Origin of the sequence: Lysobacter sp. Root690, from assembly GCF_001427785.1 — a bacterium.
Classification (GTDB): Bacteria; Pseudomonadota; Gammaproteobacteria; order Xanthomonadales; family Xanthomonadaceae; genus Lysobacter.
Genome location: NZ_LMHM01000001.1, coordinates 675,116 through 731,243 on the forward strand (window position 1 = coordinate 675,116; position 56,128 = coordinate 731,243).

Annotated in this window: 54 protein-coding genes (1 of these 54 only partly in view); 22 read left to right on the forward strand and 32 right to left on the reverse strand. The window is 66.7% G+C overall.

What is annotated here, in order from left to right:
* Positions 1–276: 276 nt before the first annotated feature.
* The gene (locus ASD86_RS02915) at positions 277–630 is read right to left on the reverse strand and encodes a hypothetical protein (protein ID WP_056106623.1); all 354 of its coding nucleotides are present in this window, start codon (positions 628–630) and stop codon (positions 277–279) included.
* A gap of 217 nt (positions 631–847) precedes the next feature.
* On the opposite strand from ASD86_RS02915, the gene ASD86_RS02920 reads away from it, so the two are divergent.
* On the forward strand, positions 848–1,087 hold the full coding sequence (locus ASD86_RS02920) for a hypothetical protein (RefSeq protein ID WP_157476051.1): 240 nt from the start codon (positions 848–850) through the stop codon (positions 1,085–1,087).
* Positions 1,088–1,133: 46 nt separating this feature from the next.
* A complete protein-coding gene (locus ASD86_RS02925; protein ID WP_056106627.1) occupies positions 1,134–2,636 on the forward strand; it encodes a PLP-dependent aminotransferase family protein in 1,503 nt (500 codons plus the stop codon).
* A gap of 16 nt (positions 2,637–2,652) precedes the next feature.
* On the opposite strand, the gene ASD86_RS02930 is transcribed toward ASD86_RS02925, so the two are convergent.
* The 5 genes from ASD86_RS02930 to ASD86_RS02950 all read right to left on the reverse strand — a co-directional run bounded on the left by ASD86_RS02930 (position 2,653) and on the right by ASD86_RS02950 (position 7,497).
* The gene (locus tag ASD86_RS02930) at positions 2,653–4,329 is read right to left on the reverse strand and encodes a diguanylate cyclase (RefSeq protein WP_056106629.1); all 1,677 of its coding nucleotides are present in this window, start codon (positions 4,327–4,329) and stop codon (positions 2,653–2,655) included.
* 148 nt (positions 4,330–4,477) lie between these two features.
* The gene (locus tag ASD86_RS02935) at positions 4,478–5,734 is read right to left on the reverse strand and encodes a D-amino acid dehydrogenase (protein WP_056106631.1); all 1,257 of its coding nucleotides are present in this window, start codon (positions 5,732–5,734) and stop codon (positions 4,478–4,480) included.
* Between the two features lie 22 nt (positions 5,735–5,756).
* Positions 5,757–6,179 (reverse strand): VOC family protein, encoded by a 423-nt coding sequence (locus ASD86_RS02940; RefSeq protein WP_235567642.1) that lies wholly within the window; start codon positions 6,177–6,179, stop codon positions 5,757–5,759.
* Between the two features lie 266 nt (positions 6,180–6,445).
* Positions 6,446–6,661, reverse strand: coding sequence for a hypothetical protein (locus ASD86_RS02945; RefSeq protein ID WP_036106020.1), 216 nt, complete (start codon positions 6,659–6,661; stop codon positions 6,446–6,448).
* Between the two features lie 146 nt (positions 6,662–6,807).
* Positions 6,808–7,497, reverse strand: a complete 690-nt coding sequence (locus ASD86_RS02950) for a TlpA disulfide reductase family protein (RefSeq protein ID WP_056106634.1) — start codon at positions 7,495–7,497, stop codon at positions 6,808–6,810.
* 632 nt (positions 7,498–8,129) lie between these two features.
* Between ASD86_RS02950 and ASD86_RS02955 the strand changes: the two genes are divergently transcribed.
* The 3 genes from ASD86_RS02955 to ASD86_RS02965 all read left to right on the forward strand — a co-directional run bounded on the left by ASD86_RS02955 (position 8,130) and on the right by ASD86_RS02965 (position 12,856).
* Entirely contained in the window at positions 8,130–9,407 is a 1,278-nt protein-coding gene (locus tag ASD86_RS02955; protein ID WP_056106636.1) for an acyltransferase, read from the forward strand.
* A 157-nt stretch (positions 9,408–9,564) separates the two neighbouring features.
* Positions 9,565–10,143, forward strand: coding sequence for an ECF-type sigma factor (locus tag ASD86_RS02960; RefSeq protein WP_162253598.1), 579 nt, complete (start codon positions 9,565–9,567; stop codon positions 10,141–10,143).
* A 16-nt stretch (positions 10,144–10,159) separates the two neighbouring features.
* A complete protein-coding gene (locus tag ASD86_RS02965) occupies positions 10,160–12,856 on the forward strand; it encodes a protein kinase (protein WP_056106640.1) in 2,697 nt (898 codons plus the stop codon).
* A 70-nt stretch (positions 12,857–12,926) separates the two neighbouring features.
* On the opposite strand, the gene ASD86_RS02970 is transcribed toward ASD86_RS02965, so the two are convergent.
* Positions 12,927–13,766: a hypothetical protein gene (locus ASD86_RS02970; RefSeq protein ID WP_056106642.1), complete on the reverse strand. Its 840-nt coding sequence runs from the start codon at positions 13,764–13,766 to the stop codon at positions 12,927–12,929.
* 602 nt (positions 13,767–14,368) lie between these two features.
* On the opposite strand from ASD86_RS02970, the gene ASD86_RS02975 reads away from it, so the two are divergent.
* Positions 14,369–15,493, forward strand: coding sequence for a serine hydrolase (locus ASD86_RS02975; RefSeq protein WP_056106644.1), 1,125 nt, complete (start codon positions 14,369–14,371; stop codon positions 15,491–15,493).
* Here the strand turns inward: ASD86_RS02975 and ASD86_RS02980 are convergent.
* Positions 15,477–17,111: a winged helix-turn-helix transcriptional regulator gene (locus tag ASD86_RS02980; protein WP_056106649.1), complete on the reverse strand. Its 1,635-nt coding sequence runs from the start codon at positions 17,109–17,111 to the stop codon at positions 15,477–15,479. The genes ASD86_RS02975 and ASD86_RS02980 overlap by 17 nt on opposite strands.
* 294 nt (positions 17,112–17,405) lie before the next feature.
* Between ASD86_RS02980 and ASD86_RS02985 the strand changes: the two genes are divergently transcribed.
* Positions 17,406–17,669: a hypothetical protein gene (locus tag ASD86_RS02985; RefSeq protein WP_056106650.1), complete on the forward strand. Its 264-nt coding sequence runs from the start codon at positions 17,406–17,408 to the stop codon at positions 17,667–17,669.
* Positions 17,670–17,849: 180 nt separating this feature from the next.
* Here ASD86_RS02985 and ASD86_RS02990 read toward each other — a convergent pair whose 3' ends face one another.
* Entirely contained in the window at positions 17,850–19,334 is a 1,485-nt protein-coding gene (locus ASD86_RS02990; RefSeq protein ID WP_082577996.1) for an MFS transporter, read from the reverse strand.
* Positions 19,335–19,434: 100 nt separating this feature from the next.
* Here ASD86_RS02990 and ASD86_RS02995 point away from each other — a divergent pair, with 100 nt between their 5' ends.
* A complete protein-coding gene (locus ASD86_RS02995; protein WP_056106653.1) occupies positions 19,435–20,358 on the forward strand; it encodes a LysR substrate-binding domain-containing protein in 924 nt (307 codons plus the stop codon).
* A gap of 7 nt (positions 20,359–20,365) precedes the next feature.
* On the opposite strand, the gene ASD86_RS03000 is transcribed toward ASD86_RS02995, so the two are convergent.
* On the reverse strand, positions 20,366–20,911 hold the full coding sequence (locus ASD86_RS03000; protein ID WP_056106655.1) for a DUF2058 domain-containing protein: 546 nt from the start codon (positions 20,909–20,911) through the stop codon (positions 20,366–20,368).
* A gap of 138 nt (positions 20,912–21,049) precedes the next feature.
* Here ASD86_RS03000 and ASD86_RS03005 point away from each other — a divergent pair, with 138 nt between their 5' ends.
* Together ASD86_RS03005 and ASD86_RS03010 are read left to right on the forward strand one after the other, a co-directional pair.
* Positions 21,050–21,523, forward strand: coding sequence for a hypothetical protein (locus ASD86_RS03005; protein WP_056106657.1), 474 nt, complete (start codon positions 21,050–21,052; stop codon positions 21,521–21,523).
* A gap of 129 nt (positions 21,524–21,652) precedes the next feature.
* Positions 21,653–24,118, forward strand: a complete 2,466-nt coding sequence (locus ASD86_RS03010; RefSeq protein ID WP_056106659.1) for a hypothetical protein — start codon at positions 21,653–21,655, stop codon at positions 24,116–24,118.
* A 119-nt stretch (positions 24,119–24,237) separates the two neighbouring features.
* Here the strand turns inward: ASD86_RS03010 and ASD86_RS03015 are convergent, their stop codons facing one another.
* The 9 genes from ASD86_RS03015 to ASD86_RS03050 all read right to left on the reverse strand — a co-directional run bounded on the left by ASD86_RS03015 (position 24,238) and on the right by ASD86_RS03050 (position 31,667).
* A complete protein-coding gene (locus ASD86_RS03015) occupies positions 24,238–24,810 on the reverse strand; it encodes a hypothetical protein (protein ID WP_056107097.1) in 573 nt (190 codons plus the stop codon).
* Positions 24,811–24,986: 176 nt separating this feature from the next.
* Positions 24,987–25,235: a hypothetical protein gene (locus ASD86_RS03020; protein WP_056106662.1), complete on the reverse strand. Its 249-nt coding sequence runs from the start codon at positions 25,233–25,235 to the stop codon at positions 24,987–24,989.
* A 76-nt stretch (positions 25,236–25,311) separates the two neighbouring features.
* The gene (locus tag ASD86_RS03025) at positions 25,312–26,550 is read right to left on the reverse strand and encodes an MFS transporter (RefSeq protein WP_056107099.1); all 1,239 of its coding nucleotides are present in this window, start codon (positions 26,548–26,550) and stop codon (positions 25,312–25,314) included.
* Positions 26,551–26,615: 65 nt separating this feature from the next.
* Entirely contained in the window at positions 26,616–28,124 is a 1,509-nt protein-coding gene (locus ASD86_RS03030) for an XVIPCD domain-containing protein (RefSeq protein ID WP_157476053.1), read from the reverse strand.
* Between the two features lie 27 nt (positions 28,125–28,151).
* A complete protein-coding gene (locus tag ASD86_RS03035; RefSeq protein ID WP_157476055.1) occupies positions 28,152–28,637 on the reverse strand; it encodes a hypothetical protein in 486 nt (161 codons plus the stop codon).
* A 77-nt stretch (positions 28,638–28,714) separates the two neighbouring features.
* Positions 28,715–29,200, reverse strand: coding sequence for a hypothetical protein (locus tag ASD86_RS03040; RefSeq protein WP_056106668.1), 486 nt, complete (start codon positions 29,198–29,200; stop codon positions 28,715–28,717).
* Between the two features lie 141 nt (positions 29,201–29,341).
* On the reverse strand, positions 29,342–29,767 hold the full coding sequence (locus ASD86_RS26360) for a hypothetical protein (protein WP_157476057.1): 426 nt from the start codon (positions 29,765–29,767) through the stop codon (positions 29,342–29,344).
* A gap of 161 nt (positions 29,768–29,928) precedes the next feature.
* Positions 29,929–30,414, reverse strand: a complete 486-nt coding sequence (locus tag ASD86_RS03045; RefSeq protein ID WP_056106670.1) for a hypothetical protein — start codon at positions 30,412–30,414, stop codon at positions 29,929–29,931.
* Between the two features lie 131 nt (positions 30,415–30,545).
* Positions 30,546–31,667 (reverse strand): metallophosphoesterase, encoded by a 1,122-nt coding sequence (locus ASD86_RS03050; protein WP_056107106.1) that lies wholly within the window; start codon positions 31,665–31,667, stop codon positions 30,546–30,548.
* A 269-nt stretch (positions 31,668–31,936) separates the two neighbouring features.
* On the opposite strand from ASD86_RS03050, the gene ASD86_RS03055 reads away from it, so the two are divergent.
* Together ASD86_RS03055 and ASD86_RS03060 are read left to right on the forward strand one after the other, a co-directional pair.
* Positions 31,937–32,512, forward strand: a complete 576-nt coding sequence (locus ASD86_RS03055) for a sigma-70 family RNA polymerase sigma factor (RefSeq protein ID WP_056106672.1) — start codon at positions 31,937–31,939, stop codon at positions 32,510–32,512.
* Positions 32,509–32,997, forward strand: a complete 489-nt coding sequence (locus ASD86_RS03060) for a hypothetical protein (protein WP_056106674.1) — start codon at positions 32,509–32,511, stop codon at positions 32,995–32,997. The genes ASD86_RS03055 and ASD86_RS03060 overlap by 4 nt, the downstream gene beginning before the upstream one ends.
* Positions 32,998–33,015: 18 nt before the next feature.
* Here the strand turns inward: ASD86_RS03060 and ASD86_RS03065 are convergent, their stop codons facing one another.
* Positions 33,016–33,426 (reverse strand): RidA family protein, encoded by a 411-nt coding sequence (locus tag ASD86_RS03065; protein WP_056106676.1) that lies wholly within the window; start codon positions 33,424–33,426, stop codon positions 33,016–33,018.
* A gap of 145 nt (positions 33,427–33,571) precedes the next feature.
* On the opposite strand from ASD86_RS03065, the gene ASD86_RS03070 reads away from it, so the two are divergent.
* The 4 genes from ASD86_RS03070 to ASD86_RS03085 all read left to right on the forward strand — a co-directional run bounded on the left by ASD86_RS03070 (position 33,572) and on the right by ASD86_RS03085 (position 36,757).
* Positions 33,572–34,498 (forward strand): LysR family transcriptional regulator, encoded by a 927-nt coding sequence (locus ASD86_RS03070; RefSeq protein ID WP_056106678.1) that lies wholly within the window; start codon positions 33,572–33,574, stop codon positions 34,496–34,498.
* A 166-nt stretch (positions 34,499–34,664) separates the two neighbouring features.
* Positions 34,665–35,159, forward strand: a complete 495-nt coding sequence (locus ASD86_RS03075) for a hypothetical protein (RefSeq protein ID WP_056106680.1) — start codon at positions 34,665–34,667, stop codon at positions 35,157–35,159.
* A 37-nt stretch (positions 35,160–35,196) separates the two neighbouring features.
* Positions 35,197–35,829: a superoxide dismutase gene (locus tag ASD86_RS03080; RefSeq protein WP_056106682.1), complete on the forward strand. Its 633-nt coding sequence runs from the start codon at positions 35,197–35,199 to the stop codon at positions 35,827–35,829.
* Positions 35,830–35,869: 40 nt separating this feature from the next.
* On the forward strand, positions 35,870–36,757 hold the full coding sequence (locus ASD86_RS03085; RefSeq protein ID WP_056107109.1) for a ZIP family metal transporter: 888 nt from the start codon (positions 35,870–35,872) through the stop codon (positions 36,755–36,757).
* A gap of 92 nt (positions 36,758–36,849) precedes the next feature.
* Here ASD86_RS03085 and ASD86_RS03090 read toward each other — a convergent pair whose 3' ends face one another.
* The 4 genes from ASD86_RS03090 to ASD86_RS03105 all read right to left on the reverse strand — a co-directional run bounded on the left by ASD86_RS03090 (position 36,850) and on the right by ASD86_RS03105 (position 43,162).
* Complete coding sequence (locus ASD86_RS03090; protein ID WP_056106685.1) at positions 36,850–38,985, reverse strand: WG repeat-containing protein; 2,136 nt, start codon at positions 38,983–38,985, stop codon at positions 36,850–36,852.
* Positions 38,985–40,121 (reverse strand): hypothetical protein, encoded by a 1,137-nt coding sequence (locus tag ASD86_RS27165; protein ID WP_162253599.1) that lies wholly within the window; start codon positions 40,119–40,121, stop codon positions 38,985–38,987. The genes ASD86_RS03090 and ASD86_RS27165 overlap by 1 nt, the downstream gene beginning before the upstream one ends.
* Before the next feature lie 392 nt (positions 40,122–40,513).
* Positions 40,514–41,749 carry an alginate lyase family protein gene (locus ASD86_RS03100; protein WP_056106688.1) on the reverse strand — a complete coding sequence of 412 codons (1,236 nt, stop codon included), beginning with the start codon at positions 41,747–41,749 and terminating at the stop codon, positions 40,514–40,516.
* 453 nt (positions 41,750–42,202) lie between these two features.
* A complete protein-coding gene (locus ASD86_RS03105; RefSeq protein WP_056106690.1) occupies positions 42,203–43,162 on the reverse strand; it encodes a LysR family transcriptional regulator in 960 nt (319 codons plus the stop codon).
* A gap of 92 nt (positions 43,163–43,254) precedes the next feature.
* Between ASD86_RS03105 and ASD86_RS03110 the strand changes: the two genes are divergently transcribed.
* The 5 genes from ASD86_RS03110 to ASD86_RS26365 all read left to right on the forward strand — a co-directional run bounded on the left by ASD86_RS03110 (position 43,255) and on the right by ASD86_RS26365 (position 47,862).
* The gene (locus ASD86_RS03110) at positions 43,255–44,475 is read left to right on the forward strand and encodes an MFS transporter (protein WP_200957169.1); all 1,221 of its coding nucleotides are present in this window, start codon (positions 43,255–43,257) and stop codon (positions 44,473–44,475) included.
* Entirely contained in the window at positions 44,472–45,170 is a 699-nt protein-coding gene (locus ASD86_RS03115) for an alpha/beta fold hydrolase (protein WP_056106692.1), read from the forward strand. The genes ASD86_RS03110 and ASD86_RS03115 overlap by 4 nt, the downstream gene beginning before the upstream one ends.
* 55 nt (positions 45,171–45,225) lie before the next feature.
* A complete protein-coding gene (locus ASD86_RS03120; RefSeq protein WP_082577999.1) occupies positions 45,226–45,693 on the forward strand; it encodes a gamma-glutamylcyclotransferase family protein in 468 nt (155 codons plus the stop codon).
* A gap of 177 nt (positions 45,694–45,870) precedes the next feature.
* Positions 45,871–46,836: an MBL fold metallo-hydrolase gene (locus ASD86_RS03125; protein ID WP_056106694.1), complete on the forward strand. Its 966-nt coding sequence runs from the start codon at positions 45,871–45,873 to the stop codon at positions 46,834–46,836.
* A gap of 312 nt (positions 46,837–47,148) precedes the next feature.
* A complete protein-coding gene (locus tag ASD86_RS26365) occupies positions 47,149–47,862 on the forward strand; it encodes a hypothetical protein (RefSeq protein ID WP_157476061.1) in 714 nt (237 codons plus the stop codon).
* Positions 47,863–48,117: 255 nt separating this feature from the next.
* On the opposite strand, the gene ASD86_RS03135 is transcribed toward ASD86_RS26365, so the two are convergent.
* The 5 genes from ASD86_RS03135 to ASD86_RS03155 all read right to left on the reverse strand — a co-directional run bounded on the left by ASD86_RS03135 (position 48,118) and on the right by ASD86_RS03155 (position 51,373).
* Positions 48,118–49,029 carry a lysozyme inhibitor LprI family protein gene (locus ASD86_RS03135; protein WP_157476063.1) on the reverse strand — a complete coding sequence of 304 codons (912 nt, stop codon included), beginning with the start codon at positions 49,027–49,029 and terminating at the stop codon, positions 48,118–48,120.
* Positions 49,030–49,143: 114 nt separating this feature from the next.
* Positions 49,144–49,470 carry a cupin domain-containing protein gene (locus tag ASD86_RS03140; protein WP_056107118.1) on the reverse strand — a complete coding sequence of 109 codons (327 nt, stop codon included), beginning with the start codon at positions 49,468–49,470 and terminating at the stop codon, positions 49,144–49,146.
* 154 nt (positions 49,471–49,624) lie between these two features.
* Entirely contained in the window at positions 49,625–49,909 is a 285-nt protein-coding gene (locus ASD86_RS03145) for a hypothetical protein (RefSeq protein WP_157476065.1), read from the reverse strand.
* A 39-nt stretch (positions 49,910–49,948) separates the two neighbouring features.
* Complete coding sequence (locus tag ASD86_RS03150) at positions 49,949–50,485, reverse strand: hypothetical protein (RefSeq protein WP_056106703.1); 537 nt, start codon at positions 50,483–50,485, stop codon at positions 49,949–49,951.
* Positions 50,486–50,665: 180 nt separating this feature from the next.
* Positions 50,666–51,373 carry a class I SAM-dependent methyltransferase gene (locus ASD86_RS03155; RefSeq protein ID WP_056107121.1) on the reverse strand — a complete coding sequence of 236 codons (708 nt, stop codon included), beginning with the start codon at positions 51,371–51,373 and terminating at the stop codon, positions 50,666–50,668.
* A gap of 167 nt (positions 51,374–51,540) precedes the next feature.
* Between ASD86_RS03155 and ASD86_RS03160 the strand changes: the two genes are divergently transcribed.
* Positions 51,541–51,903: a hypothetical protein gene (locus ASD86_RS03160; RefSeq protein WP_157476067.1), complete on the forward strand. Its 363-nt coding sequence runs from the start codon at positions 51,541–51,543 to the stop codon at positions 51,901–51,903.
* A 96-nt stretch (positions 51,904–51,999) separates the two neighbouring features.
* On the opposite strand, the gene ASD86_RS03165 is transcribed toward ASD86_RS03160, so the two are convergent.
* The 3 genes from ASD86_RS03165 to ASD86_RS03175 all read right to left on the reverse strand — a co-directional run.
* On the reverse strand, positions 52,000–54,870 hold the full coding sequence (locus tag ASD86_RS03165) for a type 2 lanthipeptide synthetase LanM family protein (RefSeq protein WP_056106707.1): 2,871 nt from the start codon (positions 54,868–54,870) through the stop codon (positions 52,000–52,002).
* A gap of 115 nt (positions 54,871–54,985) precedes the next feature.
* Positions 54,986–55,171 carry a DUF6229 family protein gene (locus ASD86_RS03170; RefSeq protein WP_056106709.1) on the reverse strand — a complete coding sequence of 62 codons (186 nt, stop codon included), beginning with the start codon at positions 55,169–55,171 and terminating at the stop codon, positions 54,986–54,988.
* A gap of 348 nt (positions 55,172–55,519) precedes the next feature.
* Positions 55,520–56,128: the final stretch of an MFS transporter gene (locus ASD86_RS03175; RefSeq protein ID WP_056106711.1), read on the reverse strand. It continues 777 nt past the right edge of the window; only the last 609 of its 1,386 coding nucleotides appear in the window; the start codon falls outside the window, past its right edge; the stop codon is at positions 55,520–55,522.

Genomic DNA, 56,128 nt, shown 5'->3' on the forward strand with positions numbered 1-56,128 from the left:
ACGGGGCCTCGCAGCGCTGGATGAACTGCGCGGCTTCAAGCGCAAGCTGAGCTACCTGCTCTAGCTGTAGGAGCGGCGCGAGCCGCGACCGCGGGAATGCGGCTACGACGCAGCTTGCGACGTCAGCGTAATGGCGCGGTCGCGGCTTGCGCCGCTCCTACAGGGAGCCATCGCGGTAACGACGCGAATTGGTCGCTCGATCGGAGCGAAAGATATCGGGTTCTGGTGTGCATCGAAAAAATGGATGCGGCGAGAGACGCCCATATCTCACCCAAATCAACGCAACGAATTCCGCCCATCCTGGATCGCCACCACACTCCCATCGTCACGCGCGACATCGTCGTTGAACGCATGCGCCCCGCCGCTAGCCGGTAACACCGTGGCGGCCGTGGTCACCGCCGCTGCTGCCGCCACCGAGACCGCATCGCTCGCCGGCTCGCCCTCATCGAGCACCGCTTTGCGCACCTCGGCGAGCATCGGCAGGATGTTGTAGAAAGCATTGGCGACCGATTTGCGCCCCAGCGCGCTGTAGCGATCGCCCTGGGTCAGCGCGAACCAGGTCGCCGCGTGCAGCGCGTGGATGGCGCGGCGGGTCTGCGGACCGCCCGCGGGGGTGTTGTCGAGGCTCATGGTGCGCTCCTGGATGGCCGCTGAAGTCGCGGAATACAGACTAACCGCGCGCCAGATCAGATCCTGCGACTGGCTGTGTCCGCACGCACGAAAACGCGCACCCACACCGATCCGCGATCGCCGCGGCGGCGCGTGTCATCGTCTGCGAACGGGCAGTGGGAATCTGCGGGCCCGGCGGCGCATGCCGCGCCGCGTTGCGCACAAGGATGCGAACGTCATGACCGATCTGATCGACCAGGCCCAGTTGTTCGAGGCCATCAACCTGGCCCAATCCCTGCAGGCGCGCCAGCAGGCCGCCGAAACGCTGGTGCGGCCGGCGCCGGTCGGGTATTGCCTCAGCCAGACCTGCCTGGAGCCGTTCGACGGCGAGCCCGAGCGCCTGTACTGCGGTCCGGCCTGCGCGCAATCGCATCACCAGCAGATGCAGCGCGACCGGCATCGTCCGCGGCGCGGTTGATGGCGGCGGCAAATACAGCCGCGCGCCGGGCTAGTAGCATGGCGGCATGGTCAAACATGCCGGCTCGGTGTTTTCCGTCGACGTCACCGGTCTGCAGGCGCAGGCCGGGCAGCCGGCGTACGCGCGCATCTGCGAACGCATCCGCGCCGCGATCGTCAGCGGCGCGCTGCCGCCGAACGCGCGCCTGCCGTCGGGTCGCACGCTCGCGCAGGACTTCGGCGTGGCTCGCAACACCGTCGACTGGGCGCTGGATCAACTGGTCGCCGACGGCTACATCGTGCGCCGCCGCGGCGCCGGCAGTTTCGTCGCCGCGCAGTTGCCCGAACGCGACCTGATGCCGTCCGCGCGCGCGGCGCGCGCTGAGGCCGACACCACGCCGCGCCGCCTGTCGCAACGCGCGGATGCGTTGCGCGCGTATCCAGGTCATTACGCATCGGCATCGGCGCGGGCGTTCACCCCGTCGTTGCCGCCGATCGATCTGTTTCCGCGCGAAGTCTGGAATCGACTGCTGCTGCGCGAAGCCGGCAAGGCCGGCGGCGAGTATTGGGAATACGGCGCCAGCAACGGCCTGCGGGCGCTGCGCGGCGCGATCGCCGCGCACGCGTCGGCGATGCGCGCGGTGCGTTGTTCGCCCGAGCAGGTGATCGTGGTCACCAGCACCCAGCAGGCGGTGGAACTCGCCGGCAAGGTGATCGCCGATCCGGGTGATCGCGCCTGGTGCGAAACGCCCGGCTATCAGCCGGTGCAGCACTGCCTGCGCGCGGTCGGTCTGGAGGTGGTGCCGGTGCCGGTCGACGAACACGGACTCGATGTAGAGGCCGGCGTGGCGCGTGCGCCCGATGCGCGCGTCGCCTATGTCACGCCCGCGCATCAGTACCCGCTGGGTTGCGAGATGTCGTTGTCGCGGCGCGAGGCGCTGCTGGCATGGGCGCGGCAACGCGACGCGTATGTGATCGAAGACGATTACGACGGCGACTATCGCTATCAGGGCCGCCCGATCGCGTCGCTGCAGGGCCTGGACGACACCGGCCGGGTGATCTACGTCGGCAGCTTCAACAAGATCCTGTTTCCGGGCCTGCGCATCGCCTATGCGATCGTGCCCGAGCCGCTGGTCGCCGCCTTCGTCGACGCCAAGCACAGCGCCGACGGCCACACCGCGCTGCTGGCGCAGGGCGTGCTCGCCGCGTTCATTCACGAAGGCCATCTCGCCCGCCATCTGCGCAAGACCCGGGCGATCTACGACGAACGACGCCTCGCGTTTCTCGAGCAGGCGCGCGCGCTGGACGACGTGCTGGAATTCGGACCGGCCATCGCCGGCATGCACGTCGCCGCTTGGTTCAAGGGTCCGACGCGCATCGACGATCGCGCCGTTGCCGAGGCCTGCGCGCGCGACGGCGTCGTGGTGCATCCGCTGTCGAAATACGGCCGTTGCGAACAGCCGCCGTACCAATACGGCGGACTGGTGTTCGGCTTCGCCGGCGCGACGCCGGTGCAGTCGCGCTCGGGACTGCAGGTGGTGCGGCGAGCGATTGAAGCGGCCGGCGCCTGAAGCGAAGACGCGGCGATCAGATAGCGATGTCGTGCGCCGCGGCCTGCTGCACGGTCACCCGGTCGCGGCCGCCGGCCTTGCTCGCGTACAGCGCGGCGTCGGCGCGCTCGAGCAGTTGATCGAAGCTTTCGCCTGGCCGCAGCTCGGCCACGCCCAGACTCAGGCTCAGCGGCAGAACCCGCCCGTTGATGCTCGGCGGATTGGCGCTGATGGTGCGGCGCAGGTGCTCGGCCACCACCAGCCCCTGTTCCAGGCGCGTGCCCGGCAGGCCGACCAGGATTTCGTCGCCGCCGTAGCGGCCGCACAGGTCGGTCGCGCGCAAGCGGTTGCGGGTGCGTTCGGCGACCGTGCGCAGCGCTTCGTCGCCGGCGCTGTGGCCGTGCTCGTCGTTGATGCGCTTGAAGTGGTCGATGTCGAAGAACACCACGGTCAGCGGACGCGAGGCGCGATGCGCTTCGGTAATCGCCTGACGCATGCCTTCCTCGATCGCCGCGCGGGTCATCACGCTGGTCAGGCGGTCGTAGGTGGCGCGGTGCTTGGCGCTGTCGTGATCGCGGCGCAGTTGCTGCAGCTTCGCCGCCAGGCCGAGCAACAGGCCCAGGCCGCCGAGCACCAGACCAACCGGATAGGCGTATTCGAGCCAGCCGTACGACGGCCACCAACGCTGATACGCGCCGACCAGCACGATCAACACCGCCATCAGCGGCGTCCATGCCAGCATCAGGAAATAGGCTTCGCGCTGGCGCCGGCCGATCGCGACCGCGCTGGCGTAGACGATCGCGCCGATCACCACCAGCAGCACCACGTTGCCGAACGAGGCGCTGGCCCGCCAGGTGTGGATCATCGACACCAGCAACAGGCCGCCGAGCAGCCAGCTGCAGATGTTGAGCAGCTTCGCCACCGGCGCCTGGGTCGCGCGCAGATCGAGGAAGAACATCAGGAAACGCACGCTGGCCAATACCGCGGCGGTGTTCAGCACGACGTTGGTGCGGCGGTCCGGCATGATGTCGCCGAGCCACGGAATCATCCGCGTCTCGCCGCCCTCCACCGCCAAATTCAAGGTCTGCACCACCAAGGTCAGGCACAGATAGGCGTAGCCGCGTTCCTTCAGACCGATCCAGAAACCGAACGCGAGCAGCGCGATCACCCCGAGCGCGGTCAGCACCACGCTGCGCAGGGCGATGTGGCTCATGTCCTGGCGATGCACCGCGTCCAGCGGCATCACCAGCAAGGTCGACGCGGTGACGTCGGCGGCCGCGGCGCGCAGATAGATCACCTCGCCCTTGTGCAGGCCGCCCTCCAGCGGAAACACCAGGAACCGCGAGGAGTGGCGGAAGTCCGCGGCCTTGCCGTGGATCGAGCGGCGTACCGGCGAGGTCGCGCCCGCGCGCCAGATGCCGACGAACTTGCGGTACGGCTGGGTCAGCACCAATTGCGGCGCGTTGTCGCCGGGCACGTCCTGGGTCGAGACCAGTCGCCACCAATGCCAGTTGCGGTCTAGCACCGCGATCTCGTTGCCCTGCACCGGGACGAAGCGCGCGTCGTAGTCGCCGGCCAGCACGCGCGCGGGCGGCGGATCGGTCGACGGCTCCAGGCGCGACAAGGCGAACGGCTGCGCCGATGCCACCGCCGCGGCCGTGAGACCGAGCAGGATCAGCGCGAGCTGCCAGATGGAGCGCCAGAACCGATGCATTGCCTTGCGAAGACTTCCCCCTAAACCCCGCCGAGCATAGCCCAGGCACCCTCGCCTAGACCTTGCGCCACGGCCCGGCTCGGACCCAGGACTGCGACCTGGATTGCAATCGAGGGCGCCGATCGGGCCGGTTCGCCGGCGTTGCCGCTCAGCGGAGGTAGCGCGCGGCGGTCAATCCGTCCAGGCTGATCTGCGGCGCGCGGCCGCTGATCAGGTCGGCCGTCACCCGTCCGGTGCCGGCGGCCATGGTCCAGCCCAGGGTGCCGTGGCCGGTGGCGAGGTAGAGATTCGAATACGGCGTCTCGCCGAGCACCGGCGTGCCGTCGGGCGTCATCGGCCGCAGCCCGCTCCAGAATTCGGCGCGGCGCGCATCGCCTCCGCGCGGGAACAGATCGGTCAGCACATGCAGCAGGGTGTCGCGGCGCGCGTCGTGCAGGCGGCGGTCGTAACCGGCCAGTTCGGCGGTGCCGCCGACCCGGATGCGGTCGCCCAGGCGGGTCACCGCGACCTTGTGGGTTTCGTCCATGATCGTCGATTCCGGCGCGTGCTGCGGATCGACGATCGGCACGGTGATCGAATACCCCTTGACCGGATACACCGGGATGCGGATGCCGATCGGCGCGAGCAGCAGCGGCGAATGACTGCCCAAGGCGATCAGGCAAGCATCGGCCTTCAGCACGCCGGCATCGGTGTGGACACCCGCGATCGTTCCACCCTCGGCCTGCAACGCCTGGATGTTCACGCCGAAACGGAACTCCACGCCGATCGCTTCGGCCATGCGCGCCAGGGTCTGGGTGAACTTGAAGCAGTCGCCGGTCTCATCGCCAGGCAAGCGCAACGCGCCGACGAACTTGTGCCTGACCTGCGCCAGCGCCGGTTCGTACTGGAGGTAATCGTCGCGGCCGAGCAACTGGAAGGCGACCCCGTACTCGCGCAGGATCTCGATGTCCTTGCCGCTGTCGTCGAGCTGCTTCTGGCTGCGGAACAATTGCAGCGTGCCCTGCTGGCGATCGTCGTAACCGATGCCGGTGTCGGCGCGCAGCTCGCGCAGGCAATCGCGGCTGTACTCGGCCAGTCGTACCATGCGCGCCTTGTTGATGCGGTATCGCGCCTGGGTGCAGTTGCGCAGCATCGCCATGCACCAGCCCAGCATCGCCGGGTCGAGCAGGTCGCGGATCACCAGCGGGCGGTGCCGCATCGCCAGCCATTTGATCGCCTTCAGCGGCACGCCCGGCCCGGCCCAGGGCGCGGCATAGCCCGGCGACACCTCACCGGCGTTGGCGAAACTGGTTTCCATCGCCGGCGCGGCCTGGCGATCGACGACGGTGACCTGATGGCCGGCCCTGGCCAGGTAGTACGCGGCAGTGGTTCCGATCACGCCGCTGCCCAGAACTAGAACCTTGATGGCCGTCTCCTGCTCGTGCCGGTCAGCCGAGTTCCTGCGCGAGTCCGATCAAAATCCCTTCCGGCCCGCGGATGTAACACAGCCGATACACGTCCTTATAGTCGACCACTTCGCCTACCAGCTGCGCGCCGCGCTTATACAAGCGTTCGAGCGTCTCGTTGAGATCGTCCACGGCGAACATGACGCGCAGATAGCCCAGCGCATTGACCGGCGCGGTGCGGTGATCGGCGACCACGGTCGGCCGTAGAAAGCGCGAGAGTTCGAGCCGGCTGTGGCCGTCGGGCGTGCGCATCATCGCGACTTCGACATGCTGATCGCCCAGACCGGTGACACGCCCGGCCCATTCGCCTTCGATCGAGCCGCGCCCTTCGAGTTCGAGGCCGAGTTCGCGAAAGAAATCGACCGTCGCTTCGAGGTCTTCGACGACGATTCCTACGTTGTCCATCCGCTTGAGCGCCATGGTTCCAGTCTCCAGGGTGTCGTTTGCCTGACCAGGGCTTCGCGCCCGCAACACCTGTGGATGATGCCATGTGGATCCGCGCCCGGGGCCAGGCCGGCTTCGCGAAGCGATTACGCGACCGACCTGCCGCCGGCCTGCGAGGGCCGGCGGCAGTCACGCTTGTGTCGGACAGCGACGCCCGCGAGGTTCAAGCCATGCCGAACACCCTATCGCCGCGACCCGGACGATCCGGCCGCGGCGTGCTCAGCGCTTCAAGGCGCCGCGCAGCACAGGCAGTTCTTGCCGTCCGGGGTCAGATCGCCGCCGGGGATACCGCAGCGCGAGCGGCAGGCGATCGTCTGGCAGCGCGCCTTGAGGCCGTCGCCGCTGGACAGATCGTTGGCGAACACCTGGGAAAATCCGAATCCCATGGCGGTCGAGAACAACGCGGCGATCAATACGTTACGAATACGGGTGTTGCGCTTCATCGTCTTTCTCCCTGATGTTCCGCTCCGCCCTTCCAGGACGGACGCGAACGCGATGGTTCGGGCCGGTGGCGGCCCTGCAATCCGGAGCGGCGCGACCGCCTCCGTCCGACAACGGGTCGTCCCTGACCCGTGAAGCGCCCTGCCTTTCAGGGCGACTCCTTGTTCGCGACCCGCGCGGCGCCGCCGCCGGGTCGTTTGGGTTCGTCCAGCGCCGCCAACGCCGCGCGCAGATCCGCGGCCTCGTCGATCACGCCCATGCGCGCGTAACGCACGCGCCCGTCCGCGCCGATCACCAGTAGCAGCGGCACGCTGTGCGCGCGGAACAGCATCGCGGTGCGCACCTCGCTGTTGGCGACGATCGGAAACGCCAGCGCATGCGCGCGTGCGTAGGCGCCCGCGTCGGCGGCGCTCGCGCTGGCCACGCCGATCATTTCGGCGCGCCCCTTCGACGCCGCCGGCGCTTGCGCGGCGATCGCCTTGACCATCGGCAGCGAGGCCAGGCAATGCGGGCAGGTGGTGCTGAAGAAGTACAGCAACTGGTAATCCGCGCGCGGCTCGCCGAGCACCACCGCGCCGCCGTCCAATGCGGTCAGCGCAACCTTCGGCACGTACATGCCGACATAGGGATCGTTGACTCGCTCGACCAGGCCGCGCCGCTCCTGACGCAGCTCGCGCAACTGCCAGGCGAGCGCCAGCACCAGCGCACAGGCCAGCAGCAGGCCCAGCGTCAACGCCAGCGACACGCCGCGCGCGGGTCTCGCCGCGACCGCCGAATCGGCGGCGGCGCCGCGGACGACCGCGGGAATCTGCCGAGGGCCGGACGTGGTCGAACTCATGCCTTCAGCGCCCACGCGCGAACGCCGTCGCCTTGCAGCCGGTGCACGACGCACGCGCGGATCGCGCGACGATGCGCATGTTCGAAACAATCCGATAACACCGAGCGGCCGACCGCAGCCGATGCGTGATCGGGCTTACAACACACGAACGTGATCATTCGACCTCCTTGTCGCGATGGCGCGCCCCGGCGCCGCATGCGGCCGCCGTGTCCCCCACGCCGCGCCCGAGCCAGGACTATGCCGCAGTCGCCACGGTGGCTCGTGCCGGCGGTCACATATCGCGATCGCGCATGCGGTCGCGGTCGTGGCTCGGCCGCGACCTGGGCACGTTCGTTCGCGTGCGCGCGACGCGGCGTCGCGATCGGATCGCGCGGTCCACAGCGTCGAGCAAGCGAAGACGCAATCGCGATGTCGGTTTTTCCGTCCGTGCCGCGAACTCCCCGGGGATGACCGGCGGTGGCGGCCTGCATGCCGGCGCAAACCATGCGCTGCGTCCGCTCCGGTAAGTGACCGCGCCAGCGGCCCGGAAACGCGGCGCGAGCAGCGGCGGGGAAGCGTGATCGACCCGGCAAACGCACGTCGGCGAGGCCGCTAGTCTCGGCCGATATCCCTTCGCGCTCACGGCACCGGACATGGTCGACATCCATCACGCAGGGCCGTACTTCGCGATGATGCTGGCGGCGCTCGCATTCGCTTCGCTGCCGCTGTTCCGCGGCGCCGACCCCGACGGGCCGCAGCCGGACAAGCGCACCGACACCCTCGACGGTTTGCGCGGGTTCCTGGCCCTGAGCGTGTTCGCGGCGCATACGGTCGTGCATTACGAATACCTTCGCAGCGGCGTGTGGAAACCGTCGAGCGCGCAGTTCTACAACGTCGCCGGGCTGTTGGGCGTGTGTGTGTTCTTCATGGTCACCGGCTTCCTGTTCTGGACCAAGCTGCTCAAGGCCGGCGGCCGTCCGGGCTGGCGGGCGCTGTATATCGGCCGGGTGTTCCGGCTGGGACCGGTGTATCTGGTGGTGGTGCTGACGATGATCGGCGTGGTCGCCTATCGCACCGACTTCCGCTTGCAGGTGCCGGCATCGGAAGCGATCGCGTCGACCTTGGCCTGGCTCGCGCTCGGCATCGTGCCGCCACCGCCGACGATCAACGGCTATGCCGATACCGGCACCATCCTCGCCGGGGTGACCTGGACCTTGTTCTTCGAATGGCTGTTCTATTTCTCGTTACCGCTGCTGGCGGTGTTCGTGCGTCGCGGCCGGCATCTGGCGTTCACCGGCGCATTGGTCGCGGTCTGCCTGCTGACCATCGTCGCGGCGACCTGGAACGGCGGTTTCGAAGCGGGGGTCAAACCGCGTCCGGTGTTGATGCTGGCGGTGCTGGCCGAGTTGGTCCTGCTGTTCGCCTCGGGCATGTTCGTCGCCTCGCTGCTGCATGCCGGCATCGGCGAACGTCTGCGCCTGCAGCGGCGCCGCTGGGCGGTGCTGGCCTTGCTGTGCCTGGCGCTGGTGTTCGCCGCGATGCTCGACCTGCGCAACCTCGGGATGCTGCCGTTGCTCGCGCTGTGCCCGCTGGCCGCGACCTTCCTGTGGATCGTGTGCGCGGGCAATCGCTTGTTCGGGGTATTGGCGTGGCCGGCGTCGCGGCGATTGAGCGGGCTGAGTTACGGCATCTATCTGGGCCAGGGACTGGCGCTGCTGGCGGTGTTCGCGATCCCCGGCGTCAAGACGTATGCAATGAGCGGAACGCTGGCGTTCTGGCTGGTCAACACCGTCTGCGCGCTGGTGCTGGTGACCGGCGCGCTGGCGGTCCATCTATGGATCGAAGAACCGGGCATCCGCATGGGCAGGCGCTGGGCGCAGCGGCTGCGCGCGCGCTCCGATGCGTTGGTGCCGCTGGCCTCGACCGGCTAGCCGCGCGCGCGCCGGCATCGGCGAAGACGCGATCGCCGTACAACGTTCGAACGCGACCGCGGCGGCCACCGGCGATGTGCAACTCGGCACACACGACATAAATGGCTCACCTGAAACCGAAGCGGTATGCTGCGCCCTCCCGACCGGCGCCGCCTCGATGACCGCCGCTGCTCCACCCGACATCACTCAGCTGTTGCAAAACTGGCGCGCGGGCGATTCCGACGCCGAAACGCAATTGCTCGAACAGATCTACCCGGTGCTGCGCCGTCTGGCCCAGCAGCGCCTGACCCGCAGCGGGCAGCTGACCCTGGTCGCCACCGAACTGGCGAACGATGCCTATTTCAAGTTGGTCGAGCAGCGCGAAGCGCAGTTCCAGAACCGCGTGCATTTCTATGCGATCGCCGCGCACGTGATCCGCCGGCTGCTGGTCGATCACCTGCGCGAGCGCTCCGCGCTCAAGCGCGGCGGCGATGTCCTGCGCGTCACCCTGCAGGCCGGGCAGGAGGTCGCCGCGGTCACTCCCGATCTGGCCGACGCGCTCGACCTCGATCGCCTGCTCGAACGCCTGGAACGCATCAATGCGCGCGCCGCCAAGGGCGTGGAGCTGCGTTTCTTCGGCGGCCTGACCATCGAAGAGACCGCCGAAGCCATCGGCGTCTCGCTGCCGACCGCCAAGCGCGACTGGCAGTTCGCCCGCGCCTGGCTGCACGGCCAACTGTCCCCGCCGACTTCCTGATCCCAGGCCGTTCGCCATGCAGACTTCCACTTCGATCTGGTCGCAGGCCGCCGATGTGTTCGTGCGCGCGCTGGATCTGGATCCGGAGCGGCGCGGCGCTTTCATCGACGAGCAATGCGCGGGGCAAACCGATCCGGACGCGTTGCGCGAAGCGGTGCAGCGGCTGATCGACGCGCACCACAGCCTGGACGAATCGGCCGAGGCGGGAGCGTCCGACGCCTGGCAGGACGCGGCCGCCGCGGCCGCCGCGCAATGGATCGAGCACGACGCCGAACAGCTCGAACCGGGCAGCCGCGCCGGGCCGTTCGTGATCGAACGCGAGCTCGGGGTCGGCGGCATGGGCCGGGTGTATCTGGCGCGGCGCGGAATCGACGAAGGCGAACAGCGCGTGGCGCTCAAGGTCGCCGCGTTCCATCGCCTGGCGCCGCAGGTGCGTCAGCGCCTGCGCCGCGAACGGCAATTGCTGGCGACGTTGGAGCATCCCAACATCGCGCGGCTGATCGATGCCGGCGAGCTACCGCCGGACCGGCCCTACTTCGCCATGGAGTACGTCGACGGCGAACCGATCGTGCAGCATTGCGACCGCCTCGAACTGCCGCTGCGCGCGCGCATCGAACTGGTGGTGCAGGTGCTGTCGGCGGTGGAGTACGCGCATCAACGGCTGGTGCTGCATCGCGATATCAAGGCCGGCAACGTGCTGGTCGACCGCGACGGCCGGCCCAAGCTGCTCGACTTCGGCATCGCCAAGGCGCTGACAGGAGTCGACGCGCCGGTCAGCATGGCCACCGCCGACGCGCAGGCGTTCTTCTCGCCCGCCAGCGCCGCGCCGGAGCAGGTACTCGGCGCCGCCACCGATGTCGCCACCGACGTCTACGCGCTCGGCGCGCTGATGTACGAACTGTTCGCCGGCGAATTGCCGCTGACCCTGGAAGACGCCAACCCGGCGCTGATGGCGCACGCGATCGTGCACACCGTGCCGGCCCTGCCGAGTCGCGCAGTCGCGCGGCTCGACAAGCAGTCGCCCGAACGCGCCGCGCAGATCGCGCGCCACCGTCGCAGCGCCAGCGCGCAGGCGCTGGTGCGGCAATTGCAGGGCGACCTGGATGCGATCGTTGCGCGCTGCCTGCGCAAGGAACCCGAGCAACGCTACGCCAGCGTAGAGCGTCTCGCCGCCGACCTGCGTGCGGTGCTGGAATCGCGGCCGATCGCCGCGCGCCGCACCGAGTCGCTGTATCGGCTGGGCAAATTCGCGCGCCGCCACGTCGCCGCGCTGACCCTGGCCGCGATCGCCTGCGCGCTGACCATCGGCTTCGTCACCAGCACCGTGCTGCAGTCGCGACAACTCGCGATCGCGCGCGATCGCGCCGAGGCGCGGCGCGCCCAGGCCGAAGACGTCACTCAATTCATGATCGACCTGTTCCGCGCCTCCGACCCGGCCCAGGCGCGCGGACGCGATCCGGGCGCGCGCGAGTTATTGGCGCGCGGCTCGCAGCGGCTGCAGGCGATCGACGATCCTGAAACCCATGCCGCATTGGCCGCGACCATCGCCGACATCGACCTGTCGCTGGGCGACTACGATGGCGCCGAGCGGCATTCGGCCGAAGCGCTGCGGCTGCTGCAAGGTCTGCCGCACGCGGACCCGACCGACTTGCGCGCGGTCTATCGCTTGCGCGCGCGCGTGGCCATGGCCCGCGCCGACTACCCGCGCGCGCGCGGCCATCTCGAACAAGCGCTGCGCGCGCTGCCCGACGATGCCAGCAGCGACAGCGCAGCGATCGTCGACGAGCGCCTGTTGCTGCGACGCCTGCAGGCCGAACTGGAGCAGGCGCAAGGTCGCCTGGATATCGCGCTGCGTTTGTGGGAATCGGTGGACGCCGACTATCAGCGCCGTTACGGCAACCGCGACCTGCGCAGCATCGAAACCCGCCACGGCTGGGTCAGCGCCTTGCGCGCATCGGGCCAGCAACCGCGCGCGGCGCTGCTGCTGGCGCAATTGCCGGCGCTGGACGCGAACGCGCAACCCGACACCCCGGAGGCGGGCGAATCGCTTTACAACCAGGCGCGGCAGAAACGCGAACAGGGCGATTACCCCGCGGCCGAACGCCTGGCCCAGGAATCGTTGCGGGTCGATCTCAAGCTGTACGGCGAACGCCACAGCCGCACGGCTTCCTCGCTCAACCTGCTCGGCACGATCGCCCAGGCGCGCGGCGACTACGCCGCCACCGCGGCTTATTTCGAGCGCTCGCTGCAGATCAAGCGCGAGGTCAAGGGCGAGCAGCACCCGCACGTGGCCGCGGCCGAATACAACCTCGGCCTGCTGCAGCACATGTATCTGCGCGATCCGGTCGGCGGCGAACGCCATCTGCGCAAGGCGGTGGAGATCGCCACCGTCGCCACGCCGGAACACATGAACCTGGCGATGTACCGGCTGGCCTGGGCGATGGCGCTGCACGATCTGGGCCGCGACGCGCAGGCGCGCGCGGTGCTGGCACCTGCGATCGAGCGATTCAGGCCGATCCCCGGGCATGCCGCGAACCTGGCGCTGGCGCAGGCCGAAACGCTGTGCCTGGGCGATCTGCCGACGCCGGCGAACGCAGCGCGCGAACTGGCCGACGCGCTGGCGGTGATCCGTATCGATTTCGCCGCCGACAACCCGCGTGTGCTGCGCCTGCAAGCCTGCCAGAACCGCCTGGGCGCGCTCGCCAGAAAGTGAGCGCGCCGCAGGCGCATCGGGCGATCAGCGCGACCAGTCGAGATTGATCGAGGTCGCGCGCGGCGGCGACTTATTGCAACTGGGGCACGGTCGGATCCGGCGGCGGTATCGGCTGGTCCAGCGGATTGATCGGCGCCGGCACCGGAGCCGACCAGTAGTGATCGAACGCAGTCGGCCAACCGATGCTCACCTCGGTACCGCTCTGCGTCGGCACGCCGAGCAGGAGCGCATTACGCAACCGCACCGGCCGCCAGCTCGCCGACGGCAGCGGGAAACGCACTTCGCGTAATTGATCGCCGGCCCACACGCCGACCACGACCGCGCCGGGAACCCACTTCAGATACGCCGGCTGGCCTGTCACCTCAGGGCCGTCCAGGACGATGCTGCGGTGATCGAGCCATTCCGGTTCCAGCAACGACGCGGTGGCGTACGACCAGTCCGTGGTGGGCGACTTCAGCCAGTCGAGCATCAAGGTGATCTCTCCCTCCTTGCGCCGCAGCGATATCACCAGCATGCGTTCGACCCCGTACTTGTCGGTCGGCCGGAACGACCACTCGATCATCCGCGCCTCGGACGCCTGCGACGTGTCCGCGCCCAGCTTGAAATTATCGATGTGCCAGCCGATTTCCACCTCGTTGGACGGGTTGCGCAGACGGTTCAGCAGGGCGTCGCTGAAGCCGATCTCGCGAATGCGGCCGCGGGCTTCGATCGGCACCGTATCGAACATGCTGAGGGTGTAGACCAGATTGACTTCGCACGAACCGGTACCCGGGCCGTTGCCCGAATCCCAATTACTTCCCGGCGGCTTCGGGTCGCCACCGCCGCGGTCGTCGCAGAATTCTTCGCCCGCCCAGGCGGGTCCGACCGCCAGCGATACGGCAATGGCGAGCAGTCCTAGCATCTTCTTCATGGGAGCCTACTTGTCATGTTGAATAAAGTGAGAAAGAGCCACGCGCCGCGACGGCGATCCTTGCGACACCGCGACGCGCAACCTGGAACCACCCGATCCGCCCGGCGCGGACCGACCACCACCCCGGCACCCGGTCGCCGTGCCGGCCGACCGATGCGCGTCCGACCCGCGGCCGCCGTTGCTTGTCAGGCGCAACGGGTCCGTGGGCAGGTCGCTCGATCGGCACCGACCGGGCGAAGCCGGATCGGCCCGGAGCCTCGGCGACGCCGAGCGTCCTGTGACGATAAACACGTAATCGACGTGAGGAACGGCTCATTGCGTATCAGCATCGCTTCGATACCGCTCCGCCCTCGCCGCTAACGCGCGCGGCCGCCCGTCCCCCTACGCGATGACGCGCGCCCGCCGTCAGATCGGTCCACGTTGCCGAGCCGTTCGCCGTCGCGCAGCCCTCGCCCCAGCCGCGCGATCCCGCCCGACGCCCGAACCCCGTCTGCCCGCAAACCCATGCCGCGCAAGGCCTTCATAATTCTTCACCCAGGTTTCAGGCACTTCATCCGGCGCTCGTTCGCAATCGGGTTTCCTCATCGCTCGGAACCTCGACCATGCGTCCACGCCTCAACTGCCTGACCCTCCCGTTGCTCGCCCTGCTCGCCGCCGCTCCCGCCATGGCCGGTGCCTATCAACCGCCGCAGGCACGCGACGACGGCTGGGCGGTCGCCGACGCCGCCGGCCAGGGCTGGCAGGTCGAACGCTTCGGCGAACTCGAAGCCGCCATCGCCAAGGGCAGCTTCCCCGACGTCACCAGCATCGTCGTGGCCAAGGACGGCAAGCTGGTCTACGAGGCCTACTTCAACAAGGGCGGTGTCGACGTCCTCAACGACGTGCGCTCGGCGACCAAGAGCGTCACCTCGCTACTGGTCGGCGCGGCCATCGACCGCGGCCTGATCCCCGGCGCCCAGGCCGGCGTGTACGGCTTCTTCGCCGACAAGCGCCCGTGGTCGAACCCCGATCCGCGCAAGGACAAGTTCACCCTCGAAGACCTGCTGACCATGAGCTCGCTGTGGGACTGCGATGACGACAACCCGTTCTCCGACGGCAACGAAGAACGCATGTACGTGCGCGAGGACTGGACCGCGTTCGTCCTGGGACTGCCGATCAAGGGCTTCGCGCCGTGGATGACGCGGCCGGAGAAAAGTCCGCACGGCCGTTCGTTCTCGTACTGCACCGCCGGCAGCTTCCTGCTCGGCGCGGTGGTCGAACGCGCGAGCGGACAGCCGTTGGAAAAATTCGCCGCGCAGACCCTGGAACAGCCGCTGGGCATCAGCCGTTCGCAATGGAACCGCGCGCCCGAAGGCGTCGGCATGGGCGGCGGCGGCACCCGCTATCGCAGCCGCGACCTGGCCAAGCTCGGACAGATGGTCGCCGACGGCGGACGCTGGCAGGGCAAAACGGTGATTTCGAAAGCCTGGATCGACGCCGCGCTGAGCGTGCATGCGCAGGCGCGCGACGACGCCGACTACGGCTATCAGTTCTGGCGCTTCCGCTTTCCGCTGCACGGCAAGCAGACCGGGGTCTGGGCGATGTCGGGCAACGGCGGCAACTACGTGTTCATCCTGCCCGAGCAACGCCTGGTCGCGGTGCTGACCCGGACCGCGTTCAATCAGCGCAACGCCCATCCGCAATCGCAGCAGTTGTTCGCCGACTACCTGCTCAAGGCGATGCCGTAAGCCGCGCCAGCAACTCGCGCGGGACCTGGCGGTTTTGATCGGCCACGCGCTGATGGATGAGGTCGAGCGAACGCGCGAACTCCGGATGCGCGGCCAGGGATCGGAACAGCGGCGAGGCGCCGAGGTAATCGGCGTCGCGATAGCCTTCGTCGACCGCGCGCTGCACGTCGCGCAACGCGGCGGCGGAGTCGCCGCTGCCGGCGTGCAGCAAGGCCACTTCCAGCCAATCGGAGGGATAGCCCGCGCCTTGTTGCAGGTAACGGCTCGACTCGCTGGCGCGCTCGCGCAGGGCCGCGGGCGCGAACGGCGAGCCGTACAGATCGACCAGCGTCCGCGGCAGGCTCGCCTGCGGCCGCAACGCGGCGGCGCGCGCGAACGCCGCGGCCGCGTCCTTGCGATCGCCGCGCGCCAACGCCAACTCGCCGGCCAGCAGATGCAGGTCGGCGTGTTCGGTGCCGCGCTGCAAGGCCTGGTCCAGCGCGCCCCGCGCTTCGGTCAGGCGGCCGTGGCGGAACAGGAACTGCGGCCAGGCAATATTGGAAAACACGTTGTCCGGGTACAGCCGGAAACTTTCGCGATAACGCGCCTGAGCCGCCTGCGGATAGCCGAGCAGATCCAGATTGCTGGCGATCTGCAATTGCAGAAAACGCACGCGCGCCGGATCGCCGTGCAATGAGGTGTTGGCGATCAATGCATCGGCCAGCCGGCCCTTGCGGTCGTACAGATATGCGGCCGACGCGCGCGTGGCGTCGTTGCCCGGGTCCAGACGCAATGCCTGTTCGTAACCGGCCAGCGCGTCGTTGAGGCGCCCGCGGCAATCGTGCGAATACCCCAGCGCGGCGTGGCCGGCGGCATTGTCCGGATCGGCGGCGATCGCGGCCTGGGCCAGGGTCTGCGCGCGCACCGCCCATTCGGGCGCGAAATTGAACAGGCATACGCGCGCACTGTAGGCGCGGCTCAGTCCGACCTGAGCGGCGCGGTCGCGTGGCGTTTCCTGCAAGGCCTGCTGATACAGCGCGATCGCGCGTTCGTTGTTGTCGCGCTGGCCGAGGCTGGCGTAGTACTCGGCGCGCTGGGTCAGGCTCTGCGGCGCGGCGGCGGCGGGCACGACAGGCGCGTTGGAACGGCCGCGCCATACGCCGAAGCCGATCGCCGCGATCGACAACAGCGCGAGCGCGGCGATCCACGGCGCGAATCGGCGCATCGTCGATGGCGACGACGACAACGGTTTTGCAGGCATCGTCGCCGGCGCGGCCACCGCCTCGTCCGCATCGCGCAACCGCTCGGGCCGCACGCACAACTGATAACCGCGCCCACGCACCGAACGCAGATAGCGCGGATCGCGGCCGTCGTCGCCCATCGCCTGACGCAACAGCTTGACCCGCTGAGTCACGGTTTCCTCGTTGACCACCGCCGGCGCCCAGACCTGTTCGATCAGTTCGTCGAACCCCACCACGCGATCGCCCTGCGCGATCAGATACGCCAGCAATTGAAAGCTCAGCCCCGAGACCTTGAGCGCCACGCCGTCGCGTTCCACCCGCTGTCCCGCCGTGTCGACAACCAGGTCGACCAGGGCGTAGCGGCCGGCAACGGGCGCGGAAGGAGCGGCATCGGCCATGCGGGTCGTCGCTGCGTAGGGAACCCGAGTTTATCAGTCCGGCTCCGATTGCCCGCGCGCGCGTCAGCGCGGGCAGTCGCATATCCATCGCCGCGCCGTGTCGGGTTTTGCCCGCCCGGTACGAACTGGGTCATGTGCGGCGACGCGGTGATCGCGTAACGCACAGGCGTGTCGGACCGCGGCCCGGTCGATCACCCGGGTCCGGCTGCAGACCAGAGCCGGATCGGCCTCCGGTCCGCACCCAGGACATTCACCGGCGTACATCCGTTCGCCGCCACTCATGGAGAGAACCGCATGAAAAAACCCTACAGAACCTTGATTCTCGCGATCGCGGCGACGGCGTTGTCGGCGGGTATCGCGTTCAACCTCTCGGCTCAGCCGGGCGCTTATGTCGAGATACGGACCTACCGCGACACCGGCGGCACGGTGCATGGCGTGCGCTACATCAGCCACGGCTGCGCCGACCCGCAGCCCGCGGACTGGGGTCGGGCCATCGGCCTGTTCACCTCGCAGCAGAGCATGTGTTTCGCCCTGCCGACGCCGGGCGGCGGGTTGTGATCCATCGGCCGTGACCGTGGACTTGTGAGCCACGGTCGAGGCCATGGCGTCGCGGGACGGGTCCCCAACACCCGTCCCGTTACGTTGCGGCGATGCGCGGTCTCGACATGGATCGCCAGCCATCGCCGCCGCGCTGCAAGCGACGCGACGCTAGTTGGCGTGCTCGCGCATGCGCCGCCCTCAGCGCCGCTTGCGCAGCAACTGCGCGAGCAAGGTCAGCACCGCGAACACCAGGATCACGACCACGCCCGGGTACAGCATCGACAACTGCGTCGCCGGCGCGATCGCCGCGGTGACTACCGCCAGGCCGCAGGCGCCGCCCACCTGCAACGAACTGTTGAGCAACCCGGCCGCGAGCCCTTGCTCCTCGTCGTCGACGCCGTTGGTGCCGGCGACCATCAAGGCCGAAATGCTCAGCGCGAACCCCACGCCCCACAGCACCGAGGCAGGCAGCAGCACCGTCCACAAGTCCGGCTGCGGGCCGATGCGCAGCATCAGCAGATAGCACGGCACGAACGCGAGCAAGCCGACCAGCAACACCTTGTCGACCCCGAAGCGGCTGATCGCCGCGCCGAGTTTCGGCCCGAGGATCACCACCATCAATCCCGCCGGCAGCAACACCAGCGCCATCTGCCACGGCTGCCAGCCGTGCAGGTTCTGCAGGTACAAGGCGATCAGGAATTGAAAGCCCATCGCGCCGCCGTACAACAACGCGGCGCTGAGGTTAGCGGCGACCAGGCCGCGATTGCGGAAGATGCCGAGCCGGATCAGCGGATGCGTGGACTTGCGCTCGATCCGATAGAAGCCGAGCAGCAACAGCGCCGATACCGCGAAGCCGGCGATCGTGCGCGCCGCGACCCAACCCACTTGCTCGGCCGACACTAGGGTGAACACCAGCAACAACATGCCGCCGACCAGGGTCAGTGCGCCGGCGATGTCGAGCCGCACCGGCTCGCTGCGCGGCGGATCCGGCGGCAGGAAGCGCAGCGCGGCCAACAACAGCAACACCGCGACCGGAATCGGCAAAATAAAGATGTAGCGCCAGTCCAGCGCCGCGAGCAGGCCGCCGATCAACAAGCCGCTGGAATAACCCGACGCCTCGAACAGATTGAAGATGCCGAACGCCTTGTTGCGATGCGGGCCTTCGGCGAAGGTGGTGGTCAACAGCGACATCGCCGCCGGCCCGGTGAAGCCCGCGGCCATGCCTTTGACGAAGCGCGAGACGATCAACAAGCCGGCATCGCTGGCGAACGCGCCGAGCACCGACACCAGCGCGAACACCGCCAGGCCGATCACCAGCACCCGCCGCCGTCCGAACAGATCGGCGCAGCGCCCGCCCAGCAACAGGAACCCACCGAAAGCCAGGATGTAAGCGCTGACGAACCATTGCGCGGTGGCCGCGCTGATCGCGAATTCGCGCTGGATCTCCGGGATCGCCACCGCGATCATCGAGATATCCAGACCGTCGAGCAGGATCACGCCGCTGAAGATCAGCAAGGCGATCCACGAACGCGCTGGCCAACACACGCGATCGTCGCGCGGCGCCGATGCCGTTGCGGATGTGGATGTGGATGTGGATGCGGCCGCGATCGCAGACGCGGCCGCGGCCGCGGGCAAAGCAACGCCGTCCCGCGGCGTTTCGCCCGGGTTCAAGCCAACCGACATGACGCACTCCAATGTTTTCGTTGCCGCGATCATCGCCGCTTGTAGGCGCGCGCAAAAACGAGTAATTCTCAGCGCATCATCAAATGTGGCTTGAAGATCGATGAATCGCATGCTGCCCGGCACCCGGGCGCTCAGGACCTTCGAAGCGGCCGCGCGCCATCTCAACTTCACCCGCGCCGCCGATGAAGTCGGCCTGACCCCGGCGGCAGTCAGCTACCAGATCAAGGAAATCGAAGAGCAACTGGGCATCGTGCTGTTCGTCCGCACCAGCCGCAGCATCCAGTTGACCGCCGCCGGCGCGGTGCTGCTTGAAGCGACGGTCGATGCTCTGGGTACCTTGCAGCGCGCCGTCGGCCGCGCGCGCAGTCTGGAGCGCGGCTCGACTCAGCTGCGCGTGTCGCTCAGCGCCGGATTCGCCAGCAACTGGCTGTTGCCGCGCATGTCCCGGTTCAACGCCGTCTATCCACAGCTGCAACTGAGCTTCGACATCAGCGACGAGTTGCGCGACTTCGAAACCGACGACATCGACGTGGCGATCCGCTTCGGCACCGGCGATTACCCGCGGGCGCGATCGCATCGTCTGTTCGACACGGTCGTGGTCGCGGTGTGCAGCCCGGCGCTGCTGGCGAACGGGACCGCGTTGAACGAGCCGCGCGACCTGTTGCAGCACACCTTGTGCTATGTCGACTGGAAGACCGAGCGCATGGTCTGGCCGAACTGGCGCATGTGGATGGCCGCGGCCGGTGTCGGCGATTTCGACGACAGCCGCTGCGTCGCCTTCGCCGATTCGGGTTATGTGGTGCAGACGGTGGTCGACAGCGGCGCGATCGGCCTGGTCGATCTGGCGCTGATCGGCAACGACCTCGCCCAGGGCCGGCTGGTGCGCTTGTTCGACATCGGCGTCGAGGTGGCGCCGGACTACGCCTACCACCTGGTCTATCCGGAAAGCGGCGACGACGATCCGCGCATCCGCGCGTTTACTGAGTGGATGCTCGATCAGGCCGGACAAGACATCCAGCGCTGACGATCGATTACCAGATCAGATCGTCCGGCACCTGGAACTTGGCGTAGAACGCATCGTCGTCGCTGGCCTCGGCTTGCGCCGCCGGCGCGGACGCGGCGTGGTCGAGCACGATCATCGACGGATCGCGCGCCATGACTTTTTCCGCCGCGGCGCGCGGCAGCAGCTCGTAGCCGTCTTCGTGGCGCGCGATCACCAGGGCGCCGCTCGCCAGCTGCGCGCGCAAGGCCGGATTGATCCACACGCTCTTGATCGCCGCGCCATCGGTGAAGCGGTAACTGATCTCGCCTTCGCGCTTGACCTTGTTCGCTTCGACGATCTGGCGGATCTGCGCGCGCAACTCGTGCGCGCGCGCCTGCGCATTGCGTTCGGCGGCCAGGGCGCGATCGCGCTCGGCCCGTTCCGCGCGCGCGCGCTCGGCCTCGACCTGCTCGGCGCTGGGCGCGGCCGGCGCCTTGCCGTGGCGCTGCTTGGTCTGCTCGCGCGCGACCTGGGCGACCTGGGACTTCTTCACCAGGCCGGCTTTGAGCAATTGATCTTGCAGGGGATTTCGCATGCTCACGAGTCTAGTACGCGCGGCCGCCGGCCGGAAGCGGGCAAACCCCCGCCCCGCACGGCACGCGCGATCCGTCCCGGCGGATTGACCCGCCCTCGCGCCCCGGACTGTAATGAATCCTCCGAGGAGGCCGTCCCCATGCCCGCTTACGCCGTCACGCCCCGGCTCGCCCAGTTCGAAGGCGAACACCTGCCCGGCAACAGCGTGTGGCGGACCAGCCACGTGCATTACCTCAGCGACGCCGAACTGCCGCCGTATCGGATCGCTATCCGCGACGGCCTGCTGTACCGCGCCGACGGCAGCCTGTTCGACACCGCCGACTCGCACACCCACTGGAGCGGCCAGGGCCGCGCGATCTTCGTCATGCACGGCGACGGCGCGATCTATTCGGCGAAGGAACACTTGGTGGGCCGTTTCCATCATTCCAGCCTCGGCCAAGGCAAGCCGGTCGCCGGCGCAGGCGAACTGGAAGCGCGCGATGGCGTGCTGACCGCGATCACCGATCACAGCAGCCACTATTGCCCGCCGCGTCGCTACACCGAACAAGTGTTGAGCGAACTGGCGCGCGGCGGCGTGGACCTGACCCGGGTGACCCGGGAATTGCGCTACTGACCGCCGCCGCCCGCGCCAACGCGCGTCGCCATCGCCGCGGCCGGTTCGTCCATCAAATTGCGTAATCCCCGTTGCTTACCGCTGCAGCAAGGACGCATCTCGCGGGTCATCACAGGGGACGCTGCACGCATGAACATCCTTTCGTCCGACGCCATCGCGTCCGGCGCCGATCCCGACTGGGACGCATTGATCGACAACCCCTACGACATCGGGCGGCTCGACCGCCTGGTGCGCGCGGACCGCTGGTGGGTGGTCACCGGCATGCGGGTCAACCTCGGCGAAGCGGTGACCCGCGCGCAGGATCGCGGCCGCGCCGAGCAGGCATTCGGCGTAGACAAGCTACTGATCTTCGCCGACACCGTCGACGCACGGCACACGCCCGAGGCGCCGCTGCTGTGCGGCGAATTCAGCCGACTGATCGTGATCGCCCGTCATCTGGACACCAACGAAAAGCTGCAACTGGAAAAACGCGGCTGGGAGGTCGAGTTCTATCTCGGTTTCTACGTGTGCGGTTTCAGTCCAGTGTTGAAGACCAAGACCTTGCTGCGCTGGATGTTCTGGAGCGAACCCGGCGGCGCCCGTCACGACATCCGCACCACCCACGCCCTGCCCGATCCGTTGACCCGCACCCAGCTGATGGTCACCACGATGGGGCTGCACGATCCATTGCCGTTCACCGAGCATCCGTTGTTGCTGGCGCTGCTGCCGCTGGACGCCTGCACGCCGCTGCTCGAACGCATGCTGTTCGCCGCGCAGCAACTGGCCGCCGAAGGCAAGGGCGAGCTGGCGGTGGAACTGCTCGCGCGGCTGGAGCAATTGCTGGATCGCTCGCCGGACCGTCCGGCCTGGCAGACCGTCGCGCTGGGCTGCCGCACCACCCAGGAACTGCTGCGGCCGGTGCGCTTCGACCCGGGCCAGGTGCCGTACCTGAGCGCGGCGTTCTATGGCGAACTGGCGAAGGAACACATCCCCACGTTGCAGGCCTACGCCGGCACCTTCGCCCGCCTGAGCGATCGCGGCTACGACCTGGATGCGCGCAAGAAAGCCGCGCGGCTGGTGCTCGGCGAAAAGGACGATCAGGGCGCGTTCCAGAAGCTGGTCGCCGAGCAACTGGCGGAGAACTTCCGCATCGCCACCGCCAACGTCACCCGCGCGCAGAATTCGATCGGCCCGCAGAGCGATCAGGTCAAGCGCGCGGAAGCCGGGTTCAAGGCCGGGCTCGCGGCCTGGGAGGAGGCCAAGAAGCGCGAGATGGCGATGGCCATCGTCGGCAGCGTGTTCTCGTTCGTGTCCGGCGTCGCCTCGATGTTTTCCGGCAACGCGTCGGGCGCGGCCGGCGCGGCCAAGGCCGCGGCCGATGTGGCGAGCACCGCGGCCAAGCTGGCCGAGATCATGAGCAAGCTGGTCCAGGTCGGCAAGGCGATCGAGAAGATCGTGCGCCTGTGCCTGGATATCGTCGCGGCGACCGACAAGCTCGACAACGCCAAGAACTTCGCCGACTCGATGGCCGCGATCACCCGCGACTCGCTGTCCGACGGCGCCAAGGGCGCGCCCTCGGCCAACGCCTATTGGGACCAGTTGTGGGTGGAGATCGAAACCCAGCTGGCGCCCGCGATCGATCAGAAGATCGACGGCGCGAACGAGTATCTGAAGGAACTCAAGATCCTGGTGATCTATGGCCGCGCGTTGACCGCCGCGCAGATCGCGTTGCTGCCGTTGATCCAGGAAATGGCGCGGGCGAAATTGCAGGCCGAAATCGCGCGCCGTCAGCACGATGCGGTGCTAGCCGAGATCAATGCGCTGACCGCGCAGAAAACCTTGTCCGGCCAGGCGATGGTGGTGCTGTGGGGCAACTACCGCAAGATGCAGCGTTCGATGCTGGTGACGCTGCAGCAGTTCGATGCCGCGTACCGCTATTGGGCCTTGACCGACGAACGCGCGCCGCGCGACAACCTGCGCGGCATCGCCGACCTCGCCGGCGATCTGGCCGAGATCGCCGACCTCAAGAAGATGCAGGGCCGCGCGCTCGACAGCTTCCGTCCGCCGCCGCAGCCGTTCGTGCAGATCAAGCACGTCGTGGCAGCCACGGCGCGCGACGCCTTGCTCAAGGGCGAGCGGATCACGATCGCGCTGACACCCGGCAACGGGCCGTTGTCGGGCTGGGGCCGGGTCAGCCGCGCCCGCGTCGGCGAGGTCTTCGTCTGGGTGGAGTGGGTTGAAGGCAAGCGCCCGAAGAGCGGCGCGGTCGAATTCACCGTGCGCACCAGCGGCGTGTACGACGACACCCGATTGATCGACGCGCAGTCGAAGCTGTTCCACTTCCAGGGCGCGCCGGTCGATCTGACCTTCCGCTACGACCTCGCCGCCAGCCCGCACGACCAGCCCAGCTGCATCCGCGCGCGCGCCGCGATCGCCGAGGATTTCCGAACTTCGTACTCCGAGCCGACCCTGTCCACCGACTGGATCCTCTCCTCGCCGAAAGTCTCCTCCGGCGACGGCGAAACCGTCGACCTGACTCAGCTGAAATCGGCGATCGCCGGCATCCGCCTGGAGTTTTCCGGTAGCTACATCAAGGACCCGGAACGGATGTTCTGATGACGTTGCGCGCGGTGCCTGCGCGCGCAGGCGTCGCGGCAATTCGTCGACACTCGTCGGCAAGACCAGTCCGCGCTTCGTTGCGACCGGACGACCAGCAGCAACGCCCAGCCCCGCGCTCAGCGTCGGGGCTGGACCACGCGATACTGCTTCTGATCGCCGTAGCTCTTGCCCTGCGGCTCGACATTGGCGCACAGGCGGCCTTCGCACAGGGTCACGTCGGCCTGGTTGTAGGCGCGCAGCAGATCGGCCGCGACCCGGTTCTCGTTGATGTCGGCGCGGTACTGCCACAACAGCCAACCGCCGCCGACCAGCAGCAGCAACACGCTGCCAAACGCCGCGCCGACTATTTTCCAGACCAGATGCTTGTGCAGCGATTCCATGCGCTTGAGCTGCGCGGCCAGGGTCTGCGAGCCTTCCTGCAGCAATCCGCCGGCGCTCTGCAGACGTTTCTCGTAAGCGCCCACCGGCTGATCCAGGCCGCTTTCCAACCGACCCATCACCGCGCCGGGCAAGCTGCGCAGGCTTTCGTCGGCCGATTGCCGGACCACGCCGGGCACTTGCTGGGCCAGTTGCTGCAGTTGCTGCATCACCGCGCGCTGGCTGGCGCTGATTTCGTCGCAGCGCCGCTCGAACTGCTCCATCAGCACCGCGGTCTTGCTGATCAAGGCCATCAATTCGTCTTGCTGCATGGTCCCCTCCTTGAGATCGTCGTAGCCAATGATCGCGCGGGATCGCTGCGCCCGCCGACGGCCGCGCATCCGGCCGATCGCATCGCAGACACTCCCCAGCAGACGGTCCCGAGCCTATGCCAGGGCGCGGGACAAGGCAACGACCGACGCCCTACCTCGAGGCGACGGCGTGTCGGCTAATCGTCGGCAAGCCCGCTGGCGATCACCACGAAATGCGGCGAGTCGTCGAAACCCGGTTGCCGGTCCGACAGATGCTCATGGCCGTAGTTCGCGCCCATGCGCTGCATGGTGTCGGCGGCCTTGTTGAGAAAGTTCGCGATCCGGCGCAATTCGGCTGGGGTCGCGACCAGGCTGATTTCCGCCATCTCCTTCGGCTGGATCTCGCCGCTGGACCGACCCTCACCGCTGTAACCGTGGATCTTCATGTTCGATGGTCCTGGGTGGGTCGCGACTTGGTTGCCGAAGCCGTGCTCGTATCGCTGCTGCGCTTCGAGCGAGCGATCAATCGGCTTCGCAAGGCACCGTCGACGACGTTGCGCGACGTGCGTCGGCGCGCGCCCAAGCATAGATCAGCAATCCGGCCAGCGCGGTGATCGCGCCGACCACGCCGGTCGAAGTCCAACCGTAACCCGCGGTGATCGCCATGCCGCCCAACCACGGCCCGAGTGCATTGGCCATGTTGAACGCGGAGTGGTTGGAGGCCGCCGCCAAGGTCTGCGCCGACTTGGCGACGTCCATCAGATGCGCCTGCAATACCGTCGCCAGCGCGCCCATCGTGCCGACCGCCAACACCGCCGGCAGCACCGTCCACACCGAGCGCGCGGCCAGCGGGAACAGCAGCAGGATGATCGTCGACCACACCAGGATCCACGCCGCCGCGCGGAACTGCAGACGATCGAACAACCAGCCGCCGCCCAATGTGCCGAGAATGCCGCCGATGCCGAACGCGATCAGGCCGAACGGAATGAACGACTCGCGCACGCCGGTGACATGCACCAGGGTCGGAGCCAGATAACTGAAGACGCAGAACATGCCGGCGAAGCCGATCGCGCCGATGCCCAGCGCCAGCCACACCGGCTTGCGGTTGAAGTCGCGCAGTTCGCGCATCGCGTCCGGACGCGGCGCGTTCATGCCACGCGGCAATACCCGCATCGTCATCGCCACCGTGGCCAAGGCGATCAGCGACACCAGTGCGAACGCCCAACGCCAACCGAAACTCTGCCCCAGCCACGTCGCCAGCGGATTGCCCACCAGCAGCGCGACCGACAAACCCAGCATCACCCGCCCGACCGCGGCGCCGCGTTGCTCGGGTGGACTGATCCGCGCGGCGACCAGGGCCGCGATTCCGAAATACGCGCCGTGCGGCAGGCCGGCGACGAAGCGCGCCAGCATCAGGCTGTAGTAGCCCGGCGCCAACGCGCTGGCCAGATTGCCGAATGCATAAAAGCCCATCAGCGCGAGCAGCAGACTGCGCCGCGACATGCGCGCGCCGAGGATCGCCAGGGTCGGTGCGCCGATCACCACGCCGAGCGCATAGGCGCTGATGACATGCCCCACCTGCGGCTCGGTCACCGCCATCGCGCGGGCGATGTCGGTGATCAGTCCCATCACCACGAACTCGCTGGTGCCGATGGCGAAACCGCCCATGGCCAGCGCGAACACGATCAGGCCGACCTGGCGGGGAGACAGAATCGGGGCGGGTGCGGGGGTGTCCGGGCGGACGGGGGCGGCGACGGTCATGAGGCCATTATTGTGCATTGCAGCATGCGGCGCCATTGCGGGATCGGCCGGTCGCGGCGGCGGGACTAAACCCTCGGGCCTTTGATCGCCGGATCGTCCTGCGCCTGCGCGGGTGCTTGTTGCGCCACGCCCTGCGCTTGTGACTGCTGCTGGGCCAGGGTGTCGCGAACCTGTTGCGAGGCCTGGGACAGGCTGGTGGCGTTGTCCTGCGCGGCGGGCAGCAGGGCCAGTTTCGCGGTCGGATTGCGCAGTTCGCCCTGACCGGCGATCAGGCCGCTGCGGTCGTTGTTGAACACGACGAAATCGATCCGATCCAGCCGCTCGTTCTGACCACCCTGCGGCCGTTGCGCGCCCGCGAGGCTGGCATAAGCCAGATTGGCGGCGGCCTGCTGCAGGCGTTCGTCCGGGAATGTACCCGGCGGAATGTTCGGCGAACGCCCGATCGCGTCCATCGCCTGCTGGAAGCGCTCGTGACCGGGGTGATTGCGGTCGGTGATGCTGGCCGCGCCTGGAGGCGAAGCGGCCGGCTGTTGCGGTCCGGGTTGAGCCGGCTGCGTTGGCGTCGGTTGCGTCGTCGGCGCGCCTTGGGTTGGCGCGCTGTGCTCAGGCGCGGGCGCACCTTGCTGCTGCGACTGTACGCGCGCCGCCGGGCCGATGTTGAACTCGGCGAAACTTCCCTCGCTTACAAGCCGATTGAGGTTGACTGTGATTTCCGGGTTGTTCGTGTTCCAGTTTGCGCCGATGTTGTGATCGCCCTCTCTTGCGCGCTCGTTGGTCCCGTAGGGATTACGTAGCGTGACCTGGGCCTCATTGGTTCGCGGATCGCGCGACACACCCATCACCATGTAGGCATGGCTTTCTTCCAGGCCATCGCGAACATCCCGGCCCTGTGTCGCCATCGACACCGGCCGGCCGTTCGCCAACGCCTGCTCCACCTCGGTATACACCGCATCCAACTCCAATCTGGCGGCATGCAAGGGCGCCCGGTACGGCGGCGGCTCGGGGCGTGCGACATGATCGGGGCCGGTGGGCCGCATCGGCGGGGCATCGGGATCGAGGATGCGCAAACTGCGGCCTGATTCTCCGGTCAAGGCATACATGCCGTCGCCCAGACCACCGCCGCCCGTCGGATCGCCTACCGTCAGGTAGCCTCGGCGCAGATCAACTCGTCCCTGCGAATCACGGCCATACAGTTCGGCGAACCCGGCTTCGATCACGGTCGGCCACAGGGGACCATCGCCCCCGCGATTGTTGTCGGCGGTGCCGCCGCCCCTCTCGCGAATATTCCGACGAATATCCTCTTGCGACACAACGATCGATTCCCGGATCGGGTCGGCTTGTCCCTGGCTACGCTCCTGCGTATTCGGAGGGCGGTACAGCGTTACCGTGAACTCTCCGACCTGCGCATCAAAGCGGATGGCATCGCGAATACGATCGGGTTGTTTCTCGCCGAGCGAGCCCATCGGCGCGAGGAAATAACAGTTGTAAATAAGGTCTTGGTCGATATCCGATGCACGGGGATTGCCGTTCGCTCCATACAAATCCTCCACCGTGTATTGCCGTTCCTTTGCCATACATATCTCCTGTCTGGACCATCTGCATTAATGTTTCGCGGATGGCACAAGTTCAAAATAGCCCAGTAAGGTGCGATCGTGCGTATCGGGCAAAAAATCGTTGGCCCAAACGAAAGCGACATAGCGCGGTGAGCTATCGCCAAATGTCCACAGAAAAATCCTGTAACCATCATCGTCATACCAGCCATTGATCTTCATCGAACCGCCCAAGTTCTGCGTAACGTGTTGCTGCGCCTTGGAGCCAATCGCCGCTCCGTCGGTGGACCCGGGCGCGGTTAACACGAAACGTTGACCGATCACTCGATATTCGTGCTTCAGATATCGCTCGACCCACTGCACCATCGCCGCCTTGGCACGCTGCTGCTCGTGCGCGGGCGACACGCTGTCATACGGCTCGGGCGATGCCCACTCCTGTAAGTCCTTCAGCGTGCTATTGGCTGGCTCGATAGTTTTGCAACTCATCAGCGAGCAGCACACCAGCAGTAGCAAAGCCGCGAGAGGGCGAAATTTCATGGTGAGTCTCCTGCCTGATGTGGCCGTGCACTGCTGTTCTTCCCTGCTCATATCGACTTCCTGTTGTCGCAGCCTGGTTAATTTTTCGCTACGGACTCAAGTTCCAGATAGCCCAACATACGGCGTTCGGGCGTACCAGGCAAAAAATCGCGGGTCAACACGAAAGCCACATAGCGCGGTGAGCTGTCGCCGAATTTCCACACATGCAGCATGTAGTTATCATCGTCATACCAGCCATCGATGTGCATCGCGCCACCCAAGTTCTGCGTGACATATTGATGCGCCTTGGAGCCGATCGCCGCTCCTGCGGTGTCCCCGGGCGCGATCAAAACGAAACGTTGACCGACCACCCGATATTCGTGCTTCAGATACTGCTCGACCCATCGCACCATCGCCGCTTTGGCGCGCCGCTGCTCGTGCTCGGGCGACACGCTGTCGTACGGCTCGGGCGTTGCCCACTCCTGCATATCCTTGAGCGTGCTATTGGCTGGCTCGATGGTTTTGCAGCTTGTCAGCACGCAGCACACCAGCAAGAGTAAGGCCACGAAAGGGCGGAATTTCATGGCAAGTCTCCTTCTGCCGATGCAGTCAGTGTAGACCGAGCCTGCTATGGCTGCCCATGCTTACTTATGGTGCCGATTTAGATACTGCAACATCACAGGCCGCTACCGGCCAATCATCGAATCGTCGCCGAAGCGCTTGACTCAAGGCGCGAGTTCGAAATAGCCAACCAGACTACGTTCGGGCGTGCCGGGCAAGAAATCGCTACCCATCACCATGGAGATATAACGCGGCGTGCCATCGTCAAGCTTCCATAGCAAAATCCGATAGCCCTTTTCAGCATCATGATGAGAAAAAGAATATTCATGTTCGTACCATGCGACCGGTTGCGGAACACCGCCCAATACCTGTCTGACATATTGACTTGCCTTTGATCTTATCCGGGCGCCGTCCGTGAACCCAGGCTCAGTCAATACAAAACGCTGATCAACGACGGTGACTTTGTATTTTTCACTCAAATGCTGCTCCAGCCACTGCACCATGGCGGCTTTCGCACGACGCTGCTCATGGGGCGGAGACGGGCTATCCCGCGGCGCGGGCGTCGCTGACGCCTGCAAACGGTCGAGCACGCTATCTCGTGGCTTTACCGTCTGACACCCGCCCAACAGACAGGCTGCCAACAGTAGAAAGGCAACCAGCAGTCGGCCTGACTTGAAACTGCGGGAGCTCTTTGTCGCGCACTTCCGTTCTTGTCCGACCATGCCTAACGCTTCTTGAAGATGTGTTTGTGTCAACGCTTGGCGGAAGACGTGAGTTCAAAATATCCGACCAAACTTCGCTCGCGCGTACCGGGCAAGAAATTATTGGCGACCACAAAAGCGACATAGCGCGGTGAGCTATCGCCAAATCTCCACAGAAACATCATGTAATTATCATCGTCATACCAGCCTTCGACCTGCATCGTGCCGCCCAGGGTCTGGGTCACATACTGATGCGCCTTGGAGCCGATCCCCGCATTGCTGGTGAACCCTGGCGCGGTCAAGACGAAACGTTGATTGACCACCCGATAGTCATGTTTCAGATACTGCTCGACCCACTGCACCATCGCCGCTTTTGCGCGTCGCTGCTCGTACTCGGGCGAAAAGCTGCCAACTCGCTTTGGCATCGACCACTGTTGCAAATCTTTTAGCGTGCCATTGGCTGGCTCGATGGTTTTGCAGCCCGTCAGCGCGCAGCACACCAGAACGAGCAAGGCCGCGAGAAGGCGGAATTTCATGGCGAGCTTCCTACTGCCGATTACCGCCAGTCTAGACCGCGCCTGTCGTGGTTGCCCGTCCTTTCCAGCCGCTGTGTCTCGCCCACATCGCCACGCCACGCTCCAGGGTCGTACTAGACCCCACAATCGACTCAAAGCGGCACGCGTTTTCCATCCAGCATGCCGCGCTCCAGGCGTCCGTTCTCGACGAACAGCAATTCGCCGGAGCGGCCTTCCTTGATGCTGCTGTCGACGGCGATCACGCGGCCGTCGAAATAACCGCCGACGTGCTCCATCGAGGTATGGCCGACCACGATACGGCTCACGCCGAGGCGGTCGAGAATCGTCTGCATGTCGTTCTGGCTGAGCTCGCCTTGCTTGAAATAGCCGCGGTACCAGATCGGACTGGTCTTGCCGTCGTACAGCGGTGCGAACAGTGGATCCTGCTTCACCGTGGTCTTGGCCAGGCCGAGCGATTGCCGGTAGCGCGCGTTGACCGCGTCGCGATCCAGTTGCAGATCGAAATGACCCGGCTCGATGCCGCCGTGGACGAACAGCAGATCGTCGATCTTCAGCATCGTCGGCAATGTGCGCAGCCATGCGCCCAGCACGCTGTCGGCGTCGTACAACTGCGGGTACGGCTTGCCCAGCAGCTCGGCGCCGCGCAGGTACTTCGGGTTGACGTAGCGCAGGTCGTCGTACAGCACCATGGTTTCGTGATTGCCGAGCAGCACATGCACGTCGCCGCCGGCGTCGCGCGCCTGTTGCTGCAACTGATACAGCAGCCAGAACGTCTCAGTGACACGCGCGCCGCGATCGAACACGTCACCGACCACGACGAGGTGACCGCTGCCGTAGTTCCAGCGAAGCCGCTTGTCGATGACGCGATTGGCTTGCAGCAAGCGCACGGCCAGATCGAACTGGCCGTGGATGTCGGACAGGGCGACGATGCGGTCGACGCCGCTAATGGCCGATGTGGGTTTGGCGACCGCCTTCGCCCTGACTTCGATGGGATCGGGATAACCGCAGCGCGGCGGTATCCGCAGCGGCCATCGCCGCGCCTTGAACGTCTTGCGGATCACCTCGCCGTCGCAGACCCACTGCGCCTGCACCTGCGAGGCGCCGTAGCTCAGGTAGGGCCCGTCCTGGATCGATGTCGCCGCCACCGCTTCGGCCTCGGCCGGTTGCTGGCTGCGCTCCTGCGCGAAGGCCGCGCCGCCAACCGCGAGTGTGGAGAGCAGGCATCCCGATAGCAGACGTGCGAAAGCATTCATCGAGGTCGGATTCCGTCCGGGGTAATGATTCATCGGCGCGGCCAGACCGCGCTCAAGCTTGCCACGATGCGCCTGCGTCGTCGTTGCCGAACCAGGCGCGGCGCGTGGCCGGATCTTGGACGATCCGGCGCCGCTTCTCCAGCGCGCGACCCAGACGGCGCCGACGCCCGGCGACTGTCGATTGCGGCCTGGACGGCCCGAGCGGCGCAGCGTGAACCTTTTTCCCCATGCACCGACTACCTTGGGGACGAGTGAAGGAGAGTCCGTCAGTGGACGAACACGCATCCGACCGCGAACCCATCGACCAAGCGCGCGCCGACCTGTTGCTGGTCGTGCGCTGCCAGTTGGGCGAGCGCGCGGCGTTCGACGACCTCATCCGGCGCTGGTCCGGCTCGCTGCACCGGTATGCGCTGAAGCTGTGCAACGACCCCGAACTGGCCGACGACCTCACCCAGGAGGTGTGGCTGCGCGCCTTGCAGGGGCTGGGCAAACTGCGCGAGGCCGCGCAGTTCCGCGCCTGGCTGTTCGGGATCGCGCACCGCTGCTTCATGGACCGGCTGCGAACGCGCTATGCCATGCCCGTGGACAGCGGCATCGATCTCGATGAGCTGGCGACGGTCGAGGCGCACGACGACGACGAGGATCTGGAGCGGGCGCTCGCCGTCGGCATGGCGTCGCTGCCGTTGGTCGAACGCGAAGTGTTGACGCTGTTCTACCTCGAAGAGCTGTCGCTGGGCGATATCGCCGCCGCGCTGGGGATTCCCCTCGGCACGGTCAAATCCAGGCTGTTCCGCGCAAGGACGCTGTTACGCAAATACATTGCCCCGGAGGCATCGCGCTCATGATCACCCAATCCTCGCCACGCTCGCTGGAAGCGGAACTGCGGCAGCTGACCACGCATGCGCTGTCCACTCGCTCGCGCTATGGCCATGTCGCCTTGCTGCTGGCGGCGCTGATGATGAGCGTGCTGCTCGGCGCATTGCTCGCAACCGAGCCGGCGTTGCCCGGTCGCACCCGGGTCGCGCTCACGGTCATGCTGGGCATCGGCGCCAGTTGGGTCGTGTATGCGGTGTGGGTACTGCGTCATCGCAGGCCTCTACTGGCCAATCACCGGGTGGTGGCGGGCTGGATGGCGGTGACGTTCACCACGCTGTTTTTCGTCGGCGCATCGGCGATGGCGCTCACCGCGGGCGGCCCGGTCTTCCAGGCCGCGGCCACGGTGGGTGCCGCGATGCTCGCTGTTGCGGTGGCCGTGCTGATCCGCGCCTACCGCAACGTCGCACGACTGCAGGCCCGGCGCCGCGAACTGGAACGGCAACTGGGCCTGTGACGGACGCCGTGCTGTTGCTCAGGCCGTCGACGCATCCGTCCGCGGCAGTTTGGCGATCACCTTGATCTCGAACTGAAAGCCGTACAGCCAGGTCACGCCGATGCCGGTCAAGGTCGGGTACGGGGCGCTGCCCCAGTAATCGGGCAGCACGTTCCAGATCGTATCGAAGTGAGTTTCGGGATCGACGATGAACACGGTCACGTCGATCACATCGTCGAACGTGCAGCCCGCGGCTTGCAGGATCGCGTTGAGGTTGTCGAACGCGCGTCGCACCTGCGCGGTCAGTTCGGGCTCGGGCGAGCCATCCTCGCGGCTGCCCACCTGGCCCGAGACGAACAGGAAACCGTCGGAGCGGATCGCCGGCGAGTAGCGATTGCGTTCGTAGAGCGCCTGGCGCCCGGCGGGGAAGACCACGTCGCGTTTGTTCATTGAATTATCTCCATCGAAGGGTCGCAGCCGACCCGCGCCGCGACGATGCGAGGACTCTAGGCCAGCCGATGCGGGGGATAAACAGGCCAGTACGGTCATCACTGTCCGTAGAATCCAAACAATCCCCGACCCGGCCGGAGCGCAGATGGACCGTTTCGATGCGATGCAGGCCTTCGTTCGCGTGGTCGAAGCCGGCAGCTTCACCAAGGCGGCGCAGACCCTGCACATGAGCAAGACCAGCGTGACCCAGCTGGTGCAGCAGTTGGAAGCGCGGCTGCGCGTGCGCCTGCTCAACCGCACCACGCGCAAGCTCGCCGTCACCGCCGACGGCGCCGCTTACTACGAGCGCGTGGTGCGTCTGCTCGCCGACATGGACGATGCCGAGAGCAGCCTGTCCAGCGCCTCGGCCGCGCCCAAGGGCCGGTTGCGCGTGGATGTGCCCAGCCCGCTCGCGCGCATGATCCTGATGCCGGCGCTGCCCGCGTTCCACGCGCAATACCCGGACATCCAGTTCGACATGGGCGTGAGCGACCGCATGGTCGATCTGATCGGCGAGCACGTCGACTGCGTCGTGCGCGGCGGCGCGCTTACCGATCAATCGTTGATGGCCCGGCATGTCGGCGATCTGCAACTGCGCGTGTATGCGGCGCCTAGCTATCTGCAGCGCGTCGGCACGCCGTCGCATCCAAGCGAACTGGAGGACAGCCTTCACCGCATCGTCGGCTTCCATTGGGCCCGCAGCGGCAAGGTCTTTCGCTACGCCATGCAGCGCGGCGCAGAAAGCATCGATGCGCAAGGCCGCTACGTGCTCGCGGTCGACGACGGCAACGCCTATCTCGCCGCGGGCCTGGCCGGCATGGGCGTGCTGTGGTTGCCGGATTACATGGCGAAGGCGCATGCGGCACGCGGCGAACTGACTCCCTTGTTCGAGGACTGGCGGATGGAGCCGATGCCGTTGTACCTGGCGTTCCCGCCCAACCGCCATGTCAGTCGCAAACTGCGGGTGTTCATCGACTGGATCGTCGAACTGATGGCGCAGCACGCGCCGATCACCACCCGGCCCGATCCATGAACGCCGCCGCGGAAGCGTGATCCAGTTCGAATCATGAACGCCTGATCAGACGGTCTGTGCCACCGACGCGACTGGACGGACCGAACGGCGCGTGGCTATCATCCCAGCGCCTGAATACGCACGCAGATCATCACGCAAAGGGCCCCTTGCAACCGAGGAGCCGCCCATGCGTGCGCTGTCCAGCCTTGAACCGATCCCGCACCCGGATGCGCAAACCGGACTCGCCCAATGGCGCGAGCTGACGCGCCAGGCCAACGCGGCCTTCGACCGACGCCAATTCGCGCATGCGCAACGCCTGTACCGACAGGCGTTGCAGACAGCGCTGGCGCTGATCGCAAGTCCGGCGCTCGCCGCCTGCCCTGACGACTGCCTCGCCGCCCTGGTCGTGGCGCATCACAACGTGTCCGAAACGCATCGCCAGCGCCGCGATGCGATCGGCACGCTCGACCACTTGTGCCTGCCGCACGAAGCCCTGATCCGGATCGCCGCCGATCCGCGCGTGCCCGATGCCGCGCGTCGCCGCGCCGTGCATCACATGAGCCGCACCCGACTCGCCCTGCTCGACTGGCAGACCCGCCACGGCGCATGCGCGAGGACCCAAGCCCTGTTGCGCGACGGCCTGTCGGCGTTGTCGTCGCTGGGCGCCGACGCGTTTCACTGATTCGCTTCGCCCCTCTCCCGCCTTTGGAAAACCCACCATGACTTACGCGCTTCCCGCCCTGCCCTACGCCTTCGATGCACTCGAGCCGCATATCGACGCGAAGACGATGGAGATCCATCACAGCAAGCATCACCAGACCTACATCAACAATCTCAACGCCGCGCTGCAAGGCAACGAACACGACGGCGTCGCGGTGGAAACGCTGATCGCCGAGATCGACCGCCTGCCCGAACACTTGCGCGCGCCGGTGCGCAACAACGGCGGTGGACATGCCAACCACAGTCTGTTCTGGACGGTGATGGCGCCCGCCGATCAAGGCGGCGGCGGTCGACCCGATGGCGCGTTGGCGCAGGCGATCGAGTCCGACCTCGGCGGCTTCGACACCTTCAAGGACGCCTTCACCAAGGCAGCGCTGACCCGCTTCGGCAGCGGCTGGGCCTGGCTGGTGGTGGGCGCGGACGGAAAGCTCGGCGTCGAGAGCAGCGGCAATCAGGACAGCCCGCTGATGCGCGGGATCGGCTCGGGCGGCGTGCCCATCCTCGGCCTGGACGTGTGGGAGCACGCGTATTACCTGAAGTACCAGAACCGGCGGCCGGATTACATCGCCGCTTTCTACAACGTGGTGAATTGGCCGGAAGTCGCGAGGCGGTATGCACAGGCGCAGAACTGATTCCCGCGCCGAGGGCGCGACGAGCCACGCGCGCGCGACGGTGTTCGGTCGCAGGCTGAGCGTGGCGCAATGGTTCGGGCTGGCGATCCTCGCGCTGGGCGCGATGGCGATGATCGCCGACGCCTGGCGCTTCATCGACAGCGTGCCGGCGGTGCGCGCCGCGTTCGTCGGTGGTTCGGTCGCGGCGCTCGCGACGGCATTGGGTGCGTTGCCGGTGTTGTTCTCGCAGCGCCTGTCCGATCGCATCCAGGACACTCTGTTCGGATTCGGCGCCGGGGTGATGCTCGCGGCCTGCGCGTTCTCGCTGATCATTCCGGGACTGGCGGCGGCACAGGCCACCGCCCAGTTCGGCGGCGGCGAACGCGGCGCCAGTCTGGTGATCGGCCTGGCCGTGCTGTTGGGCGGCGCGACGATCATGCTGATCGATCGGGTCGTGCCGCACGAGCACTTCATCAAGGGCCGCGAAGGACAGTCGCCGGGAAAACTGCGTCGCACCTGGCTGTTCGTGTTCGCCATCGCGCTGCACAACCTGCCAGAGGGCCTGGCGATCGGCGTGGGCTATGCCGGCAACGAGGGCGCGGTGCGGGCCAATGCGCTGGCGATCGGCATCGCGATCCAGGATGTGCCCGAAGGCCTGGTGGTGGCGGTCGCGTTGCTGGCCGCGGGTTACGGCCGGCTATGGTCGGTGTTCATCGGCGCCGCGAGCGGTCTGATCGAACCGGTCGGCGCCGTGCTCGGCGCGGCCGTGACCAGTCATTCGCATGCGTTGCTGCCGTGGGGGCTGGGCTTCGCCGCCGGCGCGATGCTGTTCGTGATCAGCCACGAGATCATTCCCGAATCGCATCGCAAGGGCCATGAGAGTTTCGCCACGGCCGGGTTGATGATCGGGTTCGTGTTGATGATGGTGCTGGATACTGCTCTGGGTTGAGGCCGGCACTCGGTTGAGGCCGGCGCTGGGATAGCGCCGACTGATTCGGTCGGCGCTGCGCACGCGACGTTACGCACAGGCGAAGGCGAGGCTCACGGCAAATTCGGATTCGGCGCCGGATCAGTGCGGCGCCAGCGCTCGGGCAGGCCGTAATCCTTGCAGGTGCCGCAGGTCCAGTCGTTCTCACCCGCTGCCTGCAGGATCAGGCGCGGCGCCTTGGGATCGGCGCAGGCCACCCGGGACACGTCCGCGCCCGGCATCAGGATGTCGAAGCCGTTCTCGCGTTCGCAGTAGTACTCCAGATAATCCAGCGCCGGACCCTTGCGCTTGCCGATCATGCCCAGGTCGAGAATCGCGGTCGAAGCGTCCATCAGGATCATCGGCGCCATCGGCCGCGACAGCGCGCCGCGCTGCACCGCGGCCTGGACCTGCGCGGCCTCGGTGTACTCCACCGGCACGTAGCGGCCGGCGTAAGGCGCATGCAGGCTCGACACCGGCGCCTGCTGTTCGCGGATCTGTCGCGACACCATCTCGTGCAGACGAGCCATCTTCTGCGGCGACAGACCGTCGACCAGACGCCCATCCTCATCGTTTTCGTCGCGGTAAACGGTCACCCGGCCCCAACGGTCGGCCGAGTCGATGTTGTAGTACTCGAACGGCACCACCACGTTCCCATCCAGATCGATCACGCCGTGCTTGCCGCCGCGCTGGGCGTCGACGATCACGAACTCGGGCCACGGCGCCTTCAATCCCAACGGCCAATAACTGTCTTCCGGGCTGATGAATTGGTAGTCGCCCGCGAACACGGGCTTTCCGCTGCGCACGTCGTACAAGGTATAGCGATCGCGGTCTTCGGCTTTGGCCGAGTAATCGGAATCCGAAAACATCACATACGGCAGGGGCAGCTCGCTGTTCGGCGCGATTTCGGTATGCGTGGCGTCGATCCGCCAACGCCCGGCGCTGTCGATCACGCCCATCTTGTCGCCCACCTTGACGATGTACACCTCCTGGCTCGGATAGCGCGCGATGACCCGCATGTCGGCCATCGGCAGGATCACGCGCCCATCGGCGTCAACCACGCCGGCGTGGTAGCGTGTGCCCTCGCCCCAGCGCAGGGTGAAGAATTGCGGCGGCGCCTTGTTTCCTTCCCGCTCCGACGATGCGATCGGCACGACTCCGATCTCGTCGTAGTCGGGCTTGACCAGCCAGCGACCGTCGCGATCGGCAAGGCCCTCGCGTTCGTCGGCGCCATCGGGCGCGGCCACCGTGACGACCAGGCGAGCGGCCAGGGTCTGGTAGATGGAGCGGGCCTGCAACTCGGCGACGCGGCGGCCGGCCTCGTCCAGCAGCAGTACCGTGCGGTTCGCGTAGCGCGGCGCGGATTCATCGCCGCCCTTCGCTTTGCGATATGGAATCGCGAACCAGCGGCGCGACTGCGGCAGGTAGTCGACCTCGGTGAACTCGCCGGCAAGCGCGGGTTTCGAGGTTTCGTCCAGCACGCGGCAGCGCGGCTCATCGACGATCTCTTCGCCGGTCTCTTCGCCGACCGGACGAATGCACTCGCGAATCCACGGCGAGCCCTCGAGCGCTTCGTAGTCGACGCCATCGCGGAACTCCGTCAACGCCTTGCCGTTGCGATCGAACAACGCCGACTGGCCGCGTCGGGTTACCGCCAGCAAGGACGAAACCGCCTTGACCGAATCGTTGAGCGGGTCCAGCACGATCCGTCCCTGCGCATTCATCGCACCGACGCGGCGCGCGCGCTGGAACGAGAACAGGCCGGTTCCCTTCAGCGCGTCGAGTTCGGTATACACCGGCTCGGCCACAACCCGGCCGTCCTCGCGCACCAGACCGCCCTTGCCGCCGAGCACCGGTGAGCCTTCGGTGCCGATCAGCATCACGTCCAGCGAGGGCTCGGGCGGCTCGACATACTCGAACGGACCGGCGATGCGCTTGCCGCGCGCGTCGAGCAGTTCGCCGCCGAGTCCGGCGCGGCTCAACCAGCCACCGCCGGGCAGCCGGATGAGTTCGACCGTATCGACCGGCACCACCACGCGGCCCTGCGCATCGCGCAGGCCCTGGCCGGTCCAGCGGGTGAGATCGTTGTTCAAGGTGAATACTTCAAGCGCGCCTTCGGCGGGCTGGGCCGCATCGGCGCCCGACAGCGGCGCGCACAACGTCCCGGCGCAAACCAGCGCCAGCAGGGATTTGAACAGCGAACCGCGCATCAGCGATCTCCGATCGGACAGGAAGGAACGAAACTGGCGCGATAGTCCAGCCAGATCGCGCGCGCCGACAGCAGCAGCGGCGCACCGGCTTCGGTCGACAAGCGCGTGGGGTCGATTTCGAACGCGGCCGTCTGCGCCGCCGCGCCGCAACGTTGCGCGGCGAGTTTGCACAGGCTTGCCGAATCCGAAGGCGCTCGCGGGCCGAGCCATTCGTCCCAACCGCTCGGCCCGTACGACGACTGCTGCGCCAATTGGGTCAGCGTCGCCAGCACCGGCGCCGATCGACGCAACAATTCGGCGCCGCCCGCGGCAGCGCGGAAGCGCTGCTCGATCGGCACGGCGAGGCCGTTGCGGCAATCGACTGCCAGCACCTGTTCGACCTGCGCGTCCTCGGGCACCTCCTGTGGCCAGCGCTCGACCTCGCCTCGCGAGGTGCGCGACGTCACCTCGATGACGCCGTCGCCGCGATGGCGCAGCGAGCCCAGATCGAACGCGGACAGCGAATCTTCGGCCGGCGCCGAGCGCGACCGACGCTCGCTCCGACGCGATGCTGGCGCTGCCGTCTGCGGCGTCGGCAGCGGCGGCGCATAACGCGCGATCGCCCGGTCGTATTGCGCGCGCAGGCGGTCGAACAAACCACGCGCGTCGGCGGGCGGCGCATCGCCGATCGCGGCATAGTCGTAGGCGAACTCGGCCGCCGCTTCCGATTCCGGCGCGGCCGCCGAACCGGCCTGTCGGGGCATCATCGCCAGTGCGCACGCCAGCCAGATCTCGCTGGACGCGGGCCAGCGATGGCTCTCCACTTCGCCCTGGCGCAAAGCGATTTGTTGCAACTGGTCTTCATAGGGCAGATCGCGGCGCGCGATCGGGCTGCTGTCGCGGTCGAGCAGCAGCAAGGCCGTATCCACGTACAGACCGGTGCGGCAGTCGAGCAGACGTTCAAGGGACTCGTAATAGCCGCGTGCGTTCTGCTCGGCGGTCCAGCCATGCGACGAGGTGCGCGGATAGCGCGACGCCGATTCGATCAGGCCGTCGGCCCGCAGCGTCAACCGATCGCGGTCGACCGCATGCGCGCCGTCGCCCATGAAGCCGCTCCATCGGCCGGAGTCCGCATCGGCCTGCGATGCCATCGTCATGCCCGCATTCGAACACCCCAGAATCAGTGCAAGCCATGCACCGTGCCCACGTCCCTGTAACCACGCCATATCGCTTCACCACCGATGCAGATCAAGAAGGCCGGAGTTCGCGATCACCTAGCGATCACTCCTGGATCCATTCTCCCATACCGCGGTGCGGTGCAGTCGCGCGCCAGGCACGGGCGCTCGGCCACGTCGCCGCCTGACGCATCCTGGATATCGTTGCGCCGGCCGACGCGCAATGCCGGCAAGGTCGACGGGACGAAACACTGCACAAGATCGCGGCACGCCGCGCCGCGCCCGGCTTGGTCTCCAGGCCACCATCGTCGCGGCCTGGAGGTTGCAATCGTTGAAGCCGCCGAACGACCGGCCGCATCGCGCGGCCGATGCGCTCAGTAGTCGTCGCGGCCGTGAGTGGCGGTGGAATACCCCAGAAACTCGGCCGCGCTCGCGTCCGGACGACCGCGCTTGGTCGCGTTCTGGAAGTTGGGAATCGCCACGCCGCGATTGCGATAACCGTTGACGGCGATGTCGCTGTAACCGGCATACAGACCATTGGACCGGCAATCGCGCACGCCTTCGCCGTACAGGATCGACTTGGCCATGTACTCCAGCCCGCGCGCGAAGCGCGGCTGCGAATCGGCGCCGACGGTATGCGTCCACACGCTGGTGTCGCCCTGGATCGTGGCGATTTCCGCGGCCTGCGCGATCCCCGCGAGCGAGTACTGCGGATGATGGCAATCGCGGGCCTGAAGTTCCTGCACTTCGCCGCTGCTGTAGACGATCAGCGGAATCATCTGCTTCATCCGGTTCAGACCAGCGTTGTAGCGATTGGCGTCGTCCTGATACACGCCCGCGGCCATCATCGCCAACGCGCCGGATACACCCCAGTTGTTGGTCCGGCTCGAGGCCTGATTGGCCTGCGCGTAGAGCTTGTTGAGATAGCTGTTGAAGCGATCCTGCTGAGCCGGCGTCCAGCCCGCCTCGCCGCCGTTGTGATGGCGGATGATCTCCGCCGCGCTCGCCCACACCGGCAGACCCCAGGCCGCTTCGAGCCAGGCCTGCGGCGCATCGGTGCCCGACGCCAGCGTGAATCCGGTGAATTTCGACGACCACGCATCGAGGATCTGGATCGCCTTGTCGCGGTTGCGGGTGTCGCCGCTGACGGTCCAGCGCAGCGCGTTCAAATACGCCGCCATGCTGTCGTTCTTCCACCGCGTTTCCTGCGGACCGCCGGCGGCGCGCACCACCTGCACGGTCGCCAGCGCCGAGTGCGCGTAAGTATGCGAGCCACGATTGTCCTGCAGCAGGCGGTTGTAGCCGGTCTTGATGGCGCTGTTCGCCGTGGATTGCACGGCCGCGCGGATGCTGTTGAGGCGGGTCTGGGTGACCAGCAGGCCGGGATGTTTGAACGGCGGAACCGCTTTGTCGGCGAGGTTGTCCGCGGCGTCGATCTCCACGATGCCGAGCGCGGCGAAGTCCTGCGCGACCGTGTGGCCCGCGGCAGCACCCGCGGCAGCGGTGCCGCGATCGTTCGCATAGGCCGCGCCGGCCCAGCCGATCAATAGCATCGAAGCCATCGCGGTGAAATGCAATTTGGTGATGTGGAGCTTGCTGATGCGCAGCATGGGCATCCTCGTTCGAGTCGTCGTAGGTTGGGGGAGGCAGCGTCGATCACGAACCCGCGCGCGGCGAGTCCGTGGAAAGATCCTGTCGTTCTATGCCGCGACGGCAATCGTCATTGCCGCGGCAGCGACGCCGGACCATGGGCCGAGCAAGAGATCACACGCGTTTTAGGTCGGGCGTCGAACTCATGCTGCACGACTTCAAAACGAAAAGTTGCGACTCGCTGTCGATAAGCGCGGTCGCCGAACCGTTGAAAACACAGGACGATTTCGCAGTTCCGCATTCTGATCGATCGGTATTCGCCGCATCGTCATTGATATCGCAGCGCGGGCAGGCGCCGACGAGCGCACCCGGCGATCAACCCTACATCGCCGATAGCGGTGGCTGGATGGTTGCAACGGAAATCGATTGCGTCGGCCCAACGCGTCATCGGATGACGCATCATGCTTCCGTCGTCATCTCGGCGTGGTCCGGCGTTTCTTCGCCGCGCCCTCGGAACGTTCGACTGCGTTTTGCTCGGGCGCTGCACCCGCGCAGGTCAGCGCCACGAAATTTTTCGTCTGCGCCGATTCCTGATCGAGCAGATGCGCCAGCGCCAGACGCGCGATCGGTTGCAGACCGGCGATGTCGCGATAGACGATGCCGGGCAGCGCGAACCGGCGCATCGCTTCGGGCACGATCGACACGCCCAGTTCGGCCGCGACCAACGCCAGCGACGAGGCGAGTTGCGGCGCATGCTGGCCCAGGCGCGGTTCGAATCCGGCATGACGGCAGGCGCCGACGATCGCGTCGTGCAGGGTCGGGCCGACCGTGCGCGGCGTCAGGATCAACGCGTCCTCGCGCAGTTCGGTCAGGCGGATCGATTTGCGCCGGCCGTCGCGCGCGGCCGGGTGCGCGCTCGGAAGCGCGGCGATCATCGCCTCGTCGAGCAGCGGATACAGGCGCATGTCGCCGTTCTCGGAACCGTCGGGGCGCAGGAACGCCAGGTCCAGCGAACCGTCGCGCAGCTTCGCCGACAGATAGGCGCTGTTGCCTTCCTCCAAGGTGAGTTCCACGTCGGCGTAGCGGCGGCGGAAATCGCGGATCGCCCGGGTCGTCAGCGGCGCGAGGATCGCCGATGAAGTGAAACCAAGGCGCAGCGCGCCGGTCTCGCCGCGCGCCGCGCGCTGCGCCTGACGCACCGCCGCGTTGGCTTGCTCGGGCAGCGTTCGTACCCGTTCGAGAAAAGCGCGGCCCGCGTCGGTAAGTTCGGCGCCATGCGGTACGCGGTGGAACAGGCGCGCGCCGATCTGGGTTTCCAGATCGCGGATCTGCTGGCTCAACGGCGGCTGGCCGATGCCGAGCCGCTCGGCGGCGCGGGTGAAGTTGCGCTCCTCGGCGACGGCCAGGAAATAGCGGATATGGCGCAGTTCCATCGATATCTCCAAAACATATGGAGCAGGTAGGTTTCATATATTGGACGAATGAAGCACGCGGCGCCATCCTGCGCCGCATGAGCACGACACCCTTGCCGCTATCCGCCCTCGCCGCGCCGATCGAACGCGGCACCAGCGCCTATCGCCGCGCCAATTTCGCCCTGTTCCTCGCCGGCTGTTCGACCTTCTCGCTGCTGTACTGCGTGCAGCCGCTGCTGCCGGAGTTCGCGCGCGATTTCGCTCTCGCTCCGGCGGTCAGTTCGCTCGCGCTGTCGCTGACCACCGCTGCGCTGGCGATCGCGATCTTCATCGCCGGCGCGCTGTCGCAGCAGGTGTCGCGGCGACGCCTGATGTTCGCCTCGATGGCCCTGGCCGCGGCCTGCAACCTGCTCGCCGCGGTCGCGCCGGACTGGAGCTTGCTGTTGCTGGCGCGAACGATCGAAGGCGCGATGCTCGGCGGCGTGCCGGCGGTGGCGATGGCGTATCTGGCCGAGGAAATGGACCCGCGCCATCTCAGCGGCGCGATGGGCCTGTACGTGGCCGGCACCGCGTTCGGCGGAATGATGGGACGCGTCGGCATGGGCTTGCTGGTCGAGATCGGTTCCTGGCGTTCGGCGATGGCGGCGATCGGCGCGTTCGGGCTGATCGCGGCGATCGGCTTCGCCGCGTTGTTGCCGCCGTCGCGCCGGTTCGCGCCGCGCCGCGGTTTCGTGGTGCGCCATCATCTCGAGTCTTGGCGCGCGCATCTGGTTCATCCGGGCCTGCTGCGTTTGTTCGTGATCGGCTTCTTGCTGACCAGCGTGTTCGTGGCGCTGTTCAATTACGTCGGTTTCCGCCTCGCCGGCGCGCCCTATGCTCTGGGGCCGGCGGGGATCAGCCTTATCTTCCTGGCGTATGTGTTCGGCATGTTCTCCTCGCCGTTCGGCGGCCGTCTCGCCGATCGCTTCGGCGGACGCGCGCCGCTGATCGGCGGCATCGCGATCATGACCGCCGGCGCCGTGGTCACGCTGGCCGCTTCGCTGCCCTTGATCGTGGTCGGCATCTGCCTGATCACGATCGGTTTCTTCGTCGCCCATTCGGTCGCCAGCGCCTGGGTCGGACGGCTCGCGCGCGCCGACAAGGGCCATGCTTCGTCGCTGTATCTGTTGTTTTATTACTTCGGTTCCAGCGTGACCGGCGTGATCGGCGGCTGGGCCTGGCAGCACGGCGGCTGGACCGGCGAAGTCGCGTTGACCGCAAGCCTGGCGCTGGCGGGTATCGTGTTGGCGACCCGGATCGAAGACCCGCGCCAGCCCGACAGGAGCGACGCGTGAGCGACAAACAGCCGCTGCTGTTGCTGCCCGGCCTGCTTTGCGACGAGCGCCTGTGGCGCGATCAAGCGCGCGATCTGGCCGATATCGCCGCGCCGGTCATCGCAGACCTGAGTCTGGACGACAGCGTGGCGAACATGGCGGCGCGCGTTCTGGCTGATGCGCCGCCGCGGTTCGCCTTGGCCGGATTGTCGATGGGCGGCTATGTCGCGTTCGAAATCCTGCGCCAGCAACCCGAGCGTGTCTGTCGGCTGGCTCTGCTCGACACCAGCGCCGCGCCGGATTCGCCGGCGCGCGCCGAGCAACGACGCGCCGGTCTGCGACTGCTCGAACGCGGCCGCTTCGCCGGCGTCACTCAACAATTGCTGCCGATGTTGGTGCATCCGCGCCATGTGCATTCGGCGATCGGCGTGGAGGTGCGGGCTATGGCGCAACGGGTCGGCGCGCAGGCGTACCGGCGCCAGCAGACGGCGATTCTGCAGCGACCCGATTCGCGACCGCTGCTGGCCTCGATCGCGGTACCGACCTTGGTCGTGGTCGGCGAAGACGACGTGCTCACCCCGCCCGCGGCGGCCGAGGAGATCCAGCGCGGCATCGCCGGCGCGGTGCTCGCGCGAATACCCGACTGCGGCCATCTGCCGACGATGGAAGACCCGCTGCAAACCAATCGCCTGCTGCGGCAATGGCTGATGTGGTGATTCGAGCGCGTGGCCTTCGTACTATCGAACTTCGACGATCGACTGGAGCAAGACGATGACCGCGCTGGACTTCGACACGACCGATCTGGATGCGCTGCTGCGCCTCAACCGCCTGCGCGCCGAAGCGGCAAGCGAAACCGCGCTAGCGCTCGAACGCCATTTCGCCGAGCGCTATCAGGCGGATCGCCGTTTCGCCGTGTACGGAACCCTCGCGCCCGGCAAGCCGAACCATCACCACCTCAGCGATCTGGACGGCACCTGGACGCCGGGACACTTCGTCACCGGCCGGTTGGAGCAATCGGGATGGGGCGCCGATATGGGCTATCCGGCCTTGCGCTGGTCCGAATCGGGCGACGCGATCGAAGTGCAGCTATTCGCATCCGACGACTTGCCCGCGCATTGGGCGCGGCTGGATGCGTTCGAAGGCGACGAGTACCTGCGCATCCTGGTACCGGTGCATGCGCCGGACGGATCGGTGACGTTGGCCAATGTGTATGCCGCGAGGCCCGATAAGCAAGCGTAGTCGTGGCGCGAAGCCCGACGGACGTCGTGTCTGTTCGAGATCCGAAGCGTCGGCGATTGCTTCGCGCAAGCGGCCTTGCCCTTGTGCTGATCGCGCCGGAGAATGCAGACGGTGCATCGCGCCGCGGCGCCATCGACGGCGTCGCGCGCCGCATCCCTCTCCCCCTTGAGAGCTCCCATGACCCGCAACCACCTCTCCACCTTGGCGCTCGCGCTGTTCACCACCGCGATGCTGGCCGGATGCCCGCAATCCCGGCCGCTGCCGACCGAAACACCCAAGGCGGACGCTCCCGCGCCCGCCTCGGCCGCGACGCCCGCGCCGCAGCCGGTGAACGCCGATGTGTTCCGTTTCAAAATCGGCGCGCTTGATGCGGTGGCGCTGAAAGACGGCGACATCGACGTCGCCAACGACGGCAAGACCTTCGCCATCGGCCAGCCGGCCGATGCGGTCAACGCGCTGCTGACCGCGGCGGGCCAACCGACCGACACCCTGCACCTGAGCATTCAACCGCTGCTGGTGCGCAGCGGCGCGCAGGTGCTGCTGTTCGATACCGGCGCGGCGGATGCGTCGTTCGCGCGCGCCGGACGCTTGCCGGCGTCGCTGCGCGCGGCCGGCGTCGAGCCCTCGCAGGTCACCGACATCTTCCTCTCGCATCACCATCCCGATCATGTCGGCGGCCTGCTCGGCAAGGACGGCGCGCTCGCCTTCGCCAACGCCAGGATCCATCTGTCGGCGCCCGAATGGGATGCGATGAAGAAAGACGACGGATCCGCCAAGCTGGTCGCCGCGATCGCGCCGAAGGTCGAGACCTTCCAGCCCGGCGCGGCGATCGTGCCCGGCGTGGTCACCGCTGTGGCCGTCGACGGACATACGCCGGGCCACAGCGCCTACGAGATCGCCTCGGGCGATCAGCGCCTGCTCTACATCGGCGACAGCGCGCATCACTTCGTGATCTCGGTGCAGCGCCCGGAGTGGACCGTGCAGTACGACCAGAACGCACCGCTGGCGCAAACCAGCCGGCGCGCGCTGATGCAACGCGCCGCCGACGGCAAGCTGCGCGTGTACGCCGTGCATTTCCCGTTCCCCGGCCTGGGCCAGTTCAAGGCTCAGGGCGACAGCTTCGTGTGGGAACCCGAACGCTGATCCGCCGCGCCCGCGACGAAACGACGGGCGTATGAACCAGGATGAGCGGACGTCGATGGCGACGTCCACTCGCCGTGAGCAGCCTCCGGCATTCCATGGCACAGGCCTGCATCGCTCATGAACCTGGCGCCAACAGGCCCGATCGGACCCGTCTCTAGCCCACCTCCCGGTCATGCCCCGGCATCGCCGCTGAACGGCCGCGGCTCGGTCCCGCCACTGGCGGTCTTTGGCGCTAAGCTCTCGCCACGGCGCGCCGACGGATGCCGCGCGATCGCCGTTCCCGCTGTGATGCACTACGACGAGGTGCTTGCGATGAAATCCCTGAAGCGTTCCGCTCTATGCCTGATGCTCGGCTTGAGCTTTTCCCTGGCCCTGTCGGCGCAGGCCCAGACCATCGGCTACAACATCCGCACCGGCGACGTCTGGGTCGATACGCGGTTGGGCGAGATCAACGATTACGGCCGCCGTTACCCGCAGCCTTTCGTCGACGAAATCAGCGGCTATTACGGCGCGCCGCGTTCGTACGTCGAAGAACTGCTGCAGCGTCGGCGCTGGGCGCCGGGCGATGTGTACTACGCCTGCGCGCTCGCGCATTCGCTCGGCGTGCCGTGCCAGAACGTCGTGCGCGAGTACGACCGCAACCCCGGACAGGGTTGGGGCGCGGTCGCCAAGCGCATGGGCATCAAGCCCGGCTCGCCCGCGTTCCATGCGCTCAAGCGCGGCGCGGTGACGACTTACGACCGCTGGGGCTATCCGATCCGCGTCGATCAGTCCGTGCACGTGAACTGGGCCGATCATGGACCCGGCAAGGGCCATGGCAAGTCGAAAGGACCCGATCACCGCTCGTACGACTCCGGCCATCCGTCTTCGCAAGGCCACGGCAAGGGAAAGAGCCACAAAGGCGGCGAATCGCACGGCGGCGGCAAGGGCCACGGCAAGGACAAGGGCCACGGCAACGGCAACGGCAACGGCAACGGCAACGGCAAAGATAAGGGCAACGGCAAAGGTAACGGCAAGGGCCACTGAGCCATCCTGGGCCGTGTAGACGACGATCCATTCGCCCCGACCCGGCCGAGCCGCGATGCGGTTTGGGCCGGGTCGATTGGTCTGGATTCAACCGCGCTTTCGGGCCGCCACGATTTCGCGACTCAAGAAACGGCGACATGCGTGCCGTGCGCGGCCGAAGTCGACAGCGCTCATCGCGTCGTAGCGTCGCTCGCCGTCTGTATGCAGGGCCGGCAGCACTCGATGCTGTCGGCTTCAACCGGTTCGACCGGAAAATTATCGCGAAGCCGCGTCGCCTTCCTTGCGGCCGCGCCCACCCGGAACGCGATCGCGCGCCGGAAAGGATTTGTCGGTCAGGCAGGCATTGAGCCAACCCTGATCGGCGCGCAAGCCCGGAACGGCCAACCAGTCATCGTCATCGCTCAGCACGGCGATATCCGGGTCGAGCTTGCTCAGCGGGCCGAAGCTTTCGACGATGGCGGCCTGCTCCGCTGTCGGCTTGAAGTTCCAACCGACGGCCTGTCCGGTGACCGACAGACCGGGGCATTGGCTGTCGACGCAGGCGGCGATCACTCGCGGTTTTCCGTTGACGATGTCGGCGACGGCGCGCTGCGTCACCACGTAATAGCTGGCGAAATCCTCGCTGACGCTGCATACGCGATCGCCGTTCTGCACGTTCATCACGCCGAAGCAGTTGTACGAATAGACATTGGGATCCCGCCGATCCGGCACGAACGAGCAGCTGGCGCGGTAGCCGGCGAAGGAGCCGCCGCTGTAGGCCGCGGCATTCGCCCGCTGCTTCAGAGCGACGGCGATGAACTTCGGCGTTCCGCCGACGCGCTCGGTCAGGCTTTCGGTGCGCGCCGTGGTGGCGTCGAGCAGGATCGCGCGTTGCTCGTCGGCGTCGGGCGCGCCCTCGTCGTTTCCGAGCGCGCCGAGGTCGTGCTCGCGCGCGGCGATCCAGCGACGCTGGCTGTTGATCAAGGCGGCGCGCACATCCGCATCCGTGGCGAGACCCAGCAGCTCGAAATAGGCCTTGCTCATCGCGGCATCGGCTTTGCGCAAGCGCGGGTCCGCGCAGATCTTGTGTTCGAGTGCGGTCGACGCCTTGCGGCAGTCCAGGGCATGAGCGGGTCCGCCGAGCAAGGCCGCGGACATCAGGCAAATGGCCGAAAGCAAACTCTTCACTGTCGTTCGTCCTTGGTTTATGACCCAGCATAACCAATCAACCCGCGAACGCGCAGCCTCCGGCCGAACTGCGCGAGCGCATCGCAGCGAGTGATGCGCTCGTCGCTTGGCGCCTCAATCGTTCGGCATCGGCGCCGGATGCAGATGAATCGCCAGCCAGACCGCGCCCTGCGAAACCCGCCGCACGGTATGCGGTGTGCCGGCGGGCAAGAAGACATAACCTCCGGACCGAAGCTCGATGGCCTCGCCCGCCACCTCCAGGGTCGCCTCCCCCTGCAGCAACGCGACCCACTCGTCCTGGGCCTGCACGTACTCCATCGGAACCGTCGCGGCGGAGCTGAGTATGCGTTCGACGACAAGGTTCTTGTGCGTGAGCAAGGTCTCGAAGCGTTCGCCCTGGGCAGGCGCATCGGCATCGGCGAACAGGTTTCCAGTCGGCATGCGAACGAGCTCCTCTCCAATCGGTCTCGACATCGAGTCGGCCGCTTCGCGAAGCTTATTCGGCTCGATCCCGTCGTCAGACGCGAGCCTACACGATCGCAGCCCATACCAAGGAAGATCGCTCCAGCGTGCGCTCCGTGTCGGCCATGCACCCTCATGCCGAAATCGCCGCGGCGACGCAACCGAAAGCCGCCGCGCCATTGGCGAGAAGCGCAATGACGGCAAGCCACCGTGGCCGCTCGCCCATCTCCAGCGCGTCGATCGAGAATCCAACGCCGAGGATGATGGAAAACGCAATCATGGCCGTGGCTATGAGCGCGGCGCCCAGTGGGTCTTCCGGCGTCGCTTTGAACAACGCTATGGCGAAATAGCTTCCAACCGGCGGGGACGCGATCGCCAAGGCCGTGCGCAAACGGATTTTTGTAAGCGATGCCTGCATTGCGGCTCGACTCCTGAGCTGCGTGCCGTCGACATGCCGCTACGGCCGGTATTTGAGCGCGATGACCTTGGCCGGAAAGCCGCGCGTCAACAAGACCCTGCCAAAGGCATTGCCCAACTCGATGTCCGGGTCAAGCCGAAACGGGAAATCGGCCGAGTAATAGCCGCGCGGTATGACATAAACGGAAAGTTTCAGCTCATAGCCGTTGCGGATATGGCGCTGGAGCTCGAACTCAGGGTCCAGTTCGACGAACCCGCTTACGGTACTTCGCTCCGACACTTGATAACCGCTTCCAAGACGATGGCCTGGCAACACCAGCTTGCCCCAGGCAAAGGCCACCGAATCGTCCCCGGCATCCGACCCTGGAACCCAGACGGCCGCATGCACCTTGTCGCTCACCCAGACGTAGGTGTCGCTGCGTTGGTTGGAGACCGTGACCGCGAACTTGTGCGCCGAGAGATCCGCGCGCAATGTCGCCAGCCAGGCTTGCCACCCCAGATACAGCGTCAGGACGACGGCCACCGCAACCAGCAGACGAATCTTTCCTTGCGCAGCCCGCGCCGGCGCCGGTTTCATGAGGGTCGGCGAACGGATTCGATGCAACGCCTGGACTTCATCGCCATTCCTTCGCGGTTGACCGTGGAATGAAAATCTAATCGGCGATTGTGTCGCTGGCGGGAAGCGAGCGTGAAGCCGGCCAAGCGTGCAGGCATCTAGGCGGAAGGTAGCGGCCCGTGGATTTCCGATCAGTCCCCGTCAGGACGGGTTGTACGCCACCCATCCCTTGAACGTGAACGCGGCAAAGAACAGTTCGACCGTTTCGAATCCGGCCTCGCGCAGCAGCGCCTCATCCTGTTCGGGCGAAAGCATGGGCAGCCGGCTGCCGAGCGCGGCGACCGACTTGTCCGCGTCCTGCGCGGGAATGCCGCCGGACGCCACCGCGAATGCCGCATAGCGATGGAGCCATTGCAGCTTGCGATCGCCGGGAACGCTGTGGTGGGCCACGATCAACGGCGCGCCGGGCTTTAGCCGTCGCCTGAGTTCGACCAGCGTGCGCAGGCGTTCTTCGGCGGGCAGAAAATGTAGGGTCAGCAGACAGGTCGCGCCGTCGAACGGGCCGACCGACGCGGTGTCGATATAGCCTTCGCACAGATCGACCCGCGACGCGAGCGGGCCCAGGGTTTCGCTCGCCAGCTTCAGCATCTCGGCCGACGGGTCCACGCCGACGAAGCGCCATTCGGGCTGCGCTTCGGCGAAAACCTTCAACTCCAGGCCGCCGCCGGCGCCGAGAACGAGCACTTCGCCATCGCCAGGAACCGCCTCGGCAAGCAGCAACGCCGTCATCCGTTGCAGGGCGTGAAAGCCGGGAACCTGCCTGACCGGGCCTTGTGCGTAACGGGCAACCACTTGGGGATCTGAGAACGACAAAGCACCACTCCACTTGGCGAGTTCAACACGGCTCATGCTAGCGCAGCGCGTTTGCGCCTGGCCGATCGCGGATGCTTCGATCTGTTCCATCGATGTATCGCTGCGGGCTTACGCGCAACAACGATCCATAATGCCGCGGGCGATTCGCTGTAAGCGGATCCCCTCATTCGTTACCTATTGCCGCGAATCCCAGAAAGACCCGCATGCCCACGAAAGCGCGACCCCGGCTGATGACGATTGGAGCGGCCAAGTACTTGTGGCTCATTCGCCCCATCAATCCCAACCACGTCGTCTTGAAAGTCTGGTCGAAGCAGGGAGGGCGCAAGGATTTCCCGCTCGAAGTCCGCTTCCGCTTCGACGATCCATGGCTGAACTATGGCCCGATCATCACGGCGCCCAGCGAACGGCGCCACGAGTTTTTCGAACTGGCCCCCGTCACTCCGAAACTGGTGCGTTGGGCGATCGATGCCGCGATCACGGCGGGCTGGAATCCGGAGCAACCGCGAGAGCATCGCTTGTTCGAACGCGGTTCGAACGGCGATCTGGTGAGCTCGCAAAGGGCCTGAAGCGTTGCGGCGTTTCTGGGCGAACGCTCGGCTCTGACGCTGCCGAGAGAACCGACCGTTCAATGCGAAACGACATCCGCTATCAAGGACGGTCGCCTACGAGATAGCCAGCGCATCCGTGTCGATCATCGTCTCGCGCACCTTCGCCGTAGTTTTCCGCCGGCATTCGAGCAGCAGCGGCGAGGCCAGATCGCAATCGGGATGCATGCGGTTGAGCGCATGAATCGCCCCAGCCAGACCGGTCATCAGCCCGGGCGTGAATGCCTGACGGGTGATGCCACCGACGATGCCGTGCTCCTCGATCGCCGAAACGACTTCGGCGGTCGCCTCATCAAAATCGATCGCGGAGCCTTGCGGATCGAGCGCCGATGCGCGCACCAGCAGTTCCCACAGCGAGAAATCGCCATGGCAGAGGGTGTGGGTGAAACCCCATTGGCCGCGCGACGCCGCCACCGCGCGGCGCAGGTCGCGCAGATCGCGCGAGTTGCCATCGCGTGCATACAGATCGGCCGCGGCCAGACCAATGCCGACCCCGCCGTTGCACCATGTGGGGAAGTTGACCGTGTCCTTCATGCGCACGTCGCGCCAGTTGCCGACCGCCGCGTCAAACAGCGAATCCTGGAAGGCGAAGGCGCCCTCGGCGAGCGCGTTCCAGCGTCGACGATCGGCTTCGCTGCCGGCCTCGGTCCGGGCCAGACGCGCCAAGGCCCAGCCGATGCCGTAGCCGCCGTGGGCGAAGCCGCCGATCGGATCGGCGATGCCCGCGGTCAGCCAATAAGTGCCCTGTTCGTCGACCCGTACTTTCGATTCCAGATGCGACGCCGCGCGCGCGGCGAGCGCCAGCCAGCGCGGATCGGCGCTCGCCTCGGCGAGGCCCAGCAACGGCAAGATGGCGCCGCAACTGCCGTCGGTGATATCGAGGCTGGGATCGTCGTCGAAGCCTTTTTGCTCGAGCGCCGCCGCGCATGCGCAGGCATTGGCGAGCAATTGCGGCCGCCCCAGCAGATCGTGCAACACCAGCCAGGCCCAGATGCGGCTGCCGTCGCCGGTGAAGCCGCCCACTGTCGCAGGCGTCTGAGCCGCGACGAAGGTCTGCAGGGCGAGCAAGGCGCCTTCGAGCGCTTCATCCACGCCCGCCACTGGATCAGCGCGTCCGTGCGCGACTTCATGGCGATAGCCGGCCAAAGTCACCGCCACGCCGCCGAGGCCGAAATACGCGTCGGCGCCCAAGGGCTGCACATGCCAGCCCTGGCTGCCGAAACTTTCCGGCGTGATCCAGGTGACCGAGCCGTCTTCGCCGCGCACGGCGAGCTGCAACAGACGCCGCATCGTGTCGGCGGCCAGCCGACGCCTGCGTTCGTCGAGGCGGTCGCGATGCGGATGGCGAGCGTAATGCGATCGGCTGTCGCGTTGATCCGGACCATCCGCGCCGCTGTTGAGCTGGGTGACCACCAGCGAACTGCGGATCGTCATTTCCTCCAGTTCGATCCGCATGCCGCGCCAGTTGGCGAGCGTCGCGGCGATGCGTTCGGGCGAAAGCGACAGCGCGAAGATCGGGATGTCGCCGTAGCGCAGCGCTTCGATTTCGCCGGCGATATCTTCCAGCGACGGCTGCGCGCCTCCAGTGGCGCTGGAGAACAGGGTGCGGGCGCGCTCGATCGCCTTGGCTTCCTCGTGCAGCGACGCCGGATGCCAGAGCATGCGGCCGATTTCCACGTAGACCTGGGTGGTTCGGCGCACGTCGCGGGCGCGGCAGCCTTCGAACGCGGCGAGCAACGGCGCGAGCCGGCCGTCCGCGTCGAGCCGGCGCAGCCGATGCGAGGCGTCGAGAAAAGCTTCGGTGATCTCGTCCCAGTAACGCGACACATCGGGGTTCGCACTGGGGTGGTTCTGCGACCGCTCCATGTCCGCTTCGACCAGTTCCACCCGCGCGGCGGTGGTGCCGTCGTCGGCGATGACCGGGACCTGCAATTGCGGCTGTTCGCCCGGCAAGGAGCCGGCGGCGGACAAGTCCGCGCGGCCGAAACCCACGCTGCGCGAACGGAACGGCACGATGCCGGTACGCAGCACCGAGTCTTGGATCAGGGTCTGGGCGAGGTCGTAGGCCTGGCCGTAGTTCGACGATGCGACCGGCCGCGCGGCCGCGAACAGACTCTCGACATCGACCACCACCGGCACCGGACCGGCCGCGACCAGATTCTCCAGGTGGATGTCGGTGCCGCCGAGCAGACGCAGCATCGCCAACCAATGGCCGAGGCCGCGATAGAAGCGGCGCAGTTCCTCGTCGCCGTCGCAGTAGCGATGATCGATGAAGGCGGCCCAACCGTAGTCGTCGCGTTCGAGCACCGCCGGCACGCGGATGCGTTGCTCCTCGTCGAACAACTGGGCGAGGAACGCATCGAACACCGCGTCGATGCGCAGCGAGCGCGGCTTGTACATGACCTGCCCGGCTTCGAACGTCAGCCGGGCCACGGTCTGCCCGCCTTCGTGTAGGTCGCCCTGGCCGAGGCTGAGCTTGATCAGGCGACCGGGCGCGGTGCCCATGAACTCGGCCAGCGCCGCACGATCGGCGATCAGGCGCGCCGCCAATGTTTCGATCGCCGCGCATTGCTGATCCAGCGCGCGTTGCAGACGCTCGCGCAGCGGTGGATAGCGATGCCGCAACAGTTCGGCGAATTCCGGGCTGAGCGCCTTGGCGACGAACTGGGCGAAGCGGCCGGCTTCGTCTTCGGCGGTGAGCTCGCCGCCGAGCTTGGCCGCATGCAGTTCGAGCAACAGCACCCGGTTGAGCTTGAGTCGCGCGTTCTCGTACAGAGCCTGCGCGAGCGCCGCGCGGATCAGTTCGGATTCGTGTGGGTCGAGGCCGGCGGGCAAGGCCGCGAGCCGAGTGTCGAACGCGTCGCGCGCGGCCGCGGTGAAGTGATCGATGATCGGACCGAAGCCCTCGTGGATACGGCTTTCGGTCATTGCGACACCGGGATGGAATTTGGGAGAGCGGGCCGTCGGCCCATGAAAGTACCGAATCAGTACCGAGACGACGCGCAACCCGGCTGGGTTGCGCGCCGACGACCTCGTGAACGGCTTACATGCAGCAGTAGCAGCGACCGCTTGGGCAGGTCGATATCGAAGTGGAGTGGGTCAACGGGGTCTTCATCGCTTCGTCCATCGCGATCTCCCCTTCGATGTAGAGCGGTCCCGCCGGATTCTTGTAACCGCCGACGTTGTTGGCGCCGGTGAGCCAGGCGGAGACGATATCGTTGCTTTGCATTGCAGGTCCTCCTTGAGTACTGAATGTCGCCCGGCAGACGGCGGCTCCGTGTGGCGAAACTCCGTCGCACCGGACATCGATTTCGAGCCTTGCGGCCTCTCACCGCGAACCGATTTTCATCGGCGACGTACCTCAAGAGATACCGCCTCGGCACTCTAAACAGCGGTATCGACAACTGTCAAATGAGCCGCGCGCTTAACTTTCGCTCGCACTGTCGGGCTGCATCGCGACGTTCGGCGACGGCGCGAAGACATGGAATGAAGCGGTCGAAAAACAGGTCGCCGCGATACTTGGCATCGCACACAAGCGCTGCGCAAAGCCGCCGATAGTGACCCAAATGTTATCGGCTCAGGCCGAACCGCCGTCACGGATATAGCGCCACGACAAATCCGCCGATAACAGCAGCCCGACCATGCAAACAACGCAGACGATTCGCAGGCCGGCATCGATGCGAACCGCATCGGCCAATAACAGACCGCACAAGGCCACGCCCAGCGCCGCGCCGGTCTGGCGCACTGCATTGAGCACCGCGGCGGCGGTGCCCGACCAGGACCGGTCCACGCTGGCCAGGATCATCGTCGTGGTGGCCGGCATGGCCAGCCCCATGCCGGCGGGAACGGCGAGGAACGCGGGCAATATCCACAGGTAGCTGTCGCCATCGCCGAGACGCCCCAGCCACGCGAAGCCCGACGCGCACAACAGCAGACCCGACAGGATCGTGACGCGGAAGCCGCGGCTTGCCAGCAGCCGGCCACCCAGCAGATTGGCGGCAATGAAGGCCAAGGTGAGCGGCACATAGGCCAGACCGGTCTGCAGCGGCGTATAGCCGGCGAACTGCTGCAGGTACAGGCTCATGACGAAGATCAGGCCGTAGTAGGCCAGACTGATCGCGATGGCGGATAGCAGCGCGATGCTGAAGTTGGGCAAGCGCAGCAGCGCCAATGGCAACATCGGTTG

Bases quoted from the DNA above. Each gene is read 5' to 3' on its own strand.
- ASD86_RS02915 (WP_056106623.1), bottom strand. From the start codon at position 630: ATGAGCCTCGACAACACCCCCGCGGGCGGTCCGCAGACCCGCCGCGCC.
- ASD86_RS02920 (WP_157476051.1), top strand. From the start codon at position 848: ATGACCGATCTGATCGACCAGGCCCAGTTGTTCGAGGCCATCAACCTG.
- ASD86_RS02925 (WP_056106627.1), top strand. From the start codon at position 1,134: ATGGTCAAACATGCCGGCTCGGTGTTTTCCGTCGACGTCACCGGTCTG.
- ASD86_RS02930 (WP_056106629.1), bottom strand. From the start codon at position 4,329: ATGCATCGGTTCTGGCGCTCCATCTGGCAGCTCGCGCTGATCCTGCTC.
- ASD86_RS02940 (WP_235567642.1), bottom strand. From the start codon at position 6,179: ATGGACAACGTAGGAATCGTCGTCGAAGACCTCGAAGCGACGGTCGAT.
- ASD86_RS02945 (WP_036106020.1), bottom strand. From the start codon at position 6,661: ATGAAGCGCAACACCCGTATTCGTAACGTATTGATCGCCGCGTTGTTC.
- ASD86_RS02950 (WP_056106634.1), bottom strand. From the start codon at position 7,497: ATGAGTTCGACCACGTCCGGCCCTCGGCAGATTCCCGCGGTCGTCCGC.
- ASD86_RS02955 (WP_056106636.1), top strand. From the start codon at position 8,130: ATGGTCGACATCCATCACGCAGGGCCGTACTTCGCGATGATGCTGGCG.
- ASD86_RS02960 (WP_162253598.1), top strand. From the start codon at position 9,565: ATGACCGCCGCTGCTCCACCCGACATCACTCAGCTGTTGCAAAACTGG.
- ASD86_RS02965 (WP_056106640.1), top strand. From the start codon at position 10,160: ATGCAGACTTCCACTTCGATCTGGTCGCAGGCCGCCGATGTGTTCGTG.
- ASD86_RS02970 (WP_056106642.1), bottom strand. From the start codon at position 13,766: ATGAAGAAGATGCTAGGACTGCTCGCCATTGCCGTATCGCTGGCGGTC.
- ASD86_RS02975 (WP_056106644.1), top strand. From the start codon at position 14,369: ATGCGTCCACGCCTCAACTGCCTGACCCTCCCGTTGCTCGCCCTGCTC.
- ASD86_RS02980 (WP_056106649.1), bottom strand. From the start codon at position 17,111: ATGGCCGATGCCGCTCCTTCCGCGCCCGTTGCCGGCCGCTACGCCCTG.
- ASD86_RS02985 (WP_056106650.1), top strand. From the start codon at position 17,406: ATGAAAAAACCCTACAGAACCTTGATTCTCGCGATCGCGGCGACGGCG.
- ASD86_RS02990 (WP_082577996.1), bottom strand. From the start codon at position 19,334: ATGTCGGTTGGCTTGAACCCGGGCGAAACGCCGCGGGACGGCGTTGCT.
- ASD86_RS02995 (WP_056106653.1), top strand. From the start codon at position 19,435: ATGAATCGCATGCTGCCCGGCACCCGGGCGCTCAGGACCTTCGAAGCG.
- ASD86_RS03000 (WP_056106655.1), bottom strand. From the start codon at position 20,911: ATGCGAAATCCCCTGCAAGATCAATTGCTCAAAGCCGGCCTGGTGAAG.
- ASD86_RS03005 (WP_056106657.1), top strand. From the start codon at position 21,050: ATGCCCGCTTACGCCGTCACGCCCCGGCTCGCCCAGTTCGAAGGCGAA.
- ASD86_RS03010 (WP_056106659.1), top strand. From the start codon at position 21,653: ATGAACATCCTTTCGTCCGACGCCATCGCGTCCGGCGCCGATCCCGAC.
- ASD86_RS03015 (WP_056107097.1), bottom strand. From the start codon at position 24,810: ATGCAGCAAGACGAATTGATGGCCTTGATCAGCAAGACCGCGGTGCTG.
- ASD86_RS03020 (WP_056106662.1), bottom strand. From the start codon at position 25,235: ATGAAGATCCACGGTTACAGCGGTGAGGGTCGGTCCAGCGGCGAGATC.
- ASD86_RS03025 (WP_056107099.1), bottom strand. From the start codon at position 26,550: ATGACCGTCGCCGCCCCCGTCCGCCCGGACACCCCCGCACCCGCCCCG.
- ASD86_RS03030 (WP_157476053.1), bottom strand. From the start codon at position 28,124: ATGGCAAAGGAACGGCAATACACGGTGGAGGATTTGTATGGAGCGAAC.
- ASD86_RS03035 (WP_157476055.1), bottom strand. From the start codon at position 28,637: ATGAAATTTCGCCCTCTCGCGGCTTTGCTACTGCTGGTGTGCTGCTCG.
- ASD86_RS03040 (WP_056106668.1), bottom strand. From the start codon at position 29,200: ATGAAATTCCGCCCTTTCGTGGCCTTACTCTTGCTGGTGTGCTGCGTG.
- ASD86_RS03045 (WP_056106670.1), bottom strand. From the start codon at position 30,414: ATGAAATTCCGCCTTCTCGCGGCCTTGCTCGTTCTGGTGTGCTGCGCG.
- ASD86_RS03050 (WP_056107106.1), bottom strand. From the start codon at position 31,667: ATGAATGCTTTCGCACGTCTGCTATCGGGATGCCTGCTCTCCACACTC.
- ASD86_RS03060 (WP_056106674.1), top strand. From the start codon at position 32,509: ATGATCACCCAATCCTCGCCACGCTCGCTGGAAGCGGAACTGCGGCAG.
- ASD86_RS03065 (WP_056106676.1), bottom strand. From the start codon at position 33,426: ATGAACAAACGCGACGTGGTCTTCCCCGCCGGGCGCCAGGCGCTCTAC.
- ASD86_RS03070 (WP_056106678.1), top strand. From the start codon at position 33,572: ATGGACCGTTTCGATGCGATGCAGGCCTTCGTTCGCGTGGTCGAAGCC.
- ASD86_RS03075 (WP_056106680.1), top strand. From the start codon at position 34,665: ATGCGTGCGCTGTCCAGCCTTGAACCGATCCCGCACCCGGATGCGCAA.
- ASD86_RS03080 (WP_056106682.1), top strand. From the start codon at position 35,197: ATGACTTACGCGCTTCCCGCCCTGCCCTACGCCTTCGATGCACTCGAG.
- ASD86_RS03090 (WP_056106685.1), bottom strand. From the start codon at position 38,985: ATGCGCGGTTCGCTGTTCAAATCCCTGCTGGCGCTGGTTTGCGCCGGG.
- ASD86_RS27165 (WP_162253599.1), bottom strand. From the start codon at position 40,121: ATGACGATGGCATCGCAGGCCGATGCGGACTCCGGCCGATGGAGCGGC.
- ASD86_RS03100 (WP_056106688.1), bottom strand. From the start codon at position 41,749: ATGCTGCGCATCAGCAAGCTCCACATCACCAAATTGCATTTCACCGCG.
- ASD86_RS03105 (WP_056106690.1), bottom strand. From the start codon at position 43,162: ATGGAACTGCGCCATATCCGCTATTTCCTGGCCGTCGCCGAGGAGCGC.
- ASD86_RS03120 (WP_082577999.1), top strand. From the start codon at position 45,226: ATGACCGCGCTGGACTTCGACACGACCGATCTGGATGCGCTGCTGCGC.
- ASD86_RS03125 (WP_056106694.1), top strand. From the start codon at position 45,871: ATGACCCGCAACCACCTCTCCACCTTGGCGCTCGCGCTGTTCACCACC.
- ASD86_RS26365 (WP_157476061.1), top strand. From the start codon at position 47,149: ATGAAATCCCTGAAGCGTTCCGCTCTATGCCTGATGCTCGGCTTGAGC.
- ASD86_RS03140 (WP_056107118.1), bottom strand. From the start codon at position 49,470: ATGCCGACTGGAAACCTGTTCGCCGATGCCGATGCGCCTGCCCAGGGC.
- ASD86_RS03145 (WP_157476065.1), bottom strand. From the start codon at position 49,909: ATGCAGGCATCGCTTACAAAAATCCGTTTGCGCACGGCCTTGGCGATC.
- ASD86_RS03150 (WP_056106703.1), bottom strand. From the start codon at position 50,485: ATGAAACCGGCGCCGGCGCGGGCTGCGCAAGGAAAGATTCGTCTGCTG.
- ASD86_RS03155 (WP_056107121.1), bottom strand. From the start codon at position 51,373: ATGAGCCGTGTTGAACTCGCCAAGTGGAGTGGTGCTTTGTCGTTCTCA.
- ASD86_RS03160 (WP_157476067.1), top strand. From the start codon at position 51,541: ATGCCCACGAAAGCGCGACCCCGGCTGATGACGATTGGAGCGGCCAAG.
- ASD86_RS03165 (WP_056106707.1), bottom strand. From the start codon at position 54,870: ATGACCGAAAGCCGTATCCACGAGGGCTTCGGTCCGATCATCGATCAC.
- ASD86_RS03170 (WP_056106709.1), bottom strand. From the start codon at position 55,171: ATGCAAAGCAACGATATCGTCTCCGCCTGGCTCACCGGCGCCAACAAC.